Source organism: Rubrobacter sp. M3-4 (genome assembly GCF_059772285.1).
In genome coordinates this window covers 1-57,549 of record NZ_JCBAJP010000009.1, presented here as the reverse complement: position 1 = coordinate 57,549, position 57,549 = coordinate 1, and the positions used below count along the sequence as shown (strand labels likewise).

Genomic DNA, 57,549 nt, shown 5'->3' with positions numbered 1-57,549 from the left:
GATTCTGAGCGCTGTGATCCAGGCGCCACCTGCAACCGTTCCAACAAAAACAGATCATGTTGTTTGCTCCGGGGCCCTGGACGGGATATATAGAGGTTGGAAGGCTCGTTTCCCTGGGAGAGGCTTCATAGAAGGGCCTGGGTGCGATAGGAGGTAGCAGGGTACCTTGCTGAAGGAGAAGACTCTGATCTCAGAGCGCTACGAGATCGAACGCTACCTCGGGGGCGGAGGGATGGGCGAGGTGTACGCCGCTCGCGACCACCTCCTCGATCGCCGGGTGGCGGTCAAGGTTCTCAAGGAACCCTACTCGAGGGATCCCAGCTTCGTGGCCCGCTTCCGGCAGGAGGCCCTTGCGGCCGCTTCCCTCGATCACCCGGGTGTGGTGGAGATATACGATGCTCCCCGAGAGGGTGGGCTCCCGTGCATCGTAATGGAGTACGTGGGAGGCGGTACGCTCAGGGATCTCGTCCTGCGCCGGGGTCGCCTGGAATGGCGCGAGGCGGCCAGGATCGCCGCCGGGGTGGCCCGGGCGCTCGCGGCGGCCCATGCGCAGGGTGTCATCCATCGCGACGTAAAGCCGCAGAACGTACTGCTCACACCCTCCGGGGCCCCCAAGCTCGCCGACTTCGGCATCGCCCGGGCGGCGGACGCCACGCGGGTGACGGCGCCGGGGACCATCCTGGGCTCGGTCTACTACATCTCGCCGGAACAGGCCCTCGGAGAGCAGACCGGTCCCAAGAGCGACCTCTACTCTCTTGGCGTCACGCTCTACGAGATGCTCACCGGCGGGGTGCCTTTCGAGGCGGAGAACCCGATAGCGGTCGCTATGATGCACCTCAGGGAGCACGTGACCCCGCCCTCCTCGAAGAACCCCGCGGTCCCCGCAGAGCTCGACGTCATCCTGGATCGTCTCCTGTCGAAGGACCCCGCCGGGCGGCATCCGGACGCCGGAACGCTGGCCGCGGAGCTGGAGGAACTCGTCGAGTCCGGGGGGCGTTCAGGACACAGGCACCGTGCCATCGTCGGCAGGGTGGGGACGGCGCGCAGGCGTCATGGTGCCCATCGCCGTCCCGGTCGGAGGAGCCTGCGCAACGGCGCGGCCGCCTTCCTGACGCTCGTGGCCCTCACGGGCCTCACCGGGTGGTGGGCCGTGGCGGGGCCTGGCAACGCCGGGAGCGGGAGCGGAGTCCGGGCTGCCGCGAAGCCGACCGCTCCCCAGGTGGCTTCTTTCGAGACCTCCGGGCGGGCGCATCACGGCGGCACGGACTCGTCCGGGAAGGGTTCTGCCCGGGCGGCCGCCTCGTCCTCGGCCAGGACCGTGGCGCAGCGTACGGAGGCGAGTTCTGCGCGAGCCACCGGCGCGATCGCTCCTGTCTCGTCCTCTCCTGCACAGCGACAGGGTCGGGGCTCCGACTCTGTCGGCAGCTCACGGGAGACGAAGCGGCCTGCCACTTCGTTCGGGTCTGCTTCTTCTCAGATGGGGAACCAGAGCTCCGGTCACGCGGCTACCCCGGTCTCCTCCGGGGCGGGACAGTCCGTTTCGTCGCCGGGGGCGGCCTCTCAACTGGTCAAGGTGCCCAACCTCCCGAACGTCGAACGGATAATCCGCCAGAGCACCAGCGTGCAGAGGAACTCTTTTTCCTCCCAACAGACTCGTACGCTGGTGAATTCTTCTTCTCAGAAGAGCTCGGCCGGCGGCATGACGGGCGGCGCGCCTTAAGAGAGCGACAGTAACTCCCAGCGCTCGTGTCCCCGGCGCTCACTGGCCCCGAGAGGCTGCCCCGGGATAGAATCTCCTGGACACAGGAGGAGGCTTCGGAACACGGAGGAGTGGCCGTGGGCCGCGAGTACATCCATCAGAGCCGGGGATACCGACTCGGGACTGGTTGCTGCCTGGTGCGCATCTACCGTGGAGATCCCGGTGACGCCCCGGTGGTCCTCTTCGAGGACCTACCCCTCGACCAGCGCTTCGAAGCCGCGGAAAATACCGGCTGCCTCGCCGCGGAGATCATGGAAGAGCTCATGCCCGACGATCTCCCAAGACTCCCCCGGCCGGTGCTCTGGATCGAACACCGCCCCGCCCGCAGACGCGGTCCCGGACGATACTTCCTGCTCACCTTCTCCACCCGCCGCCCCCGTCCCGCGGGTCCCGGCTTCGTCCGCCGCCTCACCCTCGGAGAGCCCTCCCGCGAACCGCTCACCCCGGAAGAGGTCGCCATCCTGACCGGGGAGCCCGACCCGGGGGCTACCGCCGGCTCCTGAGCAGCGAGATCAGGGCGTCTCGCGGGATGATCTGCACCTCCATGCCACCCTCCAGCCGCTCCGGAGGAGGGCTCAGGGCCACGTACCTGACCTCCTCGTCCTGAAATTCGAGTATTTCGAGGAGCCTGCGGGCCGAGACCTCCTCGGGGCGCCAGTCCCTCCCGAACTCTCCGGTGGAGTCGAGAAACTCCTGCGCCTCTTCGACGGAAGAGAAGAGCGGCACCGCCTCGCCGTCCTCGAGCACGATGGCCAGAAGTTCGTCTTCGCCTTCCGGCCCGCCGACGATCACGACGTGCGACGCCGCCTCCATCGCGGCCCGGCGGTGTCTCTAGGACGTGGCGGGCTCCGCCCCCGGAGGCGGGGTGATCCCGATGCCCGGTCCCTCGGGTGTGTCCACCTTGTCGAGCGTGGCGCCGTCGAGCGCCTCGCTCACGGTGCCGGAGATGTGCAGCAGGCTCTCGCCCTCGTGTTCGACGACCTGATCGTCGCCGCGCGGTTCGCCGGCGGAGAGCCCGATCTGGGTCTGGCCGGTCTCGGGGTCGGATACCGGGTCGAGGCGCAGCACCGTACCCTCGGGGTGCTCTATCTCGCGGAAGAGCGCCTTCGCTTCCTCGGTCACCGTGATCATTGTGTTCCTCCTTCCGCCGCAGGCCCTGACCAGGACTCCGGCAGGAGCTTTCAACTCTGTATGAGCCTACCAGTTTTGGGAGATATTCAAACCCAAGAGCAGGAAATGTCTCTGTAGGACGGCCTCCCCATCGGAGAAATCTTCTTCCCCCTCAGGAGGAGAGCAGCTCCTCGAGCCTCTCTTCGTCTATCACCTCGACCCCGAGCCGGCGGGCGCGCTCCAGCTTGGATCCGGGTTCCTCACCCACGACCAGGTAGTCCGTGTTGCCGCTCACCGAGGAGGTCACGGTGCCGCCGGCCCTCTCGATGCGCTCTGCGACCTCGCTGCGCGGCCGGCTCAGGGCCCCGGTTATGACGAGGCGCTTGCCCGCGAGCGGGCCCCCGGCGGGCTGCCGCTCGACGGAGCCGAAGTCGAGGCCGAGCTTCATCAGCCGCTCGATGAGGGCGCGGTTGTCCTCGCGCTCGAAGTACTCGATGACGGATCTCGCAACGACTTCGCCGACGCCTTCTATCCCGGCGAGCTGCTCCACGCTGACCCCCTTCAGAAGGTCTTCACCGCTGAAACGCTCCGCGATGAGCCGTGCGGTCGCCGAGCCCACGTGCCGGATGCCGAGAGCGTAGAGCACCCGGTCGAAGGGCCTCTCCTTGCTTTTCTCTATCGCCCGGATCAGGTTCTGCGCGCTCTTCTCCCCGAAGCCTTCGAGCGGAACGAGCTGCTCGGCTTCGAGCTCGTAGATGTCGGCCGGGTCCCGGACCAGACCCAGATCGAAGAACTTCGTGGCGAGCTTCTCGCCGAGGCCCTCTATGTCCATCGCGTCCTTCGAGGCCCAGTGGATGATGTGCTCGAGCGCCTGCGCCGGGCAGCGGGCGTTGACGCAGCGGGTTATGGCCTCCCCCTCGGGGCGAAAGACCGGCTCGCCGCAGACCGGGCACTCCTTCGGCATCTCGAAGGGATGCTCGTCGCCGTCGCGGTCTTCGACCACGGGCCGGACGACCTGCGGGATCACATCCCCCGCCCGCTCGACGATGACGGTGTCCCCGACGAGGATGCCTTTCTCCTTTATGTAGTCCTCGTTGTGCAGCGTGGCGCGCGAGATCGTCACGCCGCCGATGCTCACCGGCTCGAGCTCGGCCTGCGGCGTGAGCGCGCCGGTGCGTCCGACGTGGACGAAGATCCTCTTCAACTTCGTCCTGCCGGCGAGAGGCTCGAACTTGTACGCTATCGCCCAGCGCGGGGCCTTCTGCACGTTGCCCAAAGCACGCTGCTGCTCGAAGGAGTCGACCTTCACGACCACGCCGTCGGCCTGGAAATCCAGCGACTCCCTCTCCTTCGCCCATCGCTCGCACTCCGAGACGACCGACTCTATGTCCTCGTGGAGCGTGTACGGGTTGACGCGGAGCCCGTAGCTCTTGAGCGCTTCGAGCGAGGAGGAATGGCTCTCGTAGTTCTCCGCCCCTTCGCCGATGCCGTAGAGGAAGATCGTGAGCGGCCGGGAGGCCGTGACCTTCGGGTCGAGCTGGCGGATGGAGCCGGCGGCGGCGTTGCGCGGGTTGGCGAAGGGACGCCTGCCCTCGGCCTCCTGGCGGCGGTTCAGTTCCTCGAAGTCTTTGATGGGGATGTACACCTCTCCCCGGGGTTCCAGGACCGGCGGCGGGTCGTCGGAGAGCCGGATGGGGATCGAACGCACCGTGCGCAGGTTGGCCGTGACGTCCTCGCCGACGAACCCGTTGCCGCGGGTCGCGCCGCGCACGTAGCGCCCGTTCTCGTAGCGCAGCGAGACCGCGAGCCCGTCTATCTTGAGTTCGGTGACGTAGCGCAACCTCTCCGCGTCTTCGCCGAGCATCCTGCGGATGCGCGCGTCCCACTCGTAGAGCTCCCCGGCCGAGCGGGCGTTCTGCAGCGAGAGCATCGGCACCTCGTGGCGGACCTCCTCGAACTCCTCCAGCGGTTCGGCCCCGACCCGCTGGGTCGGGGAGTCGGGGGTGATGAGCTCGGGGTGGGCCGCCTCCAGCTCCTCGAGCTCGCGGTAGAGCGCGTCGTACTCGGCGTCGGAGATCTCCGGGTCGTCCTCGACGTAGTAGCGCCGGTTGTGGTGGCGGATCTTCTCCCGCAGTTCCTCTAGCTTCCGCCGGATGTCTTCGTTCTGGTCGCCCACGCAGGGGATTATACGGGTACGGGCCCTCGCTCCCAAGCCGTCAGGACTGGCTGGATTCCGTTAAACTCTCCCCTATGGTGGATAGAGAGCACAACCGCATACGGGTAATCGCGCTCCTGAGCCTCGCGCTGGCATCCCTGGTCCTTTTGGCCACCTCCTGCTCTGGGCGGGGGACGGCCCGGTCTTCCTCGCCGGAGGCGACCGGATCCTCCTTCTCCGCCGCTCATTCCTCCTCCGCCGCCTCCTCCGGTGGGGGTGGGACGCAGGCGGAGAGCCGGACCTCCGGCCTTTCGGGCATCGAGGTGGCGGGGCGGGCGGCCGAGCGCTGGCACAAGGACGCGAAGCTCTACGCCGTGGCGACCGCACGGCCGGACTTCGGCCCCGACGGGCGCGCCTCAGCCTGGCTCTACTCCTACGTCTCGCCTTCGTCCAGGGCGTACGCCAGCTTCCTGGTCAGGGCGAAGAGGGTAGAGCGTGTCCAGCAGGGCAGGCTTTCGGAGGGCAAGGTCAAGGACATCCTCAAGCACGTGCTGCCGGCCCGGAGCAGGCTCGTGGACAGCACCACGGCCGTGAAGAAGGCGAACAAGGTGCTCGCCTACCTGAAGGAGCACCCTGGTGCCAAGGCCACCGCGGGGGTGGATTCCTTCTCCACCGACGGCAAGCCGGCCTGGATCTTCACGGCCATAAAGAAGCGGGGTGCGGTGGAGCAGAAGATCCCGGCCCTCAAGAAGAGCTCCTGAGCACACCGGGAGGCGTGAGGCTGGCGCGGGGCCTGCTGCGAGCGTATCATGACCGGCGTCATGAGAGCGACCGCGGCACGCTCCGGCAGCGCGCGCAGGATGAAGGCGCTCTCGCTCGCTTATCTGTTGCTCGGCGGCGCATCCTGCGCGCTGGCCAGCAGCGGTTCCTACGAGCCGCCCTCCTCCCTCGTCCCGCTCTACCTCTCCACGGCGGTGCTCGCCGCCGGATCCGTCGCCCTGCTCCTGATGCCCGGCTGGGCCTTCACCTTGCGCACCGTCGCCTGGGGGCACGCGTTCTACGCGGTTTTCGTCTCCCTGATCGTCTTCTTCACCGGCGGGCCGGTCAGCGAGCTCTACCCGCTCTACCTACCGCTCCTGATCTCCGCCGCCGTCTGGCGCTCCCGCAGGGTGTGGATAGTCTCCACCGCCGGTGTTTCCCTGGGGTATTTGCTGGCCGCTCTGCCGGGTTTGCTCGCGGCCGATTTCGTACCGCAGTCTCCGGAGGTGATCGGTTTCAGGCTGCTCGTCTTCCTCGTGCTGGGCGCGCTCGGCCGTCTCGGGGGCGGGGCCGCCGGGGTGGCGGGCGGCGAGCTGGCGCTGGTCAGACGAACCGAGGCCGAGATCTCCGCCCGGCCCGCCGGGCGGCTCGCCATCATACTCGTCGACCCCGGACGACGGTTCGGGGAGTTCCCGGCGCTCCTGCGGCGGGTCGGAGAGAGGATCGCGCCCGCGGTCCCGCTCGGAGAGGGCGAGGTGTTCGGCCTGGCTCTCCCCGTCGCTGATGAGGAAGAAGCCGAGGAGGCGGCCCGGCGGTGCGTCGCCGCCGCCGCCTCGCTCGGGGCGAAGGAGGTCAAGGTCGGCGTCGCCCTGTATCCGGAGGACGCCACCTCCGCCCGGGCCCTGCTCGAGGCCGCCGGAGAGGCTCTGGAAGCCGCTTTCGAGGCCGGCTCTCCGGGGGCTCTGATCCTCGCCGGCAGGTTGAGGCAGGGTCGGGTGCCGGAGGGAGAAGGGCCGGTGATATAATCCTGGGTTAGTTTCGAGGTCCTCGAGCGCTGGAGGGTAGATTGGGAAGGTTGACCAGGGCCATCCGGGGCTTCTTCGGACGGTTCCTGAGCGGGGTGGAGGAACGCAACCCGGAGATACTCCTCGAGAACGCCGTACAGGACGAGTTGGACAACCTCAAAAAGCTCCAGGTGGCGGCGGCCCGCACCATGGCCTACGAGAAGATGCTCGCGGACGACGCCGCCAGCAAGCAGAAGCTTGTCACCGCCCGCGAGCGGCAGGCCCAGGAGCTGCTCTCTCGCGGGGAGCGGGAGGCCGCGCTCGAGGTGATCCGGCAGAAGCAGGAGGCTCAGGCCAGCCTCGCCGAGCTACAGGGGCGCCTCGAAGAAGCCCGCAAGAACTCTCAGGAGATGGAACAGGCGTTCCGCGAGCAGGAGAAGCGCTACAACGAGATCGTACGCGAGCGGGCCGCCCTGATGGAAGAACACCAGCGGGCCAGGGCGCTGCGCATGGCGAACGAGGCCCGGGCCAGCATCTCTCTCTCGGACTCCTCGCGCGACCTCGAGCGTGCCCGCCAGGCGATACGCCAGGCCTCCTACGAGGCACAGGCGGTCGGCGAGCTCGGGATCAGCGAGACCCAGCGCAGGATCTCCTCCGTCGAGGAGGACATAAAGCGGCTCGACGCCGAACGTGAGCTGGAGGCGATGGAGGCGCGGATGGGTCTGAGAGAGCCTCAGCAGCTCGAGCCCGGTGAGGGGGAAGGGAACGACGAGGATCGTGGGTAGGAACCGCGATCTCGCGTGGCTCGTTCCGGGCGGCGCGCTCGCGGGGGAGGGGTTGCTCTCCCTGGTCCATCCGGTGGCTGACCCCGCAGGCGTCCTCTCCCTCGCCGCCCTGCTCGTCGGGGCCGGGGTGCCGGTCGCGGCTCGGGTTCTGCTCTCGCGGGGCGAGGAAGATCGGCGCATGCGTCGGATGCTCCGGCGCAACGCCCGCTCTCTCAGGAAGGTCGCCCGCGAAGACCCCGTCGCCGCCCCGCAGGCCGGGCGTATCCTGGGGCTGCAGAAGACGCTCGTCGAGAGCTGGGAGAACCTGCCGGCCGAGCAGCGCGAGATGCTCGTCGGCGAGGTCGTCCCGGTGGTCGAGGAGTTCGGCGAGGCCACGAGGCTTTTGCGCCGCAGAGCTCTGCTCAGGCGGCACCTTGCGGCCCTCGACCCGGGAGGGCTGCAGGGGCGGGTGAGAGACCTCGAGCAGGACATCTCAGAGCTACCCCGCGGCTCCGGTCTGCGGGGTTCTTTCGAGGAGGCCCTCGCCGGGCGCAGGGAGGAGCTGGCCGTGAGGGAGGAGCTCCTGGCGGGTGTGAGCACCCTCAACGCCCGGCTCGAAGGTTTCGAGAGCCTCCTCGGGAGCCTTTGTGGAGAGCTCCTGGCTCTCGACGAGGGAGGGGTCTCCGGACACCCGGACCTCGCCCGCCTGAGGAAGCGCATCTCGTACTTCAGGCGCAGCCTGGACGAGATCGCGCGCCCGATGGACCCTGCAAACGACTCGTCGATGGAGCCGATATAAGGTGAGTGAGGAACGCGACAGGCAGAAGAGCTTTCTATCGAGGATCTTCTCCACCGGAGAGGAAGAGGAGACGATGGTCTTCTCCACCGAGGATCTCGAGTTCGACGAGCCGGGGGAAGACGAGGAACCTCGTCCCCGGAGCAGCTTCACCGTCGAGCGAGCCGCCGAGATAATAAAGAGCCTGCCGGACGACGTGCCGCGGGAGAGCGCGGTGCGCATCGTGCGCCAGACGCTCGCCGCCGCGGGCATAGACATCGAGGAGCTCGCTCGCTCGGCGGACCGCCGGGAGTCCAAGCTCAACTCCCGCATAGACCTCAGCCAGCGGCGCTCGGAGGAGCTCAAGCGGCGTACACGGGAGGTGATAAGCTCGCTGGAGGAGGAGATCCGCAAGGCGCGCGAGGCCCGGGACTTCGGTGTGAGCGAGGAGGAGAAGAAGATCTCCCAGGCGAGAGAAGGCCTCGCCGACGTGGCGCTGGTGCGGGAGTTCTTCGACCTGCCGAAGGTCGAGGAGAGGGAGACCCGGGCGTCCGGAGAGGGGGAAGGGGGCTCGGGCTGGGACCAGGACGAGACGCAGGTCATAGATCGGGGTGCCCGCCGGCGTGAGGAGCGTGGTGGCGGGGCTCCCGGGGAGGGGGAAGAGGGGGCACCGTGAGCATCCCGCACCGCCTGGGCCGTCTGGCTCGCGGGTTCGTCTACAACCTGCAGGAGGACGAGCGCTTCGGGGAGAAGCTCCGGGTGGGGCGGGAGCGCGGCGAGGCCATAAAGAACGCCTTCGAGGCGGCCCTGCGGGGGGCCGCGGAGGAGTGGAGGAGCACCGGTGAGGAGGCACGCCGACGGACCTACCGCTCCGGGCGTGCTTCGACCACGACGTTCCGTCCGCGGCGCTACCCGCCCGAGGTCGTGGCGGCCTACGAGAGGCTGGGGCTGCGGGTCGGGGCTCCGATGGAAGAAGTGAGCAGGAAGCGCCGCGAGCTGATAAAGCGTTTCCACCCGGACCGGTTTCCCGACGCGGACAAGCGCGCCCGGGCCGAGCGGCTCGCCTCCGAGATAAACGCCTCCTACGACGTGATCTCCCGCTATCTCTCCCGGCGGCGCTAGATTTGCGGAACCCCGAGACCGAGAGGACGCGGCGCATCTGGGAGAAGACCGCCCCGCACTACGACCGCGGGATCTCGCCTTTCGAGCGCCTCCTCGTCGGGGACGGGCGGCGGTGGGTGTGCTCCCGCGCGGCGGGTGACGTCCTCGAGGTCGCCGTCGGCACCGGGCGCAACTTCCCCTTTTACCCCGCGGGGGTGAGCCTGAGCGCCGTGGACATCAGCCCGGCCATGCTCGCGGTGGCGCGGGAGAGGGCAGGGTCGCTCGGGATGCGGGTGAACCTGGCCGAGGCCGACGCGCAGGCGCTGCCTTTCGAGGACGAATCCTTCGATGCCGTGGTGAGCACGCTCGCCATGTGCAGCATACCTGACGAGCGTCTCGCCCTGCGGGAGATGAAGCGGGTGCTGCGCTCTGGAGGCAGACTGCTTCTGCTGGACCACGTGCGCAGCACCTCACCGGTCGTCTTCTCTCTGCAGCGGGTGCTGGAGCCGCTCTCGGTCCGGTTCGCCGGGGACCATCTGCTCAGGCGCCCGCTGGAGCGGGTCGTCGAGCTGGGGTTCTCGGTAGAGGAGAGCCGGCGTTGCAGGAAAGGGATCGTCGAGATGCTCGCGGCCCGCAAACCAGTTTAGGGACTTACGAGCTCGCCGCGGACGATGAGCCGGTACTGGAAGGTGGGGATCGGGGTGCAGGTCTGCAGCGAGACGATCGTCCTGCCGGGCACCGGGTAGGTGACCCAGTAGTCGTCCGGGCGGACGATGACGCGGTCGTAGACCCTGAAGGTGTAGGTCTTGCCGCCGCGCTCTATGACGATCCTGTCGCCCGGCTTCATCTCGTTCAGCTTGTAGAAGACATAAGGGGTGCGCGTCCAGAGATAGCCGAGGCGGTGGCCGACGATGAACGTGTTCGACCCCTTCTGCCAGGGATAGCCCGTCCCCGAGAGGTGCATGATGCCTATCTTGTCGAGCTCCGACTGGGTGGAGCCGTCGGGGACCGGGACGTCCTTGAGGCCCAGGCGCGGGATGGAGATCTTCATCACCGTGGGCCCCGATCCGCCACCCGCCGGCCTCGTGCCCGCCCCCTCGCCCAGCAGTCTCTGGGGCTGAGCCTGGGGGTGTATCTCCGTCGAGACCGTCTCGGTGCGGGGGAAGATCGGCAGGACGGCGAACGCGGCGAGCCCGAGCGCCACGACGATCACTGAGAGTCTCAAGCTGGCGAACACCGCCGCGATTATACCCCGGCGGACCGGTAAAATATGAGACATGAGAGCCGAGATCCTGGCCACGGAGTTCGCCGGGCACCTGGCCGAGGACACCGAGACGAGCCCGCGCACCGCCGAGTTCTACGAGGCGGACGTGAGGGAGTTCGTCCGCTTTCTCGCCCTGCGCGGCATAGAAGAGATCGAAGACGTCGGTGTCGGGGAGGTGATGGCCTTCCGCAACCACCTGCTCGGGCAGCGGCGCAAGCGCTTCACCGTCTACAGAAAGGACGCCGCGGTGAGGCGCTTTCTCGACTGGGTCCGGACCGCGACCGACGCCGGGCTCGACTTCGACCCGATAGAGCCGATGCACCAGCCTCTGGACCAGCAGATAACCTTCCTCGAAGACGACGAGGCCGAGCAGCTGCTCTCCTTCCCCGTCAACCGGCTCGACGATGCCCGGGACGAGGTCATGATCCGTCTGATGCTCGAAACCGGCGTGACGGTCGGGGAGATCCGGGGGCTTCTGCGCTCGGACGTCGACCTCGCCGCCGCGCAGGTGCAGCTCGGCGGGCCGGGCTCCCACCTGGCACCGCGTGCCAGAAGGGTCTCGGAGGAGACCGTGCGGGCCCTGGAGCGTTACCTCGCGATGCGCAAGGACGAGACCCCGGAGCTCATCGTCGGGCGCGCCGGCAGGCCGGTGGCTACCTCGAAGGCGCTGCAGAACGCGCTCTGGAAGCGTTGCGACCAGGTGGGGCTGCCGCGCATCTCGCCGATGGTGCTGCGCCACACCTTCGCCATCCGCCTCCTGCGGCGGGGAGCCACCCTGAACGAGCTCAAGGAGGCGATGGGCGTGCGCGACACCACCAACATCGGGGTCTACAAGAAGTTCGTCTAGGCCCTATCACGGTACAATTTCCGCTCGCGGAAGATTCAGGAGGTTATTGGCAGGATGGCCAGCGGTAAGGACTTCAAGCGGAGCTCTGCGGAGATCATAACGGAGCTGCTCTCGGACGAGAGGATCAGGAAAGGGGTCGAGTACTTCAAGGACGAGGAGTTCCGCTCCTCGCTGCGCAAGGAGGCCGCAGAGCGCCTGAAGAAGGTGCGGGAGAACATCTCGACCAAAAAACGCACCCCCGAGCAGGCCGCCCGCGAGCGCGAGCTGACCCTGCGGCTGGCCGAGGTCGAGGCCGAGGCCGCCGAGCTGAGGCTGCGCCTCTCCGGGCTTCTGGAGGAAGAGCGGAAGCTGAGGGCCGAACTCGAGGAGCTCTAGCGGTTGGCCCCGTGTACAAAAATCGCCGGGAGATCCCCCGAAAAGGGGGAGGTGGCTAGCAACCCGATTGTTACCGGCTTGTAATTTGCATCTCGCTCGTGTAAAAATTTGGCTCCACCCGTAGACCCAACGAGCTTTTGGGGAGGCGACCTTTGGCACCCTTCGGACCCGCACCACTCCACGACCCGACCTACGAGCACGATGCCTGTGGACTTGGCTTCGTAGCGCGCGTAGACGGCCGGAGGACGCGGGAGACCGTAGAGGAGGGGCTGGAGATCCTGCGCAACCTGGAGCACCGGGGTGCGAGCGGGAGCGACCCGGAGACCGGGGACGGGGCGGGGATACTCATGCAGATCCCGGACGCCTTCTTCCGCCGGGAGTGCGAGAAGCTCGGCGTCGAACTCCCTCCGCCCGGGCGTTACGGTGTGGGGGTACTCTTCGAGGATGGGGACGCCCGGGGCGGGGAGGCGACGCTGGAGCGTATCGCCGCCGAGGAGGGCCAGAGGCTGCTCGGCTTCCGCGACGTGCCCGTCGAGCCGGGGACCATCGGGGAGCTCGCGCGCAGCGTGATGCCGCGCATCCGCCAGTTCTTCATCGAGAGCGGCACGAAGGACGAGGGGGCGTTCGAGCGCAAGCTCTACGTGATCCGGCGGCGGCTGCACCGGGCGGTCGAGGAGAGCCACAGCTGCTACGTGGCGAGCCTCTCCTCCAGGACGGTGGTCTACAAGGGGCTTCTGCGGGGCGGGCAGGTCGCCGAGTTCTACCCCGACCTGAAGGATCCGGCCGTCGCCAGCGCGATCGCGCTCGTCCATGCCCGCTTTTCGACGAACACCCTGGGTAGCTGGGAGCTCGCGCACCCCTACCGCTACGTGGCGCACAACGGCGAGATCAACACCCTGAGGGGCAACATCAACTGGATGCGCGCGCGGGAGAGCCGGCTGCGCTCGGAGCTCTTCGGTGAGGATCTCGAGAAGATCTCGCCGGTGATAAAGCCCGACCAGAGCGACTCGGCCTCCTTCGACAACGTGCTCGAGCTCCTCTACCTCGCCGGGCGCAGCCTGCCGCACGCGGTGGCGATGATGATCCCGGAGGCGTGGGAGAACGACGAGCAGATGGATCCCGACCGCCGGGCGTTCTACCGCTACCACAGCGCGCTCATGGAGCCCTGGGACGGGCCGGCGGCGGTCGCCTTCACCGACGGGCGCATCATCGGGGCCACGCTCGACCGCAACGGCCTGAGGCCAGCGCGCTACACGATCACGCGCGACGGGAGGGTCGTCATGGCCTCCGAGGACGGGGCCCTGCGGGTGCCGGCGGAGGACGTGGTCGAACGCTGGCGGCTGCAGCCGGGGCGGATGCTCGTGGTGGACACGGAGCGCAACGAGGTGCTGCACGACGAGGAGATAAAGCGCTCCCTGTACACCCGCCGGCCCTACCGCCGGTGGGTGGAGGAGGGGGAGATCCACCTCGACGAGCTCCCGGAGGCTGACTCCGACCCGCGCCCCGAGCCCGCGCCGCTCATCCGCCGGCAGCGGGCCTTCGGGTACACGACCGAGGATCTTCGGCTCATCCTCACGCCGATGGCGAAGGGAGGCAAGGAGCCCGACGGGTCGATGGGCACCGACACGCCGCTCGCGGTCCTCTCGGAGCGGCCGCGGCTCCTCTACGACTACTTCAAGCAGCATTTTGCGCAGGTCACCAACCCGCCCATAGACCCGCTGCGCGAGGAGCTCGTGATGTCGCTCAAGATGTCGCTCGGGCCGGAGCAGAACCTCTTCGACGAGACCCCCGAGCACTGCCGGAGGGTGCTGCTCGACCACCCGATCCTCACCGACACCGAGCTGGAGAAGATAAGGCACCTCGGGGGATCGGGCCCGTTCGCCGCGACGACCCTGCCGGCGCTCTTCCCGGTCGGATCAGGGGAGAAGGGGCTCGGCCGGGCGGTGGAGGGCCTGTGCGAGCGGGCCGAGCGGGCGGTGCGTGGGGGCTCGCCGGTCCTGGTGTTGAGCGACCGGGGGGTGAGCGCCGAGCAGGCGCCCATACCGATGTTGCTCGCGGTCTCCGCCGTGCACCACCACCTGGTGAGGGAGGGAATCCGCACCCGCACCACCCTCGTCGCCGAGACCGCCGAGGCACGCGAGGTGCACCACTTCGCGCTCCTCATCGGCTACGGGGCCACCGCCGTCAACCCCTACCTCGCCTTCGAGACGATAGAGAAGATGGCCCGCGAGGGATTGCTCGACGGAGCCGGTCCCGAGAAGGCACGCGAGAACTACGTGAAGGCCATCGACAAGGGGCTCCTCAAGGTCATCTCCAAGATGGGCATCTCGACCCTGCTCTCCTACTGCGGGGCCCAGATCTTCGAGGCCGTCGGGCTGCGGGAGGATCTGGTGGAGCGGTACTTCCGGGGGACGGCCTCGCGCATCGGGGGGCTCGGGATGGACGACCTCGGGCGCGAGGTGCTCGAGCGGCACCGCAGGGCGTTCGAGGACCGGGGGCAGGGTGAGGAGCTCGACGTCGGGGGCGAGTACCAGCTGCGGGTGCAGGGTGAGTACCACCAGTGGAACAACAAGAGCATCGTCCCGCTGCAACGGGCGGTACGCTCGGCGAGCTACGAGGCCTTCAAGGAGTTCACCCGCCACTACGACGAGAAGAGCGAGCGCCTCGCCACGCTGCGCAGCCTCTTCGACTTCGAGCTCGACCCGATCCCGATCGACGAGGTCGAGCCCGCGAAGGAGATCGTCCGGCGCTTCAACACCGGGGCGATGTCGCTCGGCTCGCTCTCGAAGGAGGCGCACGAGACGCTCGCGATCGCGATGAACCGCATCGGCGGGAAGTCCAACACCGGCGAGGGAGGAGAGGATCCGGAGCGCTTCCTCGACGACCGCCGCAGCGCCATAAAGCAGGTCGCGAGCGCCCGCTTCGGGGTCACCGCGGAGTACCTGGTCAACGCCGACCAGCTGCAGATCAAGATGGCCCAGGGTTCCAAGCCCGGCGAGGGCGGACAGTTGCCGGGGCACAAGGTGAGCGAGTACATCGCGCAGGTGCGTCACTCGACGCCGGGGGTCGCCCTGATCTCGCCGCCGCCCCACCACGACATCTACTCGATCGAGGATCTCGCCCAGCTCATCTACGACCTCAAGATGGTCAACCCGGAGGCGCAGGTGAGCGTCAAGCTCGTCGCCGAGGCCGGGGTCGGGACGATCGCGGCCGGGGTCGCCAAGGCGAAGGCCGACCACATCACCATCTCCGGCCACGACGGCGGGACGGGCGCCTCCCCGCTCTCCTCGATCAAGCACGCCGGGCTGCCGTGGGAGCTCGGGCTGGCCGAGACCCAGCAGGTTTTGGTGGCCAACGACCTGCGCGGACGCGTGATCCTGCAGACCGACGGGCAGCTCAAGACCGGCCGCGACGTGGTGGTCGGGGCGCTCCTCGGGGCGGAGGACTTCGCGTTCTCGACCGCCCCCCTGATCGCCGTGGGCTGCATCATGATGCGTGTTTGCCACCTGAACACCTGCCCGGTCGGGGTCGCCACCCAGGACCCCAGGCTGCGCAGGAAGTTCTCCGGCACCCCCGAGCACGTCATAAACTACTTCTTCTTCCTCGCCGAGGAGGTGAGGGAGTACATGGCGGCCCTGGGCTTCAGGACCTTCGAGGAGATGGTCGGAAGGACCGACCGGCTGAAGGTGAGGGACGGCGTAGAGCACCCCAAGGCCGGGAAGCTCGACCTCTCGGCCATACTCGCTCCCCCGCCGGAGGGGGCCGCGATCCGGCACGTCGAGGACCAGCGGCACCAGGTCGAGGAGTCGCTCGACTCCAGGCTCATCGAGCGCTGCCGTCCGGCGCTCGATGAGAAGGAGCCGGTCAGGATCTCGATGCCGATCTTCAACACCCAACGCACGGTCGGCGGGGCGCTCGCCGGTGAGGTGGCGCGTCGCTACGGTCGCGAGGGGCTGCCCGACGGGACGATAAGGATGGACTTCTCCGGGGTCGCCGGGCAGTCGTTCGGTGCCTGGATCCCGAAGGGGGTCACGCTCACCCTGGAAGGAACCACCAACGACTACGTGGGCAAGGGGCTCTCCGGCGGTCGGATCGCCGTCTATCCGCCGGAAGACGCGGCGTACGAGCCGGAGAAGAGCATCGTCGTCGGCAACGTCGCCCTCTACGGGGCGACCGGGGGCGAGGCTTACTTCCGCGGGTTCGCCGGGGAGCGCTTCGCGGTCCGCAACTCCGGGGCGCGGGCCGTCGTCGAGGGCGTCGGCGACCACGGCTGCGAGTACATGACCGGAGGGGTCGTCGTCGTGCTCGGCCCGACCGGGCGCAACTTCGCCGCCGGGATGAGCGGCGGCATCTCGTTCGTCCTCGACGAGGAGAGCCGCTTCGAGAAGCTCTGCAACACCGAGATGGTCGGGCTCGAGCCCGTCGAGTCGGAGGAGGACGTGGCGCTGCTCAGGAGCATGATAGAGAACCACCTGCGCTGGACCGGGAGCGAGACGGCGAGGCGGGTGCTCGATAGCTGGGAGGAGATCCTGCCGAAGTTCGTCAAGGTGATGCCGCACGACCTCAGGAGGGTGCTCGAGGAGCGCGGTGTGGACCGGCTGGAGGCGGCGATCTGATGGGTGATCCGAGGGGTTTCCTGAAGATAGGGCGCAAGCCGGTCCCCAAGCGGCCCGTCTCCGAGCGTGTCCGCGACTACCGGTGGGTCTACCGGCCGATGCCCGGGGACGAGCTCAGGGAGCAGGCCTCGCGCTGCATGGACTGCGGGGTTCCCTTCTGCAACGCCGGGTGCCCGGTGAACAACCTCATCCCGGACTGGAACGATCTCGCATACCGCGATCGGTGGAGGGAGGCGATAGAGAGGCTGCACCGCACGAACAACTTCCCCGAGTTCACGGGCATCCTCTGCCCCGCCCCCTGCGAGGCGGCCTGCGTGCTCTCCATCAACGACTCTCCCGTGACGATAAAGGAGATAGAGCGTTCGATCATCGAGCGGGCCTTCGAGGAGGGGTGGGTGGTCCCGGAGCCCCCGCCGCCGGAGAAGCGCACCGGCAAGCGGGTCGCCGTCGTCGGGAGCGGTCCGGCGGGGCTCGCCGCGGCGCAGCAGCTCAACCGCGCCGGGCACACGGTCGTCGTCTTCGAGAAGGACGACCGCATCGGGGGGCTTTTGCGCTACGGCATCCCGGACTTCAAGATGGAGAAATGGGTCATCGACCGCAGGCTGCGCCAGCTCGAGGAGGAGGGGATAGAGTTCCGGACGAACGCCCACGTCGGCTACGACCCGACCCTCGAAGAGGTGCGCGGCGGGTTCGACGCCGTCGTGCTCGCCGTCGGTGCCCTGCAGGGGCGGGACCTCGACGTGCCCGGACGCGAGCTCTCCGGCATCCACCTCGCGATGGAGTATCTCGTGCAGCAGAACCGCCGGGTGGCCGGTCTGCCGGTCGAGGGCGAGGAGATCACCGCGCGCGGCAAGCACGTCATCATCCTCGGCGGCGGCGACACCAGCGCCGACTGCCTGGGCAACGCCCACCGGGAGGGCTGCGCCTCGGTCAGGGTCCTCACCCACGGTCCGAGGCCGCCGGAGTCCCCCGACCCGATGGAGTGGCCCGACTGGCCGTTCGTGCTGCACACCTACCCGGCGCACGAGGAGGGCGGCGAGCGCCGCTGGAACGTCGCGGTCACCGGTTTCTCCGGCTCGAACGGCAGGGTCGAGCGGATGCACTGCATCCGCACCGAGCGCACCCCGGAGGGGCGGACGGTCCCCGTGGCAGGCTCGGAGTTCGAGATGCGCGCAGATCTCGTGCTGCTCGCGATCGGCTTTGCGGGCCCGGTGCGTGACAGGCTGCTCGAGGGACTCGACCTCGGGTACGCGCCGAACGGCGCGATAGCCTCGCGCGACGGGTTCGCGACGAAAGAGCCCGGCGTCTTCGTCGCCGGGGACGCCCGGCGCGGCGCCTCGCTCATCGTCTGGGCGATCGCCGAGGGCCGCAAGGCGGCCCGTCAGGCCGACGAGTACCTGATGGGGGAGAGCCTGCTGCCCGGCTGACCCTCCGGGGATCCGAACCCACGCCGTGCCCCATCCGGATGGGGCGCGGCGTTTTGCCTTCGGGACAAGCGTCGCCACGCTCCCGGCGGACGTTTCTGGCCGCTCGTCTGAAGACACCACCCCCTTCACCGCATTAGATTGACGGACGTCGCTAGGGTTCCGCCGCCGGAGAACTCCGGCGGGTCAGCGACCGAGAGCGGCAGGCGGTCGGGGAGAAATCCCGGCCGTCCCACGGCGGGACAAAAGCCCGGGAGGCTTCCGAAGCTTCCCGGGCTTCTCGCTTTTGGCGCGGGGCGAGACGAAAGGAGAGTAAGCTGTGGCAGGCGATCATCATCGGCGACCGGGGCCGCCCGACCCGGAGGTTCTGAGGAGGCTGCGTGGACACGAGGCCCGGGAGCGTGAGGCGATCCTGGGCAGCGCCCGCTGGGACGCAGAGGTCGAGCGGGCGTTGGAGATTGGGCTTCCGGCGGCGGACTCCGTCGAAGACCGAACCATCTCCACGTTCGCGCGGACGGAACTGCCGCACTTCGCCGGCATAAACACGTTCATGAGCTTCCCTTACCTGGAAGACGTGCGGCGGGTCGGCGAGTACGACGTGGCCGTCCTCGGTGCGCCCTTCGACATGGGGACGACCTACCGTTCCGGAACGAGGTTCGGGCCGCAGGCCATCCGGAGGATATCCGGTCTCTACTCGACCTACAACTACGAGCTCGGCGTGGACCTCAGGGAGTCGCTGAGGGTCGCCGACCTCGGTGACGTGTTCGTCATCCCGGCCAACATCGAGAAGACCTTCGACCAGATCTCCCGCGCCGTGAGCCACGTGGTCGCGAGCGGTGCCTTCCCGGTGATCCTGGGCGGGGACCATTCGATCGGCTATCCGTGCGTGCGCGGCGTCGCGGAGCACGTCGAGGGGAACGTCGGGATCATCCACCTGGACCGGCACGTGGACATCCAGGAGAAGGACATGGACGAGCGGATGCACACCACACCCTGGTTCCACGCCACCAACATCCCGAATGCTCCGCCGAAGAACCTGGTGCAGTGCGGTATCGGGGGCTGGCAGGTGCCCCGCGCGGGCGTGCAGGTCGCCCGCGAGCGGAAGACGACGATCATGACCATCGGGGACGTGGAGGCGATGGGGATCGAGAAGGCGGCCGAGATGGCACTGGAGGTGGCCTGGGACGGGGCGGAGGCCGTCTACCTCTCCTTCGACATCGACTCGGTGGACGGTGGGCTGGTACCGGGGACGGGCTGGCCGGAGCCGGGCGGCTACCTGCCACGCGAGGCGCTGAAGTTTCTGCACCTCGTGGCGAAGGAGGGTTTGTGCGGGATGGAGGTCGTCGAGGTCGCGCCGCCCTACGACACGAGCGACACGACGGCGCTGCTCGCCGCCAGAGCGATCGCGGACGTGCTGGCGACGCTGGTCAGGGAGGGGCACCTCGGCACTTACCCGTCGATCTGAGAGGGGGATGAAGCAATGATCATGCTCGGTGTAGCGGCGTTCATAACGCTGCAGATCGCGGTTGGCATGAGCTTCGTGCGCAGGGTACGGGGGCGGAGCGTGAACTTCATCGTGGCCGGGCGCGGGCTCATCCTGCCGCTCGCTGCGACCGCGCTGATGGCGCAGGCGGTCGACTCGAACGCGACTTTGGGCAACACGGACCTGACGGCGCAGTTCGGCTTCTGGGCCGGGGCTTCGCTGCCGATAGGGCTCGCGATCTGCCTGTTTCTGACCGGGGCGTTCTTCGCGAAGCCGCTCAACGGCATGGGGCTCATGACGCTCCCGGATTTTTATGCTCGGAGGTACGGCCGGAGCGTCGAGATCCTGGCCGCCCCGATCATGGTGCTCAGCTTCACCATACTGCTCGCCGGGAACCTGGTAGCCGGCGGATACCTGTTCGAGACCTTCCTCGGAACGAGCTACCTGGAGGGCGTGCTCCTGGTCGCGCTCCTGATGCTGCTCTACACGCTCCCCGGCGGGTTGCTCTCGGTGGTCTACACCGACTTCCTGCAGGCCACGCTCGCTCTGGTGGGCTCGATCGCGCTGATCGTCTTCGTAGCCTTCGATTTCGGGATCTCCATCCCGCACGGTATGGGGCCATTCGACCTCGCCCAGCTCTCGAAGCCCGCCGACGGCGCGTACGTGAACTGGGCGACGCTGCTCTCACTTGGGCTGGGAGACATCGTAGCGCTGGACTTCATGGAGCGGGTCTTCGCCGCCGAGAGCCCCGATACGGCCCGGAGGGCGTGTTTTCTGGGTGGTATCGGCACGCTGGCGATCGGGGTGCCGTTCTCCATCGTGTCGCTCTCCTCTGGGAGCGTCTTCGAGCGCCTCGGCATCCACCGGGGCGACGCGCCGGTGCTCTACGCGCTCTTGAAGGGCACCGCCCCGATCCCGCTCACGATAATCGTGCTCTCCGCGATAGTCGCCGCCTCGCTCTCGACCGGGACCGGAGCGGTCCTCGCGATGTCGTCGGTGTGCGCCCGCAATATCTTCCAGGTGCGCAGGGGAGAGGGAGGCAGGGACAGGCTGCTTCTGGCGACCCGCCTGGCGATGGTCCCGATAGCGGCACTGAGCGCCCGGATCGCGCTGCGCGTCCCCCAGACGGGCGTCCTGCTCACCCTCGCCTTCGACGTGGTGCTGGCGGGGTTGCTGGTCCCGCTGGTGCTCGGTCTCTACTGGAGCAGGGCGAACGCCCCAGCGGCCCTCGCCTCCATCGCCGCCGGTTCTCTCACGCGACTGTTCTTCTTCGTGTTCACACCCACGATCTACGGGGAGAAGAATACCCTGCTCTACTTCCCGAATCACGTCTTCTCCCCGGCCTTCGACGGGCTGCCTACGGTGCTCAGCCCATTCGTGAGCCTCGTCGCCTTCGTCGCCGTCGCGCTCGCGACGCGGAGGCAGCCCCTGCCGACCTGACAGGAGAAACCCGAGTAGCGAGCGGTTGCTCCCGCCGCACAAGCCAGCACCCTGCGACAGCGGCATGTTTTCCGCCGCCGGGCCGAGGAAGCGGAGGGGGACGACCACCTAGACTGCACTCAGCATCTAAATGTTGGATGCAGACAGGATATGAACGAGAGGAAGGAGGCTGCCAGATGCCGAGCGGCACCATCTCGTCTTCGCCCGAGACTGTGGGTGTGGCGGTGGTGAACTATCCGGTACCGGTGGTGGAGAGCAGGGAGGAGGTGCTCGAGAACGCGCGCTCCATCGCGCGGTACGTCGAAGGGATCAAGCGGGGTTATCCGGGGTGTGATCTGATCGTCTTCCCGGAGTACTCCCTGCAGGGTTTTCATCCGACGAAGTGGCCCGAGCTCGTGACGAGCGTGGACGGGCCCGAGGTCGAGGTGTTGGCCGAGGCCTGCGTCGGGAACGGGGTGTGGGGGGTCTTCTCGCTGACCGGGGAGGAGAACCCGGATGGGAACCCGTGGAACAGCCTGCTGCTCATCGACGATGAGGGCGAAGTGGTGATGAACTACCACAAGATCAACCCGTGGGTACCGCAGGAACCCTGGGCGCCGGGTTCCGAGACGATGGTCGTCGAGGGCCCGAAGGGGCTCAAGATCGGCGGGACCATCTGCTACGACTGCAACATACCAGAGATCGTCCGTGACACGGTCATGAAGGGTGCGGAACTGGTGGTGCGCATACAGGGCTACATGCACCCCTCTTCGGAGCAGCAGCGCAACGTGCAGATGGTCCGGGCCTGGGAGAACCTCACGTACTTCGCCGCCGCCAACATGGCCGGCAGGGATCTCGTCTACTCGTACTTCGGCAACTCGATGATCGTGGACTTCGACGGCAGCATCATGGCCGAGTGCGGGCCGACGCCCGGGGAGGTGCAGTATGCGCTTCTGGACATCGGGGCGATCCGCGAAGCCCGCAGGCACTGGACGGCCGAGAACCACCTCTACAACCTCGTGCACCGCGGCTACACCGCCGTGCCGGAGGGTGGGGTCGCTCCGTGCCCCTACGAGTTTTACCGCACCTGGGTCGAAGACCCTGGGGCAGCAGTAAAGAGGTCTGAAGGGATCACCCGCTCTTTCGCCCTGGAGGAGGCTCCGGGCCGGTAGCGGGCGGCTGTCTCTCTGCGGGTAAGCAGGATCAGGAGGGAGGAAACCGGTTGAGAGAGGTGCAGCAGAAAGGCAGGGAGGTCCGTCCCGGGCGCAGGTTCAACGCCTTCGTAGACAACGAGGTGGTCGAGGACTACTCGCTGCGGTACGCGCCCCGCTCGTTCAGGAGGTGGAGCGAGTACGCGGTGGCGACGGCGGCGCTCGGCGGGATAGCCTATCTGGTAGATTTCGCCATCGGGGGCTCGCTCGCCGTCACGCACGGTTTCTCCAGCGCCGTGTGGGGGATACTGGTCGCGGCGGTGACTATATTCCTGACCGGGATCCCCATAGCGTACTACTCGGCCAGGTACAACATCGACATGGACCTGCTCACGCGCGGGGCGGGTTTCGGTTATCTCGGTTCCACGATCACATCGCTCGTCTACGCGAGCTTCACGTTCATCTTCTTCTCGCTCGAAGCCTCCGTGATGGCGCAGGCGATCACGCTGTTCACCGGGATACCCATCTGGGTTTCGTACGTGGTCTCGGCGTTCGTGGTGATCCCGCTCGTGGTCTTCGGGATGACGCTGCTCTCGAAGTTCCAGATGTGGACGCAGCCGGTCTGGTTCGTCCTCATCGCGCTGCCCTTCCTGGCGGTCTTGGTCAAGGACCCGGGAGCCTACGCGCGCTTCACGGGCTTCGGTGGCACCGCGGGAAGCCCTTCGTTCGACCTGATCGGGTTCGGCCTCGCCGCGGGCGTCGCGCTGAGCCTCATAGCCCAGATCGGAGAACAGGCGGACTATCTGCGTTTCATGCCGCAGAAGACCGCGGAGAACTCCAGGCGCTGGTGGGCGGCGGTGCTCTCGGCCGGACCGGGGTGGGTGATCCTCGGGGCCCTCAAGCAGCTCGGGGGAGCGTTTCTAGCCTTCTACATCTTCTCGGCGGTCGGACCGGAGAAGGCGGTCGAGCCGATAGAACAGTTCGTGCGGGGCTTCGAGCTCATAATCCCGAACGGGTTCTGGGCGCTGGCGGTCGCGACGCTGCTGGTGGTGCTCTCGCAGCTCAAGATCAACGTGACCAACGCCTATGCCGGGTCTCTGGCGTGGTCCAACTTCTTCTCGCGGGTCTTCCACTGGCACCCGGGGAGGGTCTGGTGGGTGTTTCTCAACGTCGGGATCGCGCTCACGCTCATGCTCTTCGGTGTCTTCGGGTTTCTGAACTTCGTGCTCGGATTCTATTCCAATTTGGCGATAGCCTGGATCGGGGCGGTCGTCGCCGACCTGGTCATCAACAAACCGTTGCTGAAGGTGAGCCCCTCCTACATCGAGTTCAAGCGAGCGCACCTGCACAACATAAACCCGGTCGGGTTCGGGGCGATGCTCGCCGGGGCCGCTGTCTCCATCCCCGCCTTCTTCGGGGTCTTCGGGGACTATGCCCAGGCCTTCTCACCCTATCTGGCCCTCGTGGTCGCGTTCGTCCTCTCCCCGATCCTGGCGGTCGCGACGAGGGGCAGATACTACATCGCCCGGGGAGGTTCCACGGCCGAGATCCTGGAGGGTGACGAGGCACGCTACGCCACGAGAACCTGCGGCCGGTGCGGGAGACGGTACGAGATCCCGGACATGGCCTACTGCACCTTTCACGAGTCAGACATATGCTCGCTGTGCTGCACCCTCGAAAGGAGCTGCCACGACTCCTGCAAGCAGCCCGTCCGGATCACAAGAAAACCAGGTGTGGATACCGCGTGATCTCCCACCTCCTTTGGACGGCGGGCCCAGAGGAGCGCCTTGGGAGCGGGGCTTTATCTGTCCGTCGGGCCAGAGACCGGGCGGTCGTCGGGCTCTAAACTTTCTCCCGTCGCTGTGCGGGGAGAAGCAACGAAGGCTCAGGAGGGAAGTATGAGGCTCTCGCCGATGGAGCAGGAGAAGCTCATGATCTTCACCGCCGCCGAGGTCGCCCGGCGGCGGCGGGAGCGGGGCCTCAGGCTCAACTACCCGGAGGCCGTCGCCTTGATCTCGGCGGAGATCCTCGAGGGAGCCCGGGAGGGCAAGAGCGTCGCCGAACTGATGAGCTTCGGCGCCACGATCCTCTCGCGCGAGGACGTGATGGAGGGGGTCGCCGAGATGGTCGACGAGGTGCAGGTCGAGGCGACCTTCCCGGACGGCACGAAGCTCGTGACGGTGCACGACCCGATCGTTTAGGAGGAAGGGTGGACGTCGAACGAGTCGGGAACTTCCCGCCCCTGCTGGTGGTGAGGGCATGATCCCGGGGGAGTTCATTCCGGCGGAGGGCGAGGTGGGGTTCAACGAAGGACGTACGAGGCTCGTCCTCACCGTGGCCAACACGGGAGACAGGCCCGTGCAGGTCGGCAGCCACTTCCACTTCTTCGAGACGAACAGAGCCCTGCGGTTCGATCGGGAGAGAGCCTACGGGATGCGCCTGGACATCCCGGCGGGGACCAGCGTGCGTTTCGAGCCGGGCGACGAGCGCGAGGTCGCGCTCGTCGCCATCGGCGGCGACAGGGTCTTGCACGGCATGAACGGGCTCGTCGAGGGTGCGCTGGATGACCCGGAGGTGAGACGGCGCGCGCTCCGCCGGGCACGCGAGCGGGGGTACTTGGGGTGAGCCGGCTCTCGCGGCGGCGTTACGGGCAGATGTTCGGCCCCACGACCGGGGACAGGGTGCGTCTGGCCGACACCGGTCTCGTCGTGCGCGTGGAGCGAGACCTCACGCTCGCCGGCGAGGAGGCCGTGTTCGGGGGCGGCAAATCCGTGCGGGACGGGATGGCTCAAGGGACGGCCACGCGTGCGGAGGGGGCGATGGATCTGGTGATCACCAACGCCCTCATCGTCGACCACTGGGGCATCGTCAAGGCGGACGTGGGTGTCAGGGACGGGTGCGTGGCGGCCATCGGCAAGGCCGGCAACCCGGACACCATGGACGGCGTGAACGTGGAGATCGGAGCCTCCACCGAGGTCATCGCTGGGGAGGGGAGGATCCTCACCGCGGGTGGCATAGACAGCCACATCCACTTCATCTCCCCCCAACAGGCCGAGTGCGCCATCGCCTCCGGGGTGACCACCATGATAGGCGGCGGGACCGGACCGGCCACCGGGACCAACGCGACTACCTGCACGCCGGGGGCCTGGAACATCGCGCGGATGCTGCAGGCCGTGGAGGGACTTCCGCTGAACTTCGGCTTCCTGGGCAAGGGAAACTCCTCGAACCCGGAGGCGCTCGAGGAACAGGTCCGGGCGGGCGCCTGCGGGCTCAAGCTGCACGAGGATTGGGGCTCCACCCCGCAGGCCATAAGGACCTGTCTCTCGGTGGCTGATGAGATGGACGTCCAGGTGGCGATCCACACGGACACCCTGAACGAGAGCGGGTTCGTGGAGGACACGGTCGCGGCGTTCGAGGGGCGTACCATACACACTTACCACACCGAGGGCGCCGGCGGTGGGCACGCGCCGGACATCATAAGGCTCTGCGGCGAGCCGAACGTGCTGCCGTCGAGCACCAACCCGACGCGGCCGTACACCGTGAACACCGTGGACGAGCACCTGGACATGCTGATGGTCTGCCACCACCTGAGCCGGGACGTCCCCGAAGACGTCTCCTTCGCCGAGAGCCGCATCCGCGCCGAGACGATAGCAGCCGAGGACGTCCTGCACGACCTCGGTGCCATCTCGATGATGTCCTCCGACTCGCAGGCGATGGGCCGGGTGGGGGAAGTCTGGATCCGCAACTGGCAGACCGCGAGCAAGATGAGATCTCAGCGCGGTCCGCTGCCGGAGGACGACGCGGAGAGCGACAACTTCCGGGTCAGACGTTACGTCGCCAAGTGCACGATCAACCCAGCCATCACCCACGGCATCTCGGACCACGTGGGCTCCATCGAAGTGGGCAAGCTCGCCGACCTCGTGCTCTGGAAACCGGCCTTCTTCGGCGTGAAGCCCGAACTGGTGATGAAGGCCGGCTTCATCGCCTACGCGCAGATGGGTGACCCCAACGCTTCGATCCCCACGCCGGAGCCCGTCTTCCAGCGTCCCATGTTCGGGGCCTTCGGGAGCGCCCCGGCCTCGGTCTCGCTCACGTTCGTCTCGCGGGCGGCGCTGGAGGCTGGCCTGAAGGAGGCGTTGGGCCTCGAGAAGCGGCTCGTCGCGGTGCACGGTACGCGCACGCTCGGCAAGACGGACCTCGTGCACAACGGCTTCTTGCCAGAGATAGAGGTGGACCCGGAGACGTACGAGGTTCGGGTGGACGGAGAAGTCGTGGGCTGCGAGCCGGCACGCGAGCTCCCGCTGGCGCAGCGGTACTTCCTGTTCTGATGTCCATCCTGCTGCGGATGCTCCAGATCTCGGATACGGCCTTCCCGACGGGGGCCTTCTCGCACTCTATGGGGCTCGAGGCGTTCGCGGACGCCGGGAGGCTGCGCAGCGCGGAGGATCTGCGGGAGATCGTCGCGCTATACCTCTCCTCCATGGCCACCTCGGACTGCGTGGCGCTCAGGGTCTCCTGCGGGGCGGAGTTCGGGGAGCTGCTGCGTACCGACCAACTCCTCCTTGCGACCAGGCTGACGCGGGAACTGCGGTCGGCGAGCGTCGGCGTCGGCAGGCGGTTCCTCGCGAGCGTAGAGGCGCTCGGGGTGGAGGACGGGAGGCTCCTCCGCTTCGGCGAGGCCGTGCGGGCCTCCGAGACACCAGGCAACCTGGCGGTCTGTTACGGTGTCGCGGCCTCCGCCCTGGGCTTCGGTGAGGAGGAGGCGCTCCTATCCTTCCTGTATTCGAGCGTCGCCTCCCTCGTCGCCGCGGGGCAGAAGCTCATCCCCCTCGGCGGGAGCACGGCGCAGCGGCTCCTCTTCGAGCTGCACGGGGAGATGGAACGGGCGGCCTCCGCGGGCGCCGGGCTCGGCGCGGAGGACATGTACGCCTTCGCGCCGGAGGTCGACGTGCGCTCGATGCTGCACGAGAGGCAGAGGACCAGGCTGTACATATCCTGAAAAGAGGGAGGTGCCGGATGAAGGCTTTGAGGCTGGGAGTGGGGGGACCGGTTGGGTCGGGGAAGACCGCCCTGGTGGCGGAGCTCTCCCGGAGGCTCGGCGGCGAGTTCGAGATAGCCGCCGTCACCAACGACATCTACACCCGGGAGGACGCGGAGTTTTTGATCCGCGCCGCCGTCCTGCCCGATGGCAGGGTGGCCGGAGTCGAGACGGGCGGGTGCCCGCACACCGCCATCCGGGACGACATCTCGATGAATCTGGAGGCCGTCGAGGCCATGGAGCGGGATTTCCCGGACCTGGACCTCATCTTCATCGAGAGCGGCGGAGACAACCTCTCGGCTTCGTTCTCGCCCGAGCTGGTTGACGCTTCGATCTACGTGATAGACGTGGCCGGGGGGGACAAGGTGCCCCGCAAGGGCGGGCCGGGCGTCACCCGCTCGGAGCTTCTGGTGATCAACAAGATAGACCTCGCGCCGCTGGTCGGGGCGGACCTCTCGGTCATGGAGCACGACGCCGCCGCGCTGCGTGGCCGGGCGCCCACCCTCTTCACCTCCGTCCTGCACGGGGACGGGATGGAGGCGGTCGTGGATTGGGTGAGGAGGGCCGTCCGCCACCGGAGCTGGACGCCGGCGGATTCCGACCTCCGCGGTGATGGCCGGCACGACCATCCCCACTAGAACCCGGGGGCAGCGTGGCCTGCTCCGGATCCGCTTCGAGCCACGCGGGGAGAGGACCATAGTCTCGGAGCGCTACAGCAGCACGCCCTTCGGCTCCGTACGCGCCAACCACCCCGACGACACCGGCATCCCCGAGGTGCAGATCACGAACCCCTCGGGCGGCATCCTGGGTGGCGACGTTCTGGAAGTGGACATCTCGGTCGCTCCGAAAGCCTCCGCCACCGTCCTGACCCAGGCGGCCAACAAGGTTTACCGGGGAGATTTCGCCGAGCAGCGGGCGACGCTCGCGCTCGGGCGCGGGGCGTTTCTTGAGTACCTGCCCCACCACCTGATCCCCTACGCCGACTCGGATTACCTGCAGGAGACGGATTTCCTCCTCTCCCCCGACGCGACGCTCATCGCCTGGGATGCCTGCTCCGCCGGACGGGTGGCCCGGGGAGAGCGGTTCCGATTCAGGCGCCTCCGCAGTACGATCCGCCTCTCTTTCGATGCTCTCCCCGAGGTCGTGGACCGCTTCGACCTCTCCGGTGGCGGGGAGCACTTCGCCGGGTACCCGTACATGGGCGTGGCGTACGTCGCCTCCGCGAAGGATCTGCGAGTTCTTGCGGATGAGCTGCACGAGAACCTCGCCGCGCTGCCCCGCATCCTGGCCTCCGCGAGCGCCCTCCGCGACGGTCTCTGCGGCGTACGCGTGCTCGCCGGGGACGCCGCCGCTCTGTACGCCGCCCTGAACCGCACCAGGGCATCCGCACGGGCGTACCTCGGCCTTCCCCCACCGGCCCGGGAGGTGGGGTGATCGCGGAGGGCCTCGCGCCCGCCGTCTAACCCGGACGGCGGCAGAGCACGATCAGGTGGTCGCTCGCCGCGTCGAACGGCTCCCCCTCGAACCCGCCGTAGACCGCCTCGGGTTCGAACCCCGCGATCCTGAGCATCAGAAGCAGCTCGTCGCGGAAGGTCACGCGGATGGTGAGCTGGTGGCGGCGCATCTCGCGCAGCACGCCGTCCGCGCCGTAGAGCTCGTAGAAGAGCGTGATCTCCATCAGCTGGGAGGCCGTATCGTAATGCGAGACCGAGAACCTCTCCAGCGTGCCGCCGTCCGGAAGCGGGCGGCTCAGGTCGTGGCGCAGCTCCGGGCCACCGGACAGCTCCTCCGGCGAGAACGCCGAGATCTCCACGCCGAGCAGCCCGCCCGGCAGCAGGTGCTCGCGGGCGTTGCGCAGAAAGGTGAGCGCGTCGTCCACCGAGAGCAGGCACAGGAACGAGTTGAACGCGCAGATACCGAGCCCGTAGCGGTCCCCCAGCCTCACGCTGCGCATGTCGCCGCGGATCCATTCGACGCCCGGACCCTTCCTGCGCCCGACCCCGGCCATCGGTCCCGAGAGCTCCACGGCGGTCACCTCGTGGCCCGCCCCGGCGAGCCGCTTCGCTATGCGGCCCGTCCCGGCCCCCCACTCGACGACGGGGCCGCGCTCTCTTCCGGCGAGCGCGAGCCAGAACGGTACATCGTGATCGTGGTCGTACTCCAGGTCGTAGAGGTCTGAGAGGGCGTCGTACTCGAACAAGTTCTGCTCCTTGTGTAGCACCGGCGGATATAATCTCGCGAGAGGTCCCCTAAAAACACGGAGGTCCCATGGGAACCGCCGGAACCATCATAGTAGTCGCCATCATAGCGCTCATCGTGCTCTACATGATCTTCACCTACAACGGGCTGGTGCGACGCAAAAACCAGGTCGAGGAAGCCTACCGGCAGATAGACGTGCAACTCAAGCGGCGCTACGACCTGATCCCGAACCTCCTCGAAGGAGTCAAGCGCTACTTTCGCCAGGAGCAGCAGGTCCTCGAGGAGATAACGCGGGCGCGTGCCGAGGCGATGAAGCCGCAATCCCCGCGCGAGCAGGCACAGTCCGAGGCCCGGCTCTCCGGCGCGATAGGCAACCTCTTCGCCGTCGCCGAGAACTACCCGGAGCTGCGCTCGAGCCGGGTGCTTTTGGACTTCCAGGAGGAGCTCGCCTCGACGGAGAACAAGATCTCCTTCGCCCGCCAGCATTACAACGACTCGGTGCAGGAGTACAACACGAAGATCCAGAGCTTCCCAGCCGTCATCTTCGCCCGCGCGATGGGCTTCACCGAGCGGGAGTACTTCGAGGCCGAGGGCCCCGAGCGCGAGTCGGTGACCGTCTCCTACGACTAAAGGGATGAGCGGAGCGGCAGAGGCAACCTTCCGCGAGAGGATCGCGCAGAACAGGCGCAACAGCCTGCTTCTTTTCGTGACCTTCCTCGTCTTCGTCCTCGCCTTCGGCTACATCATCGGGTACGCCTGGGTGGGGGACCCGGCCGGAGCCTTCTTCGGGCTCGTCATCGCGTTCTTCGCCGGGGGCCTCTCCGGGCTGCTGAGCTACTACGCCGGGGACAAGGTGGTCCTCGCCGCCTCCAGGGCGCGCCGCATCGAGCACGACGACGCCCCCGTCCTCTTCAACGTCGTCGAGGAGATGGCGATAGCCGCAGGGCTCCCGATGCCGAAGGTCTACATCATCGACGACTCCGCTCCGAACGCGTTCGCCACCGGGCGCGACCCCGAGCACGCCTCGGTCGCGGTGACCTCAGGGCTTCTCGAGAAGCTCGACCGTGACGAACTGCAGGGCGTGATCGCGCACGAGATGAGCCACGTCAGGAACCTGGACATCCGCTACTCGATGCTGGTCGGCATCCTGGTCGGTACCACCGTCCTGATCGCCGACTTCTTCCTCCGCAGCCTCTGGTGGGGCGGAGGGAGGCGCCGGAACGACCAGGGCAACGGTCAGCTGCAGCTCATCCTCATGATCATCGCGATAATCCTCGCGATCCTCGCCCCGATCTTCGCCCGGCTTTTGCAGCTCTCGATCTCCCGCCAGCGCGAGTACCTGGCCGACGCCTCCGCAGTGGAGCTCACCCGCAACCCCAAGGGTCTCGCCGACGCGCTGGAGAAGATCGCAAAAGACCAGGAGCCGCTCGAGGTCGCCAACCGTGCAACCGCCCACCTCTACATCGTCAACCCCATAAAGCGCTTCGAGAAGCGCTCGCGCAGCCTCTTCTCCACCCACCCCCCGATAGAGGAGCGCATAAGGATCCTGCGCGCGATGGAGACCGGCGGCGTGCCGCAGACTGGACGCGATGCCGGATAGGGGTTAAACTCTCTCCCTGCGACCTTTGCCGGGTGGTGTAACGGCAGCACGGCTGACTCTGGATCAGCTAGTCCTGGTTCGAATCCAGGCCCGGCAGCTACTCACCTCGATCGATCTTCGCCGTCTCCAGGTCGTAATCCTCCTGCAAACCCAGCCAAAACTCAGGCCTCATATGGGACCAGCGAGCCAATCTCAGGGCCATTTCGGCGGAGATACCACGCTTCCCGTTTATGATCTCGTAGACGCCCTGGCGGGGCACCCCGAGGGCCTTCGCGAGCTGATTGGCGTTCATCTTGAGCGGAACCAGCCACTCTTCGCGCAGGATCTCGCCGGGGTGCACCGGGGGGTAGACCCTCGGCTCCCTCTCTATCTCCTCGCTCCAGTCTCCCATCTCTTCCTCCTGGTGGTGGTCCGCGAGCTCTACTTCGTAGACGTCTTTACCACAGGGATCTCTGTTCAAGGCCGGGATTTTCTTTCGTTCCCGCACACTTTCAGTGCAGCTCGCGCCCGAGATGTTCGAGGTGCGCCCGGGCGGAGAGCCTGGCGTAGGGGCGCATCTCCTCCGGAACTTCGGGGTAGGCCAGCTCCACCACCTCCTCGAGCGAGGCCGCGCCGGCTTCCAGCGCGGCCAGGACCCTCCGCTCACGCTCTTTGCGGTGCGCGATGTACTCCTCTACTTTCGCCTTGCCATCCGCTACCTCCGGGCCGTGACCGGGGAGGATGCGGGCGGGGGAGAGTGTCCGGACCCTCTCGAGCGAGGCCATGTACGCCCCGAGGTCGCCCTCCGGCGGGGCGATGATGATGCTGCCCCTGCCGGCGATGAGGTCTCCTGAGAGCATGGTGCGGCTCTCGGGGTGCCAGAAGCAGAGATGGTCGGGGGAATGCCCCGGGGTGTGGAGCGCAACGAGCCCACCAACCCGCATTCCGTCGTCTAGGCCGGATCCGAAGGAGAGCACCTGTGCCCCGCAGAGCCTGGAGAGCCGGGCCGCCCCGGCCGAGTGGTCCGGGTGGGAGTGGGTGAGGAGTATGGTCTCGACCGGAGACATGGAAGCCACCCTCTCGAGGTGCCCTCCGTCGTCCGGACCCGGGTCGATGACCGTACCCGCGAAGACATAGGTGTTCGTGCCTTCGAGCGTGAGCGGGCCGGGGTTGGGGGCCGTGATCCTCCGGAACTCGTGCGGGGCGTGCTCGCCGGACATCATCCGCCCCGGCGGCTCGCCGCGAGGTGCACCCGGGGGCCGTGGCGGTTGTCCGGGAGCAGGGCGATGGTCTCTATGCGGGTGTAGCCGCTCCCGGAGAGCAGCCGGTGGAGTTCGTCCAGCGTCGGCCAGAAGGCCGTGGGGGAGAGGCCGCTCTGTGGGTCTCCGGGGTCTTCCTCGCGCACCCAGCCCATGAGCCCCTCCCTCTCGGTGAGGTCCCATTCGGGACGGGCGTACTGGGTGTCGAGGTAGAGGTTCGGGGAGATGGATGAGAGGCGCTGCACGAAGCGCCGCGGATGCGAGAGGTGGTAGAGTAGCCCGCAGCAGAAGACGGCGTCGAAGGTGCCGTAGGAGGAGAGGTCGTCCTCCTCCAGGTCGGTCGTGTGGAAGGATACGTTCTTCGCCCCGAAGAGGCCTTTCAGAAACTCCGCCCGCTCCACGTTCCCGGGCCTTCCCTCAAGCCCGACCACCTCCCGGGCCCTCCTGGCGAGCTCGAGCGTCATCGCCCCCTCCAGCGAGCCGGGCTCGAGCACCCGGCCCCGGGAGGCCTCCGGGAAGGCCTCGAAGAACTCTCTGAGACGGGGGCTTGAGTGACGGGTGGCGCGGCCGTAGACCCTGCCGTCTATCCGCACGCCCGTGACCCACGGCCCGCGCCGCTCGAAGGCGTCGGCGAGCAGGTAGTGGAGCATCCTCCTCTCCTCGTCGCGGGTTTGCTCGAGCTCCCCGAGCCGGGTTTTCAGGTCGGAGATCCTCTTCGCCCGCTTCTGGGAGGTCCTGCGGGCGGCGTGCAGACCCCGCTCCAGGGTTCGGAGGTGGTCCTGCGGCAGATCACGCCCGAGCCCCGCCTCCAGCCTCAGGAAGGCCTCGAGCGGGCCCAGGGAGAGCCTCCTGTCCACAGAGATGTGAGGCACGATGGACTCCAAACCGCCTGACCGGGAAGATGTTAACAGGATGTGAGGGGTTTGACCCGCGGGAATGGATTTCCTCTCATTACCGATAGACTACGGGCCTGGTCTCTCTCATCAGATAGTCTTGTGGGATTTCATGCTCTCCATCAATCGAAGAGCGTCGGCTGATCTCCTGGCACCCGGAAGGCGGCGACCGAGAGCCCGGGGAAGCGGTCGGGGATCCCGGCCCTGCGCCGGCTTATGTGGAAGAGCTGCGCGATGTGTTCCGCGATGGGCCCCTCGCCCCGCATGCGCGACCCGAAGCGCGGATCGTTGAGGCTGCCGCCTCTCATGGACCTTATGCGGCTTAAGACCTTCTCCCTGCGCTCCGGGAAGTGGCGTGAGAGCCAGTCCTCGAAGATTTCCGCGACCGCCCCCGGCAGGCGCACCGGGACGCAGGCGGCGAAGGTTGCTCCGGCCTCCGCAGCGGCGGAGAGCAGCGCGGGCAGCTCGTGGTCGTTCAGACCGGGGATGATAGGGGCGGTCATCACCCCGACCGGGATGCCGGCTTCGGAGAGTTTCCTCATCGCGTCCAGGCGCCGCCGGGGGCTCGAGGTTCTCGGCTCCATGCGACGTCTCAGGTCTTCGTCGAGGGTCGTCAGGCTCACGGCGACGGATACCGCGCCGTGCTTCGCGAGCTCTTCGAGGAGGTCTATGTCGCGGGTTACGAGGTGGTTTTTGGTCACGACGGCCAGGGGGTTGCGGAACTCCGCGAGCACCTCGACGCAGCGGCGGGTGATCCTGAGCTTCCTCTCGACCGGCTGGTAGGGGTCGGTGACCCCGCTCAGGGAGAGGATCTTCGGCTTCCAGCCGGGTGAGGAGAGCTCCTTTCGCAAAAGCTCCGGGGCATCTTCTTTGACGAGGACCCGGCTCTCGAAGTCCAGCCCGGCCGAGAAGCCCAGGTACTCGTGGGTCGGGCGGGCGTAGCAGTAAGCACAGCCGTGCTCGCAACCCCGGTAGGGGTTGATGCTGGCCTCGAAGCCGATGTCCGGGCTGGCGTTGCGAGTAATAACGGAACGCGAACGGTCGCGCAGGTATACGGTCTCTGGTCTATCGGGAGCCTCGTCTTCGACAGGCTCCGGCACGACTTCGATCCTCTCGAATCGATTGGTGGGGTTCATGGAGGCCCCGCGTCCGGAGATCTGGCGCCGCGGCCTCACCCGGCCCTCTCACTCCAATTGGAATCGGGTCCCATTCCGGCCGGAGTATAAAGGATGAGGTCTCGGATCCCACTGCCATAATCTCGAGCCGGGCTACGGCTCCTGCCATTCGCCGCCAGGGTCCCTCTTGGTGCGCGCCAGATAACCGACGAAACCGATGAACAGAAGCGCGAGCCCCACGCTAACAGGTCCGGTGCCCCACCCGAGGCCGCTCCAGCTCGGTGGTTTCCCCATCCAGTCCGAGAACGACGCGCCGAGGGGCCTGGTAAGGACATAGGCGAACCAGAAGGCGAAGATCGGGTTCATGTTGAAGCGGTACCAGGCGACGGCGGGAACGGAGATCAGGATAGCGAACAAGATGCCCGAGGCGAGGTACCCCAGCCCCAGCGTACTCGCGGTCATATCTCCCGCTGCTGTGCCAAGGGCGAACGTGGTTATTACGGTGGTCCAGTAGAACAGCTCCCGCCGCGGGTTGTTGATGCTGTGTATGGACAGCGTCTTCTCGCTCGCGTACCAGCTCACGAAGACGAGGGCTAGGACCACGGCGAAGAATATGGTGGATACGAAGTACGGAACACCCAGGACGACGTGCAGCACGTCGGCGACCATCGTGCCGAATATGGCGACCATCGCGACGGCCACCCAGTAGACCCACGCCATATAACGGCGCGCCGCGAACTGCAGCAGCATTGCCGCTGCAAACCCGACGCCGCCGGCAACTACCGCGATATACGGGTTGATGTGGTAGACGAGGTAATCTGAGATCGTCTCGCCCATCGCGGTAGTCAGCACCTTGACGATCCAAAAGTAGACCGTCACCTCCGGGACTTTCCTCAGGGCTCGTTGCAATTAGGTAGTACCCTGATCGTGGGGTGATTCCGACCTGATAGGACGGCGCTGGTATCTGCTCCGATGTCTTTTATACTCGGAGCCTTCTCCGGTCCCAAAACCCTGGCGCTTCAAGCCTGGTTCTACTCCTTGCGAGGTCTCTTGTAGATCACGCCGTGCACAGTAGGCGCAGTTTCTAAGAGGTTGGTAAGTCCCGAGAGAACTTTCAGTTCCCTATCTGACGGGATTGGGTCTGCAACTGCTCCTCGCGGATCTCCCTGGCGAGCTCTCGCGTCTTTCAGTTCCCTATCTGACGGGATTGGGTCTGCAACAATGCGGGAGCGAGGAGCGGGAGAAACCACCTGCGGTCTTTCAGTTCCCTATCTGACGGGATTGGGTCTGCAACAAGCTGGGAGAGAAGGAGATCCGGGATGGGCGGTAGCTTTCAGTTCCCTATCTGACGGGATTGGGTCTGCAACGCGAGGTGGGGGCGTGGCGGCTCGAGTTCCCGGACCCTTTCAGTTCCCTATCTGACGGGATTGGGTCTGCAACGTCTCAGGCCTGGGCGGATGTGGCATCTGGCTCCGGCTTTCAGTTCCCTATCTGACGGGATTGGGTCTGCAACTGCCCGCCAGGATACCCGGTGAAAGCCAACCAGTCGCTTTCAGTTCCCTATCTGACGGGATTGGGTCTGCAACGAGTCGGGCTGGAACCGCTTCGCCCGGAACCCCTCAAGCTTTCAGTTCCCTATCTGACGGGATTGGGTCTGCAACGGGCGCGCGCAACGCCGGCCGCCCGATGCTGCTGGACTTTCAGTTCCCTATCTGACGGGATTGGGTCTGCAACGCACATTCACGGACCTGGCGCTCGAGAACTCGCTGACTTTCAGTTCCCTATCTGACGGGATTGGGTCTGCAACCCAGCTCTACAGGACGCGCCCTGAGCATATGTACCGTCTTTCAGTTCCCTATCTGACGGGATTGGGTCTGCAACGCGCTGGGCAGGCGGGTATACGCGCTGCTCGGCGAGCTTTCAGTTCCCTATCTGACGGGATTGGGTCTGCAACCTGATCCGCGAGATGACGACGTACAGCTGGGATCCGACTTTCAGTTCCCTATCTGACGGGATTGGGTCTGCAACAGGCGAGGGTGCTACATGGTGGGAAAGGGAAAGGAGGCTTTCAGTTCCCTATCTGACGGGATTGGGTCTGCAACGATTTCCCCGAGCGTCTCGCGCAGGAAGCTCCTTTCCTTTCAGTTCCCTATCTGACGGGATTGGGTCTGCAACCGCATGGCCCAAAGAGAAGCTCGCCGTGGAAGTGCCTTTCAGTTCCCTATCTGACGGGATTGGGTCTGCAACGGGCGCGGGTACAGCCTTCGGCACGAACCGCCTCACCACTTTCAGTTCCCTATCTGACGGGATTGGGTCTGCAACAGAAGGGCCGCGTGGAACTCCACGGCGCGCTCGGCCTTTCAGTTCCCTATCTGACGGGATTGGGTCTGCAACCCGCATGGTGGATGCAGACACCCGCCATTGCCCCATACTTTCAGTTCCCTATCTGACGGGATTGGGTCTGCAACCGGCTGGCACTGCCCGGTGTGCGCGGCGAGAAGGGCTTTCAGTTCCCTATCTGACGGGATTGGGTCTGCAACCTAGAAGAGCCTCCCGTCCAGCGCCTCGGCCGCTACACTTTCAGTTCCCTATCTGACGGGATTGGGTCTGCAACGAGCTCCTCCTCGGGGATGAGAAGCTGTATGAGATCTGCTTTCAGTTCCCTATCTGACGGGATTGGGTCTGCAACCGCGCTGGCTGGCGGAAGCAATGGACAGGGAGCAGGCTTTCAGTTCCCTATCTGACGGGATTGGGTCTGCAACCTCGGGCCACTTCCTGGAGCGCAGGATGCACGCGCTTTCAGTTCCCTATCTGACGGGATTGGGTCTGCAACAAGCCTTTGACTCCTCAGCGTCCTCGTACCCGTATGCTTTCAGTTCCCTATCTGACGGGATTGGGTCTGCAACCGCTTCGCCTCCTCGACGGCGGTCTCGACGATGCCGCCTTTCAGTTCCCTATCTGACGGGATTGGGTCTGCAACGTGGCGGTCGGCTATCTGGTGTGGCGAAACTGGAGCCTTTCAGTTCCCTATCTGACGGGATTGGGTCTGCAACCGTCAGGGGCCGACGAGGTGGCGAAGGCGGTGAAGGCTTTCAGTTCCCTATCTGACGGGATTGGGTCTGCAACCGCGGTTCGGCTCGACACGCTCGAAGACCTGGCAGCTTTCAGTTCCCTATCTGACGGGATTGGGTCTGCAACGAGATCATAAACGAGAAGAGGGGTCTCTCGGCCGAGACTTTCAGTTCCCTATCTGACGGGATTGGGTCTGCAACACGCACATGGAGGAGGACGGCCACGGGCTCTACGTGGCTTTCAGTTCCCTATCTGACGGGATTGGGTCTGCAACCTCGAGACGGCGGCGCGGGAGATCAAGGATCAAAAGCTTTCAGTTCCCTATCTGACGGGATTGGGTCTGCAACCGCTCTGCCGGTCGACTGGCAGCTGGACACTCAAGCGCTTTCAGTTCCCTATCTGACGGGATTGGGTCTGCAACCGACCATGCGCTTTCTGGACGCCGCAGGTTTCGCGAGCTTTCAGTTCCCTATCTGACGGGATTGGGTCTGCAACCCCGCTGGGTGAACCGGATCATCTCTTTGATCAACTCTTTCAGTTCCCTATCTGACGGGATTGGGTCTGCAACCTCCGCTTTCGGTGGTGCTCTCCGAGCTCCGCGAGGCTTTCAGTTCCCTATCTGACGGGATTGGGTCTGCAACCCGGCTTTGTAAGACCTCGTTCCGCTGTATATTCCACCGGCTTTTGCGGTGGTTTTCAACGTTCAGTATCCTGAAGATCAATGGTAGCATCGGTTATGAGGGGATGCAGGTTCGCAAGGTTCGGTTCTGCTTTGTATGTCCGGGGTGTTGCGAAACCGACATTTCTCAATTTTCCAGGGGAAAAGACTGCCGGGCAAGTTTACGAGGACAACGCTCTGGAAGATTGTGCTGCTTTGTTACCTGGGTTTGCGAAAGCGGGGTGATGTGGTGGGTAGGATGGACGCCACTTTGGGTACGCTGGTGGTGCTCCGGGTGCTCTCCGAGGGGCCTGCCTCCGCGGAGCGGTTGCTCGATGTTATCGAGGACGAGGTGGGTGCCAGAAGGGATGCACGCACGCTCCGCAGATACCTGGCGGCGTTGAATGAGGCTGGTTTCGAGGTAAAGAGGCGCAAAGACAGGTATGAGCTGAATGCATCCCCGGCGAAGCTGCCGTTCGATGATCACGAGACCCTCGCGACGCTGAGCGTTCTGGAGTCTTTAGCCGAGCGGGAGCCGGTTTATGGAAGGTACCTCGCCTCGGCGGTCGCGAAGTTGCGCGAGGCTTTGCCTGCCGAAAGGATCAGGTTCGCCGACAGCGGGAGGGTGGTATTCGATCTCGTCTCCGCCGATGATCCTCCGGAGGATCCCCGAATCCTCGACCTGCTTAGGCGTGCCATCCACCGCAACCAGCGAGTGGAGATCTACTATCACAGCCTCTCCTCAGGGACACGCACCTGGCGGATGGTCGAGCCGGTGCGCCTCTTCCACGCCCAGCGCGCCCACCGGCTCTACGCCTACTCCCCGGAAGCCCACGACTACCGGGAGTTCAGGGTCAACCGTATAACCGAGGTGAAGTTCCTGCCGGACCTGTTCTCTCCCGAAGCTCACATCCGCCGCCTCGAGCCAGCCAGGGTCCGGCTGGATGAGAAGACCTTCACCGCCTACGGGCGTTCGGTCATACAGGATCCCAACGCCACTTCCCGGAGGCTCGACGATGGAGGCGCTATCGTAGAAGGAAGGGTGGCGAGTACCTTCTGGACGGTGAGAGATCTTGCCTCCCTCGGACCCGGAGCCGAGGTGCTCGGTGGCGATCGATTGAGACAGGAGTTTCTGGACTTTCTTCACGCAACCGCAGAAAAATATCGCTGATACCGTTTGCGGACCTATATTGTCCGAAGAAACTGTGAAGATACCCATGCTAAAGGGTTTTGCTGGCCACGACGAGAGTGAGCCGATTGGAAGAACTGGTGATAGATGGTTTCGGGGCGTTCGTGGGGAAGAAGAGCGAGCGGCTGGTGGTGAAGCTGAAGGGCGAGGTGATCTTCGAGCGCCCGTTTTTCGACGTGGAGCGCGTGATCGTGGCGACCGGGGGCGCGACGATCTCGGCCGCGGCGATCCACGAGTGCGTCAGGCACGGCATCCCGCTGGAGTTCCTCTCCTTCTCTGGCGCTCCCTACGCGAGCCTCGTCTCCCCGAACCTGGGCGGGACGGTGAGGACCCGCCGCGAGCAGCTGCTCGCGTACGAGGATCGCAGGGGCGTCGAGCTCGGCAAGGCCTTCGCTGTGGGCAAGCTCAAAAACTCCGCGAACGTCCTGAAGTACTTCGCGAAGTACCGCAAAGGTGCGGACCGCAGGACGTATGACTTCCTCTACCGCAGGGTGGACCGCATAGAGGAGCTCGTCCGGCTGGTGGAGGAGATCGAAGGCTCGCGCGCGGACGAGGTGCGCGGCGCGCTGCTCAACGCCGAGGGGCGCGGTGCTGCCCTGTACTGGGAGGGCGTCGAGCGGCTCGTGCCGGCGTTTTCGGGGCGTGAGGGGCGCGGTGCGGGCGACCTGGTCAACTCCCTGCTCAACTACGGCTACGGCATCCTCTACCACCGGGTGCTCTCCGCGGTGACGCGGGCGGGACTCGATCCCTTCGCCGGCTACGTCCACACCGACCGGCCAGGCAAGCCCTCGCTGGTGCTGGACCTCATCGAGGAGTTTCGCGGGCAGGTAGTCGACCGTACGGTGCTCGGGATACTCGGGACCGGGTTCAGGGTCGGGATGGACGGCGGGATGCTGGACGAGGCGACGAGAAAGCTCCTCGCCGGAAAGGTGCGGGAGCGCCTCGCCACCCGGATCAAACACCGCGGCAGGAAACACTCTCTGGAGAACGTCATCCACATCCAGGCGAGAGGCGTCGCCGGCTTCGTCCGTGACGGGGTCCTCTACCGGCCGTTCGTGGGGAGCTGGTAGTGGGTTACGTCCTCCTCATCTACGACATCCCGGACGACAGGATTCGCCACCGCGTCTCCGAGCGCTGCAAGGACTACGGGCTCTCGCGCATCCAGTACTCCGCCTTCGCCGGGGAGCTGGATCGCAACCGCCGCGAGGAGCTGATGCTGCGCCTGAAGAAGACGCTCGGCAGGAAGGAGGGCAACATCCGCCTCCAACCGGTGTGCACCCGCGACCTCGCGCTCGCGAAGGAGGTCGTCGTTGAACCTTCCTGATCTCACCGTCACCGACGTCCGCCAGTACGTCTACTGCCCGCGCATCCCCTACTACCGCTACACCCTGCCGCTGGAGCGCCCGGTGACCGCCAAGATGGACCTCGGCAGGGAGGAGCACGAGTCCACCTCCGCTAAAGAGTCTCACCGCACCCTGAAGGCTTACGGGATAAAGGAGGGCGAGCGCCGCTTCGGGGTGGACCTCTACTCCCGCCACCTGCACCTGCGCGGCAGGATAGACATGGTCATCTTCACCAGGTACGAGCTCGTCCCCGTCGAGTACAAGATGACCTCCGACGTGGGGCTGCACCACAAGTACCAGCTCGCCGCCTACGCGATGCTCGCCGAGCACACCTACTCCCAAACCGTGAGCCGCGCCTTCGTCTACCTCACCCCGGAGAAGAGGGCCGTCGAGGTCCCCATCACCGCCGCCATGCGCGAGAGGGTGCGCGGGGTACTGCACGAGTTGCGCCGGTCCGTCTGGAACGAGCGGCTCCCGGCGCCAACGCCGCACCGCGGGCGCTGCACCGGTTGCGAGTACCGCCGATTCTGCGGCGACGTCCTCGCCGGAGGTGCCTGAGGTGTTCATGCCCACCACCGAGGAGAGAAAGAGGCTTCTGCGGGGCGTCATCCCGCGGGCGCGCAGGCTCGGGGTGGACGACACCTTGCGCGGCTGGAGCTGGTCCGCCCCACCGCTACTCTCGCCCTACGAGGTGCCCCTGGGCCTCTCCGAGGTCGCAAACGCCTACTGCGAGACGGGCCGCGACGTCTACGCCCGGCGCGTCCTCGGGATCGAGCCGGAGCCGAACGAGAAGATGCTCCTCGGTAGCGCCCTGCACGGAACTTTACGCGACTGGGTCGTCCACGCCAAGCGGAGCCTCTACGCGTGCGGCGTCGGGCGTATCGAGGAGGCGCTGGAGCGGATACGCGCCTTCCCCGCGCCGGAGCTTTCCAAGGCGAAGACCCTCATCCAGTACGAGACCGACGCCATAGAGTTCCGGATACGCGAGGCCATGAGCCAGTTCCCCCGCATCGGGACCGACGCGCTCGTCGCACAAGTTCTGCCCGTGACGCTCGGACAGATGCTCGACGGTGCCTTCCTCGGTCTCAGCCGCCGCCTCTCCACGGATCTCCTCAACCTCGGCGAGCCGGTCGTCCTCGACATCATCTTCGACGACGAGAAGCGCAGCTTCCATCGGCTCACCCTCGCCGGATACGCCCTCGTGCTCGAGGCCGTCTACGAGTTCCCGGTGGATGTCGGGCTCACCGTGTACGCCGGCTTCCGGGACGGCCGGCTCCGCATGGAGCGCGAGTTCACCGTCCTCGGGGACGAAGTCAGGATGGAGTTCATCGAGGCGCGGGACGAAAAGCAGCGCATGGTCGCCGAAGCGATGGATCCCGGCCCCTGCGAGGGATGTGAAGCGTGGTGTGGTCGATAGAGGATAGGATCGAGGACGCTCTATCCGTCAGGGATCAGTATAATGCTGGCACCTCGCTGGATAGGGGACTGAAAACAAGGAAGTTAGATGGAGCAGATCGAGAGCGGGTTCTCCGCAATATAGGAGACCGAAAGATTCGAAATGTCCCGCAAGGTCGTAGCTCAGGCTGTCGGGGTCCTCACAGATATTCCCCAAGGTAGTTTTATGGAACAGTTGCAAAAAACTCTCGGCTATGGTAGGTTGCACTCCGTGAATGGGTGATGGATGGGAGCGGGTGCTTTTGATTGAGGTTCAACGAGTTTGTGGCATTTATATCAAGTGTGGAGAAGTCAGGGGTAAGTGAGGAGTTTCATTGCTTAAGTTCACTCGACATCCCTTCGTGGACGTAGGAGCCGCAGCGATCACGGCTTTCGCGGGAAAAAGCAGGCCGGAGGACTTGTCCTGGCAGGATCTCGATGAGGTGGCAGATTTCATAGAACGTCATTACACCAGAGATCCTCTCAAGTCTTTCCTTACGGCGATCTTTCCGAACTCCGGTTACGTCCAGCCGGCGATGAAGCCAGAGAAGTTTGCGGCTTTCCTGAACCGGTATCTGTACGGCTACCGAAACGAGGAGAGTGTTTCGGGCTTGCGTTGCGTGTACTGCGGGCAGGAAGCGAGCGTACGGGTGTTTCGCCAGCATGTCCCCATGTTGACCGGAGAGGGGATATTGAATTTCTTCCCGGGAGCAGCACCGGGGCTGCCGGTTTGTGGGTTTTGTCTGCTGTGCATCCAAGCTTTCCCGCTGGGGGCGACTAAAAGCTCGGGGCGCGCGCTGATCATACACTCCGACGACGAACAGGTAACCCTGCGAGCTGCCAAGAACTTTCTTCAGGACAACCTGAAATATTTAAACATGCAAGACATAACCAAATACCCGGACCAAAAATATCCCAGAACGGTCTTTGTGGATCAAGTTCTCAGGATCAGCGAGGATTACCTTCAGGGGCAGGAGCACAGCCCCTCGATTACCCTCTACCACCTGACCAACTATGGGACCACGGCGGATGTCGGCATCCTGTATCTGCCATCGCAGATAGTAGAGTTCCTTTCTATCGCCAGCTCCGCCAAGTTCGGACGGATCTGGGGGGAGATCGTACGGCGCGCCTGGCAGAAGGTGGACAACGCGCGCCCCGGTGTTGCGCGCAACTTCTTGTACGAAGACCTCTTCGACTTGCCGGAGAGAGCTGCACGCTTCGTGCAAGTCTACTTCTTGAGGCAGGGTTTCAGGGCCCCCGTGAGGTTCAAAGATGATCCCCGCAGTGGTTATGTACTTGAGAGGGAGCTGGATCTCATCTCGTGGGATCTTACGGCCATGTTTCTGAGAGAGGTGATGGAGATGGATGCCGAGCGTATAAGAGCTATCAGGGATCTGGGTGACCGGCTCAGTTCCTATATCTCAAGGACCAACGACAGGCGGTTCTTCAGAGATTTCTACAGGGTCGACAGATATGGGCAATTGCGTGGGTTGCTGATCAAGGCCAGCAACGCCGAGGTCAGAAGCGGCAGATCACCGCTCATAGGTTTCGACGAGTTCATCACGATCTTCGAGGAGGGGAGAGATCTTCCGCGTATAGACTGGCGTCTCGCGCGCGACCTCGTGCTCATACGAATAATCGAACGCCTTCATCAGGAGGGAAAGATGCTCGAAGAGATGACTCCGGAAGCAGAGGAGATTCCCGGTGGAGAAGCGGCGGAAGGTTAGGAGGCTGTAGTGGCTCATCTGAACGGACTCTTGCTCATAGACGCGCCTGCATCCGCCCTCAATAATGCGGGCTCCGTGCCTGGAGACAGGACGGACAACAAGGTGACCGTCAAGTACATCAGCACCAGAAGCGGTGCCTATCCCTACGTTTCTGCACAAGCTTTCCGCTACTGGCTGCGCAGTACGCTTGAGCAGTCGGATCTGAACTGGCAGGCCGCGCCTATCTATCGCGAAAGCAAGGTGGCCTACACCGACGCCAACCCCATAATTTACTGGGACGACGACCTCTTCGGGTACATGCGGGCTCCCTCCAAAAAGGTTGAAGCTGTCGAGGCGCGAGAAGGGGACGAATCTCAGAAGCAGTTCACGGAGGTCGAGGGCACCATAACCCGCGTCTCTCCTTTCAAGGTGAGCACGCTGGTCTCGGTGGGGCCTGTCAACCTTACGGAAGACTTTGGCGTCATGTCACGGCACGATGGAGATCCTGTGCCATACGAGCACCAGTTCTACCGGACGACCCTCAAGGGGCTTTTCGGGTTGGATCTCCGCTCAGCCGGCACTTTCTGGCATCGGGCCAAGACGGGCTACAGGAACCTGGATGAGCACCGCAGACGCCAGGCCCAGGAGCGTAACCTTGAAGAGTACGATAGCGGCAGAGCATACCGGTTGCCTCTAAAGGAACGCGTAGAGCGTATACGTTCCCTCCTGCAGGGCATGGCGCTGCTGGATGGAGGCGCGAAGCAGACGCTCCATTACACGAACGTCGCGCCCTCTTTCGTCATCTGTGCCGTTACCAAGGGGGGAAACAACCCCTTCGGTCACGTGGTGACAGCGGACCCGCGTGGCGAGGCTCAGGTCAACGCCGAAGCGCTCGAAGAAGCGCTGGAAGTCTACTCCGATCAACTGCTCTCACCCGTCTACGTGGGATGGGCGAAAGGCTTTATGGAGGGGCAGCGCACGGATGTGGAGGCTAAAGTAGCGCAGAGGGCGGTCATCGCTCATCCACGACGTGTCTTCGAGCGGCTCGCCGATGACTTCGCCAAGAGCGAGAACGCCAGCTGGCTGGACTGAGGAGCGCTATGCAGGTCGTTCGCGTCGAAATGGAGGGGCTTACCACCTCCTTCCGCTACCCGCATTTCATGTGGGGGAGGCATCCCACCTTCGAGATGCCACCGCCGGCTACCATCTACGGTCACATCTGTAGCGCCGTCGGGGAATGGATGGATCCTATAGGGCTCAGGTTCGGATACACCTTTACACACGAGGGTAAAGGTGAAGACCTGGAGCATGTGCACGCTATATCCCCAGGAACCGGCAGGCCGCTGCGTCAGAGAAAAAGGGGTGTGGTCTTCGCCGAGCCGGTGAATATCCAGGGCAACGTGAATCCTCTAACCCGGGAGTTCCTGTTCAGGCCCCGGATGACACTTTACGTGAGCCCGGCGGACCTTGCGGAGTACTTCAGATCACCACGCTACCCAACGGTGCTCGGGCGCTCGCAGGATCTCATGAGCTACAGGCGAGTAGAGGTTGTCGATCTCGAGCGTGCTCCACGAGCTTACTACGAGCACACCCTTTTGCCGTGGGAGATGCAGGTGCGTGTTCGTCGGGGAGTGACGGTGCTTATGCCCCGCTACGTGGACTACTCCAGGGGGCGTGAACCAGCTTTCGAGAGGTACGTGATCCTCCAGAACCGGGTCGTTCTGAGACCGACGGAGGAGCGTCAAGAAGATCTGGATGAGGAAGAGCGTCCGGTGATTCGCTATGAAGACGAAGCTATTCTGCACTGGGTAGACCCCGATAGCTCGGAGTACAAGGGAGCTAAAAGAGGAGTTTGGCTGCACGGCTTCACGGAGTAAGAATGGCTCTCGAGATTCCGAACGCGTTGCGAAACGTCTGGGCGAAGAGTCCTGATTCCGGAAATACTTCGGGTGAGACACTTGTCGAGCATACCTACAGGGTGTGCGAGAAGGTCGCGGAGCAGTACAGGCTGCGCCCTGATCTGGGGGAACGCTTGGGCTGCAAGCGCTTCTGGCATCGGGCGTTCTGGGCGGCATTCCTCCACGATTTCGGTAAGGCGGCGAGTGGTTTCCAGAAACAATTGCTTCCCGGGGCGAAAAAAGCCTGGGGAAAGAGGCACGAGGTGCTCTCGCTTGCCTTCGTAGGGTGGGTGTTCCCGGAGGAGCACGAAGACTGGCTTCCGGTGGTCTCCACCATAGTGTCTCATCACAGGGACATGGCGGAGATAAAGCGTGGGTATCCGCCAGCGAAGCGTCCGGAGTACGATGTACTCCCCGAGATGCTCGACGAGATACCCGATGAGGCAATGCCGGCGCTTCGGGAATGGTTGTCGACCGCTCCAGCGGAGTGGATCTCCACACTCGACATGGACGGGGCAGGTATCGAACTGCCTGTCCTCCTTGCTCACGAATCACCCACCGAGTTTCGGGACAGAGGTTATTTGCGTGTCCGCAGGGCACTCGATGCCTACTTCGACTTGGAAAGGCGGCTCGAAGAGCTGGGGCCCGAAAACCCGATAACCATAGCCGCTCTAGTGCACAGGGGAGTGATGGTGACCGCTGACCACGCGGGATCCGCACATGCAGAGAGGTTTCCGAAGCTCCCGGTTCCCGAGCCTACGAGGTTGCTGGAGGAGCTCAACCTTCCGGAGCCCTACCCGCACCAGCGCAAATGTATGGAGGAGTGGGGCTCAGTGATGTTTGCAGCTCCGACTGGATCCGGTAAGACAGAAGCAGCGCTGCTATGGGCTGCTCGTCAGGGCTCGAATGGTGGGGCGTCGCGTCTCTACTACGTCCTGCCGTTCCAGGCGAGCATGAACGCGATGCGCAGGCGTCTCTCCGAGCGATTTGAGGAGAAGAACGTTGGTCTGCAACACGGTAGGAGCCGGTTCGCTCTTTACCGGATGTTCCTCGAGCAGGAAGAAATTTCGTCCACGACCGCCATGAAAAAGGCCGCCTCTGCGACCCAGCTCTCCAGGCTTCATTACTTCCCGATCAGGGTGTTGAGTCCTTACCAGATGTTATCCGCGATGTATCGACTCAAAGGCTACGAGTCTGCTCTTGCCGATACCTTCGGCGGGCTCTTTGTCTTCGACGAGATACACGCCTACGAACCGAAACGGTTGGCCCTGATACTGCGGATGATGGAGTACCTCGAACGAAATTACGGGGCCAAGTTCTGCATCATGTCCGCCACCCTACCGGAGATATTGAAAGGGTGGCTCTACGAGACGTTGCCGGGTCTGAAAGAACTTTCCGTACCAGACAACCTCTTCGAGAAATTTCGGCGCCACCGTATCGTGCTTCTCGACGGTGAGTTGGAGAGCGACGACGGGGTACGCAGCATAGAAGAAGCTGCCGAGCGTGGCTCCGTGCTGGTCTGCTGCAATACGGTGCGCCGGGCACAGAACGTCTACGAGAGGTTGAAGAGCTCCAGCTCGGAGGTGCATCCATCACTCTTACACGGTCGTTTCAATACTAGGGACCGCACGCGTAAAGAGCAGTGTTTGCTTGCTCGAATGGGAACGAAGAACAGGTCCGAAGGTAAGGGTATCGTGCTCGTCGCAACGCAGGTCGTGGAAGTCAGCCTAGATGTAGATTTCGACACCATATTTACCGAACCCGCCCCCCTGGATGCTCTCCTGCAGAGGTTTGGGCGGGTCAACCGGGGCATGCGGCACGATCTGAGCGATGTGCATGTTTTCAGGGAGCCACGAGAACAGACGCTACCTTATGATGAACTGCTTGTTCAGCGGACGGTGGATGTGTTGGAACGGGAGAACCAGAAGCCGATTGATGAAAGACTCTTGAAGCGGTGGCTCGATGAGGTTTACGGCGGTGAAGTCTCCGAGCGCTGGAAAGCGGAATTCGAGGAGGCTTCGAGTCTCTTCTGCAGGGCTTGTATTGATCGTCTGTTTCCATACCAGTCCGATGAGGAGTTGAGCGAAGAGTTCTACAGGATGTTCGATGGGGTTGAAGTGGTTCCTGTGGGACTGAAGGACGAGTATCTCGAGTTAAGGGAGGAGAATCCGCTCGAAGCGGGCGAGCTTCCGGTGGCGGTGAGTTGGGGCCAGCTGGCGCAGTTGGATAGAGCAGATCTCGTTGAACCTTCTGAAGATTGGGTAAAGGTCGTCCATGTACCTTATAACCCAGAGTATGGGCTGAGGTTGGATGGCGTTTGAACCTTAAGGATTCATGGAATGTTTCCTTGCTCGGTCCTGGATCCATGTCCTCCAGGTGGATTGCGGGTATGAGGTCGGAGAATACAACACCTGCCAGGGGATCGCTGTGGCCGTAGAGTCCACCAGGAGTGTCCTGCGGTGATAGAGGTCCGGGCCCTCATCCTGCTTGCCTCGCGGCCGGAGTCGGTTGGGATCGCGGTGGAGATGCTGCGGCCGGAGAGGATGGGGATCATCTCCTCGCAGGAGGTCTTGGAGGCGATCGTGCTGCGGTGCGCGGAGCTTAAGGGGGCGGGTGTTGAGTTCACCTACCACCTGGTGGACTCGCCGATGGAGATCTCGGACGCCTTCGGGCGCTTCGAGCGCCTGCTCGCGGAGCTCACGGATGAAGGGTACGGGCGGGAGGAGATCCTTCTTGACGCCACCGGCGGGACGACCCCGATGAGGTTGGGGGCGGCACTCGCGGCGATGACGCGCGGGGTCTCGATGGTGCACCAGCGGGTGCCGCAGCGCTACGTGGACGGGCGCTGGGAGCGGGACTCTTCGCGGGAGGTGGAGGTCGTCCCGATGGAGAACCCGCTGGAGGCGACGGGCCTCCTGCGCGAGGGGCAGGCTATAGAGCTCTTCAACCGCAGGGATTATGCCGCCGCGGCGCTGGTCTTCGGGGACATCGTGGGGAAGGTGAGCGGGGTCGAGCGCGGTCACTACTACCGGGGGCTCCTGCTCCTCTCTGAGGGCTACGCGGCCTGGGACGTTGCGGACTACGCGGCGGCGCTGGAGCGGCTGCGGGCGGCGCGGGAGGAGCTCGGGGCGAGCTTTTCGCACCCGGAGCTGGCCGGGAGGGCCGGGGAGCTTTCAGAGAGGATCTCGGCGCATCTCCCATTCCTGGGGAGGGTGCGGGGCAGGCTCTCGGTGGAGAACGTCGTGGACATGCTGGAGAACGCCCGCCGACGCATCGTGGACCAGGGGCGCCACGACGACGGCGTCGCCCGGCTCTACCGCTGCGTCGAGATGTACCATCAGTGGCGTCTGATGAGCGAGCACGGGATAGACGCCTCCCGGGTGGACTGGGGGAAGGTGGGCGAGGAGGTGCGGGAGCGTTTCCTGCGGGAGTCGGGGGCGAGCGGGCTGCCGGAGGTTCTCGCCCTGCACCACGCCCGGCTTCTGGAGCGTATCCTGAGTGGAGAAGCCGGGGAGGAGGATGCGGTCTTGCGGGACCTTCTGCGCCAGCGCAACCGCTCCATCCTGGCGCACGGGCTCGAGCCGATAGGGGAGAAGGCCGCCCGCCGCTTCCTGGAGTACGTGGAGGAGATGATCGGCGAGGAAGGGGTGCGCTCCGGGGCGGTCCACGCGACGCTGAAGGGGCTCTGAGGTGGAGCTCTACTGCCACGAGGTCACGGTGCGCTTCGTCGAACGGGCGGTCGTGCCGCCGTACGAGGGTTCCATGATCCGGGGCGCCTTCGGCCGCGCCTTCAAGGAGAGCTGCTGCCCGTTCCCGCACGACGGAGGCGGCTGTCCTCTCGGGGAGAAGTGCCCCTACGGCTACGTCTTCGAGACCTCTCCGCCGGAGGGCCTGAGGGATTTTTCGAAGAACCAGCAGATCCCCCGCCCCTACGTCTTCGAGCCGCCGGAGGAGACGAGGATGGAGTACGGGCCGGGCGAGAGGATGCGCTTCGGGTTCACCGTGGTGGGCCGGGCGGTGGAGTACATGCCGTACTTCGTCTACGCGTTCTCGAAGATGGGCGAGATGGGGGTGGGTCGCAGGAGGGCCCGCTACAGGCTGGAGAGGATCGTCGCGAGAAACCCGTTCTCGGGGGCGCGGGAGGAGGTCTTCGACAGGGAGGTGGTCAGAAACCGCCGGCTCGCGGTTGGCTGGGAGGACGCCGCGCGGGAGGCTCGTGGTCTGGATCCCGGGAGCATCCGGGTGGAGTTTCTCACGCCCACACAGGTCAGGTTCCGGGGGGAGGTGGCGGCCGGCGCCCCCGCGTTCGCCGCGCTGGTGCAGGCGCTCCTCATCCGCATCCCGATGCTCTCCGCCGTCCACTGCGGTGAGCTCTTGAGGGAGGACTTCCGCGCCCTGGTGGAGCGGGCACGGGAGGTACGGACGGCGCTCGACGAGACGACCTGGGTCTCCTTCCGGCGCTACTCCTCGTTCAGGGGGAGGTCGGAGACGCTCGAAGGGGTGGTGGGACGGGTGGAGTATGCCGGTCCCCTGGAGGAGTTCCTGCCGCTGCTCTGTCTGGGCCAGCTCACCCACGTCGGGCGGCGCGCCGTCTTCGGGCTCGGGCGCTACCGCGTGCTCGCCGCGTGAGCGGGTTGCATATAATCGTTTTCTGAGCAGGCGCGAAGACGGGGGTGACGCATGGACTTCGAGCTGAGCAGGGAGCAACGGGAGGTGAGGGAGGAGGCGGCGCGCTTCGCCGACGAGGTGGTGGCGCCGGGGGCGGCCGAGCGGGACCAAAACGACGTCTATCCGCAGGAGATCTTCGAGAAGCTCGCCGCGATGGGCTTCATGGGACTCTGCGTGCCCGTAGAGTACGGCGGGGCCGGGAAGGACTTCCTCTCCTACGTGCTCGCCATCGAGGAGCTCAGCCGCGCCGACGCCGGGGTGGGGGTTACGCTCGCGGTGCACACCAGCGCCGGGACGCTCCCTATCCTGCAGTACGGCACCGAGGAGCAGAAGCGGCGGTGGGTGCCGCCGCTCGCCCGGGGCGAGAGGATCGGGTGCTTCGCCCTCACCGAGCCCGGGGCGGGCTCCGACGCTGCCGCGATCGAGGCGAAGGCCGAGCGGGCCCCCGGCGGATACCGCATAAGCGGGCACAAGCAGTGGATCACCAACGGCCGGGTCGCGGGGACCATGATCCTCTTCGCCCGCGCCCCGGAGGGCGTGACCGCCTTCATCGTGCCGATGGATGCCGAGGGGATCTCCTTCGGAAAACACGCGAGGAAGATGGGCGTCATCTCCGCCACCACCGACGACGTGCTCCTCGACAACGTCTTCGTCCCGGAGGAGGACGTGCTCGGGGAGGTGGGGAAGGGCCTGCGCGTCGCGCTCGGGACGCTGGACCCGGGGAGGATCGGGATCGCCGGGCAGGCGCTCGGGATAGCAGAGGCCGCCTTCCGTCACGCATCGCGTTTCGCGGTGGAGCGGAGCGCGTTCGGCCGTCCCATAGCCGGGCACCAGGCGATCTCCTTCAAGCTCGCCGACATGCAGGTGAAGCTGAGGGCGGCGCGGCTTCTCACCTACGAGGCCGCCTGGATGAAGGACCGGGGGATGCGCGTCACCGAGGCCGGCGCGCGGGCCAAGCTCTACGCTTCGCAGGTGGCCAACGAGATCGCCTACGAGGCGGTGCAGATCCTGGGCGGCAGGGGGTACATGAAGGACGAGGGGCCGGTGGAGAGGCTCTACCGGGACGCGCGGGTCACCGAGATCTACGAGGGCACCAGCGAGGTGCAGCGCATCGTCATCTCCCGCTCCATCCTGCGCGGGGTCTCCTCAGAGAAGGGCGTGCAGCAGCAGGTCCAGCGCCGCGGCTGAGACGGTCCCGAGCAGCGGCGAGAGGATCCAGTTCAGGGCGATGTTGCGCAGCGCTCCGCGGTTGAGCTTGCTGCGGTCGGTCGCGAGCCCCACCCCGGCGAGCCCGCCGACGACGCTCTGGTTGATCGAGGCGTTGTACCCGAAGGCGTTCAGCGTCGAGATCGCCGCGGCCTTGGCGAACTGGGCCGTCGCGGCGAGCGGCACGTCCAGCGGCAGGATCTCGTGCCCGATCCGCTCCAGGAGCCGTCTGCCCCAGCTCACCACCCCCAAAGCCATGAAGACCCCGCCCCAGAGCGCCGCGACCCTGGGGGAGAAGATCCCGGCGTCGGCGAGCGAGGCGGCGGCGTTGCTCACGTCGTTCGAACCCATCGTGAACGAGCTGTAGAGCGCGGTCACGACGAGGAACGCCGCGAGCGCCCCCCGGCCCCGCCGGGCGATGCCGAGCCCCGCGCGCGCCAGGACGAACCCCAGGACGAGCGACAGCACCGGCCCCGCGGCCCAACCCAGGACCACGAGCCCGAAGAGCCCCCCGCGCACCGGGAGGCCCGCGGCGAGCGCCGCCCCGAGCAGCGAGAACGCGTAGATCTGGATCGTCGAGACCGGGAGCCTGTAGTAGGTGGAGGCTATGGTCACCAGCGAGGCGGCTATCTGCGAGGCCGCGACGTCCTCCGCCGGGGCGCTCTCGATGAGGTTCGCGTAGGTCCCGATGACGTTGAGCCCGGCGGCCGTCGCCCCGATGACGACGCAGACCGCCGCGAGCCCGAGCGCTCGCCGGAGCGTGAGCACCCCCGCGCCGTAGGCCGTACCCATCACCGAGCCGGTGTAGTGGCTGCCCATGCTCCACGCGAACAGCGCGCTCGCGGCCAAAAGCAGGGCTTCCAGCAGGCTCATGCCAGCAAGTATACAAAGTGGTGCGGGATGGTATAGTCATTCCTGAACGCCCGTACAGAGGGAAGAGGGAAGCGACCTGCAGGAGGAGCGCCTTGGACACCAGAAAGAAGAGCGCCCGCGAGAGCTGGGAAGAGGCGTACTCGAAGAGCCCGGAGCGTGACGCGGAGTTCTCGACCATCTCCGGCGTGCCGATCAAACCGCTCTACACCCCGGAGGATCTCGGGGACTTCGACTACGAGGAGAAACTGGGCTACCCCGGCGAGTACCCCTACACCCGCGGGGTCTACCCCACGATGTACCGGGGCAGGCTATGGACGATAAGGCAGTTCGCCGGCTACGGGGACGCCGAGGAGACCAACCGGCGCTTCCGCTACCTGCTCGAGCAGGGCCAGACCGGGCTCTCCGTCGCCTTCGACATGCCCACCCTCATGGGGCTCGACTCCGACTCGCCGCGCTCTTTGGGCGAGGTGGGGACCGAGGGGGTCGCCATAGACTCCCTCGAGGACATGGAGCGGCTCTTCGAGGGCATCCCGATGGACGAGATCACGACCTCGATGACCATCAACGCCCCGGCGATGGTGCTTCTGGCGATGTACGTCGTCGCGGCCGAGAAGAAGGGGATCCCGCCGGAGAAGCTCGGGGGGACCAACCAGAACGACATCCTCAAGGAGTACATCGCGCAGAAGGAGTGGCTCTACCCGCCCGGCCCCTCGATGCGCATCTTCAAGGACATGCTCGTCTACGCCACGCGGCACATGCCGAAGTGGAACACGGTCTCCATCTCGGGCTACCACATCCGGGAGGCGGGCTCCACCGCGGCGCAGGAGCTGGCCTTCACCCTCTCCGACGGGTTCGCCTACGTCGAGGCCGGCATCGAGGCCGGGCTCGGGGTGGACGAGTTCGCCCCCCGCTTCTCGTTCTTCTTCAACTCGCACATAGACTTCTTCGAGGAGATCGCCAAGTTCCGCGCCGCGCGGCGCATCTGGGCGCGCGAGATGAAGGAGCGCTACGGGGCGAAGGACCCCAGGAGCATGAGGATGCGCTTCCACACCCAGACGGCGGGGTGCTCGCTCACGGCGCAGGAACCCTACAACAACGTCGTCCGCACGGCCTTCGAGGCGCTGGCGGCGATCCTGGGCGGCACCCAGTCGCTGCACACCAACTCGCTGGATGAGGCCCTGGCGCTGCCGACCGAGGAGGCGGTGCGCATAGCCGTGCGCACCCAGCAGATAGCGGCGCATGAGACGGGCGTGGCGAATACGATAGACCCTCTCGGCGGCTCGTACTTCGTCGAGGCCCTCACCGACGAGATGGAGCGGCAGGCCTACGAGTACTTCCGGCAGATAGACGAGCTCGGCGGGGTCATCCCGGCGATCGAACAGGGCTTCCAGATGCGCGAGATCGCCGAGGCTTCCGCCCGCTACCAGCGGGAGATGGAGGAGGGGCGCCGTCGGGTGGTGGGCGTGAACGTCTACGAATCCGAGGAGGAGCCCGACGTCGAGCTGCACCGCATCCCTCCCGAGGTCGCGGAGCGTCAGATAGAGCGCGTCAAAGACCTCAAGAGGAGGCGCGACAACCGGCTGGTGCGCCAGCGCCTCGAGGAGCTCAAGCGGGTGGCCCGCGGCGACGGGAACACGATGTATCCCATACTCGAGTGCGTCCGCGCCTACGCCACCGAGCAGGAGATCTGCGACGCGCTCAAGGAGGTCTTCGGCACCTACACCGAGACCCCCGTGATCTAGGGTATCCCGGCGTTGTCTATGAGGTGGGTCCGGCCGACCCGGGCGGCGATGATCGCCCGGGCCGGCCTCTCTCCGAGCCTCTCGAGCCTCTCCAGGCTCTCCGCGTCGACCACCGCGGCGTACTGCAGCCCGACGAGCGGCTCTCTGCCACAGACCTCTCGCATCGCCGCCTCCAGCTTCTTCGCCGAGCGCTCGCCCTCCCGCGCCAGCTCGGCGCACCGTCCGAGCGCCCTGGAGAGGGAGAGCGCCGCCTCCCTCTCTTCGGGGGAGAGGTAGACGTTGCGGCTGCTCATCGCGAGACCATCCTCCTCGCGCACCGTCGGGCAGCCCACCACCTCCACCCCGAGCTGAAGTTCCCGCGCCATCCTGCGCACGATGACGAGCTGCTGGTAGTCCTTCTCCCCGAAGTACGCCCGGTGCGGCCTCACCGCGCCGAAGAGCATCGTGACGATCGTGGCGACACCCCGGAAGTGCCCCGGCCTCACCTCCCCCTCCCACATCTGACCGAGCCTGCCCGGATCCACCGAGGCACGCCCTCCGGAGGAGAGGTCGGGATCCTCCTCCCCGTACATCGCCTCGATGGTCGGGGAGAAGACGGCGTCCGCGCCCTCGCGGGCGAGCAGGGCACGGTCGCGCTCGAGGTCGCGGGGGTAGGTCTCGAAGTCCTCCCCCCGTCCGAACTGGGTTGGGTTGACGAAGACCGAGACCACGACCCTCTCACACTCTGAACGGGCCCGGCGGACGAGCGAGAGGTGTCCCTCGTGCAGCGCGCCCATCGTGGGGACGAGCCCCACGGTCTGCCCGGAGGCGCGCCAGCGCTCCGAGAGGTCGCGCATCTCCTCCGGGGTCGAGGCCGTCTCTAGCCCTGCTCCCACCGGCGGCGCTCCTCCTCGTCGAGGTTCCAGCCGTGCTCGGGCGCGGGGAACGCGCCGGAGCGGACCTCCGCGACGAACTCCCCGGTGGCCCGCTGGAGAACCTCCCGTACTTCGGCGTAGCGCCGGACGAAGCGCAGCGGCGGTCCTGCGGATAGGCCGACGAGATCGTGCCAGACGAGCACCTGCGCGTCGCAGGCCGCCCCGGCCCCGATGCCGATCGTGGAGATGGAGAGCTCTTCGGTGATCCGCCGGGCGACCTCGGAGGGGACCGCCTCCAGAACCACCGCACAGCAGCCGGCTTCCTCGACGGCTCTGGCGTCCTCCAGCAACCTCCGGGCCGCCTCTGCGCTTTTGCCCTGCACGACGCTCCCGAAGCTGAGCGAGGACTGAGGGGTGAACCCGAGGTGCCCGACGACGGGGACGCCCATCCCGACGAGCGCCCGGATGCCTTCCAGGGCGGCCCGGTCGGCACCCTCCAGCTTTACCGCCTGCGCTCCGGCCCGCACGAGGGCGGCGCCGTTCTCGGTTGCGCTCTCCAGCGTGGCGTAGCTCCCGAATGGAAGGTCTGCGACCACCGGGACGTCCGGGCGCGGCGAGCTCGCTACCCCGCGGACCACCGCCCCGGTGTGCCGCAACATATCCTGCATCGTGACCGGGATGGTGCTCTCGTAGCCGAGGATGACGTTGCCTAAAGAATCCCCGACCAGGATCATGTCCACCCCCGCCTCGCAGCAGAGAGCCGCGGTCGGGGCGTCGTAGATCGAGACCATGGCGAGGCGCCGGCCTTCGGCGCGGGCGTCGGCGAGCAGACGGGGGAGGGATCTCCCGGGCAAGCTCAGCTCCTCGGCTCGACGTCGTCTACTGGTGCCACGCGCGGTATGTTAGCAGATGATTTCCTCACCAGGGTTGCTCGGTTAGAATGTCCTGCCGTCATGGGCATTTCTGGAGCGGACGGATGAGCGGGGTCGAGGAGGCCCCCCTGGCGCTCGTGGTGCGTACCCCGGACGAGCCGGGGATACTGCACGCGCTCACCAGCGTCATACTCGACCACCGGGCGAACATCACCTACATAGACATCTCCGAGCGGCGGGGAGGGGAGTCGAGGATCTACCTCGAGCTGGAGGACGTACCCTCCCCGGAGGTGCTCGTGGCGGACATCGAGGGGCTGCCGGTAGTCCGGGAGGTCGAGCGGGCCCCTTCGTTCGCCAAGGTCTACGGCAAGAGGATCATCGTCGTCGGCGGCGGGGCGCAGGTGGGGCAGGTCGTCGTCGGGGCGGTCGCGGAGGCCGACCGGCACAACATCCGGGGCGAGAAGATCTCGGTGGACACCATCCCGCTCGTGGGGGAGGAGAACCTGGCGGCCGCGGTGCGCGCGGTGGCGCGCCTTCCGCGGGCGGTGGCGCTGGTTCTGGCCGGGGCGCTCATGGGCGGGGACGTGGCGCGGGCGGTCTACGAGATAAGGGAGCGGGGCATCATCGTGCTCTCGTTGAACATGGCCGGCAGCGTTCCGGAGGCGGCGGACCTCGTCGTGAGCGACCCGGTGCAGTGCGGCGTGATGGCGGTGATGGCCGTAGCCTCCTCGGCCCGCTTCGACATAGACAGACAGCGGGGCCGCCGCTACTGAGCTCTCAGGGGAGCTGGCCGGCGGGCACCCCTCCCTGCACGGCCCAGTAATAGATTATGTAGGCCCCGGCGAGCACGAGCAGCGCGGCCGAGGCGAACCGGACGTAGGGCAGCGCCCCGCGCACCCACTTCACGATCCCCTGCTTGAAGAGAGCCAGAGCCAGGGTGAGCCCGACGAGCACCACCGCCATCCCGAGGGCGAAGTCCAGGAAGCGCCCGATGCCGGTGAGCGTCCCGCCCGAGGCGAGGCTGCTCCCGACGAGGACGAGGAAGAGCGGGAGGGCGCAGCTCATCGAGGCGAGACCGTAGGCCACCCCGAAGAGGAAGAACCCCCTCACGCTGACCTCCTTCGCCGGGCTCGGGGCGAGCCGCTCGAAGGTCCCGACGTAGAGGCTGCGCCCGGCGAGCATCCACAGCCCGACCAGCACGAGCGCCACCCCGATCGCGACCCCGACGGCGGGCATCGCCGAGAGCACCGCGGCGCCGCCGGCGGAGATCACGGCCCCTATCGCGGTGAACAGGAGCACGAACCCTGAAGAAGCGACCGCACCGACCACAAGCGCCCGCCCCAGCCGCGAGGGCAGGGACCGCCCGTCGAGATCCTCTCCCGAGCCGAGGTAGAGCGAGAGGTAGGCGGGGAGCATCGCGAACCCGCAGGGGTTCACGGCGGCGACCATCCCGGCGGCGAAGGCGAGACCGAACGGCAGGGCGCCGCCGATCCCCGAGAACCAGTTGGCCACAAGCGACTGCAGCCCGCTCACAGACCCTCCTTCTCGAGCACCTGCTCCAGCTTGCTCTTCGGGGTGGGGGCGGCGTCGCGGTAGACGATCTTCCCCTTGCGGTCGATGATGATCGTGGTGTCGAGGGAGCTCACCCCGAGCCTGCGGGCGACCGTACCGCTCCTGTCCACCGCCCAGGGCAGCGGCCTTATGTTCCCGGCTCGTCGGAAGGCGGCTATCGTCTTCGCGTCGTCCCTGGGGTCGACCGAGATGATGAGGAGGTCGAGTCCCTTCTTGTGGTAGCGGGGGTAGAGTTCGGACCAGGCCTTGCTCTCGGGGATGCACGAACCGCACCAGCCGGCCATGAAGTACAGCGCGACGACCCTGCCCTGCTCCTTCGAGAGTTCGAAGGTCTTGCCGTCCAGGGTCTTTATGCTGAAGTTCGGGGCCTGCC

Annotated in this window: 55 protein-coding genes, 1 tRNA gene, 1 CRISPR repeat array and 1 riboswitch (1 of these 58 only partly in view); of the genes, 41 read left to right on the top strand and 15 right to left on the bottom strand. The window is 65.9% G+C overall.

The features are described from left to right. From AC6EKW_RS11095 to AC6EKW_RS11085, 3 genes are all read left to right on the top strand, one after another. On the top strand, positions 1–8 hold the final stretch of the coding sequence (locus AC6EKW_RS11095; protein WP_273886666.1) for a hypothetical protein. Its footprint begins 571 nt before the window's first position; 8 of the gene's 579 nt are visible here — the last part of the coding sequence; its start codon lies beyond the left edge, outside the window; its stop codon occupies positions 6–8. Between the two features lie 158 nt (positions 9–166). Further along, positions 167–1,720 carry a protein kinase domain-containing protein gene (locus AC6EKW_RS11090; RefSeq protein WP_498514411.1) on the top strand — a complete coding sequence of 518 codons (1,554 nt, stop codon included), beginning with the start codon at positions 167–169 and terminating at the stop codon, positions 1,718–1,720. Between the two features lie 116 nt (positions 1,721–1,836). Continuing rightward, the gene (locus AC6EKW_RS11085; protein ID WP_498514410.1) at positions 1,837–2,262 is read left to right on the top strand and encodes a hypothetical protein; all 426 of its coding nucleotides are present in this window, start codon (positions 1,837–1,839) and stop codon (positions 2,260–2,262) included. Here the strand turns inward: AC6EKW_RS11085 and AC6EKW_RS11080 are convergent. From AC6EKW_RS11080 to ligA, 3 genes are all read right to left on the bottom strand, one after another. Continuing rightward, positions 2,246–2,572, bottom strand: coding sequence for a hypothetical protein (locus AC6EKW_RS11080; RefSeq protein WP_273886669.1), 327 nt, complete (start codon positions 2,570–2,572; stop codon positions 2,246–2,248). The two genes, AC6EKW_RS11085 and AC6EKW_RS11080, sit on opposite strands and share 17 nt — an antisense overlap. Before the next feature lie 18 nt (positions 2,573–2,590). After that, on the bottom strand, positions 2,591–2,890 hold the full coding sequence (locus AC6EKW_RS11075) for a hypothetical protein (protein ID WP_273886670.1): 300 nt from the start codon (positions 2,888–2,890) through the stop codon (positions 2,591–2,593). 151 nt (positions 2,891–3,041) lie between these two features. Next, complete coding sequence (gene ligA / locus AC6EKW_RS11070) at positions 3,042–5,045, bottom strand: NAD-dependent DNA ligase LigA (protein ID WP_498514409.1); 2,004 nt, start codon at positions 5,043–5,045, stop codon at positions 3,042–3,044. A 74-nt stretch (positions 5,046–5,119) separates the two neighbouring features. Here ligA and AC6EKW_RS11065 point away from each other — a divergent pair, with 74 nt between their 5' ends. From AC6EKW_RS11065 to AC6EKW_RS11035, 7 genes are read left to right on the top strand one after another with little or no spacing between them, the layout of a single operon-like run. Further along, positions 5,120–5,785: a hypothetical protein gene (locus AC6EKW_RS11065; RefSeq protein WP_273886672.1), complete on the top strand. Its 666-nt coding sequence runs from the start codon at positions 5,120–5,122 to the stop codon at positions 5,783–5,785. Between the two features lie 48 nt (positions 5,786–5,833). Further along, positions 5,834–6,808 carry a hypothetical protein gene (locus AC6EKW_RS11060; RefSeq protein WP_273886673.1) on the top strand — a complete coding sequence of 325 codons (975 nt, stop codon included), beginning with the start codon at positions 5,834–5,836 and terminating at the stop codon, positions 6,806–6,808. Between the two features lie 50 nt (positions 6,809–6,858). After that, on the top strand, positions 6,859–7,572 hold the full coding sequence (locus AC6EKW_RS11055; protein ID WP_273886674.1) for a PspA/IM30 family protein: 714 nt from the start codon (positions 6,859–6,861) through the stop codon (positions 7,570–7,572). Next, positions 7,565–8,350, top strand: a complete 786-nt coding sequence (locus AC6EKW_RS11050) for a hypothetical protein (protein WP_273886675.1) — start codon at positions 7,565–7,567, stop codon at positions 8,348–8,350. The genes AC6EKW_RS11055 and AC6EKW_RS11050 overlap by 8 nt, the downstream gene beginning before the upstream one ends. A 1-nt stretch (position 8,351) precedes the next feature. Continuing rightward, a complete protein-coding gene (locus AC6EKW_RS11045) occupies positions 8,352–9,002 on the top strand; it encodes a hypothetical protein (protein WP_498514408.1) in 651 nt (216 codons plus the stop codon). After that, positions 8,999–9,448, top strand: a complete 450-nt coding sequence (locus AC6EKW_RS11040) for a J domain-containing protein (protein ID WP_273886677.1) — start codon at positions 8,999–9,001, stop codon at positions 9,446–9,448. The genes AC6EKW_RS11045 and AC6EKW_RS11040 overlap by 4 nt, the downstream gene beginning before the upstream one ends. Positions 9,449–9,450: 2 nt before the next feature. Further along, positions 9,451–10,074, top strand: coding sequence for a class I SAM-dependent methyltransferase (locus AC6EKW_RS11035; RefSeq protein ID WP_498514407.1), 624 nt, complete (start codon positions 9,451–9,453; stop codon positions 10,072–10,074). On the opposite strand, the gene AC6EKW_RS11030 is transcribed toward AC6EKW_RS11035, so the two are convergent. After that, entirely contained in the window at positions 10,071–10,652 is a 582-nt protein-coding gene (locus AC6EKW_RS11030; RefSeq protein ID WP_273886679.1) for a class E sortase, read from the bottom strand. The genes AC6EKW_RS11035 and AC6EKW_RS11030 overlap by 4 nt on opposite strands. A gap of 52 nt (positions 10,653–10,704) precedes the next feature. Between AC6EKW_RS11030 and AC6EKW_RS11025 the strand changes: the two genes are divergently transcribed. From AC6EKW_RS11025 to AC6EKW_RS10960, 14 genes are all read left to right on the top strand, one after another. Further along, positions 10,705–11,538, top strand: a complete 834-nt coding sequence (locus AC6EKW_RS11025; protein WP_273886680.1) for a tyrosine-type recombinase/integrase — start codon at positions 10,705–10,707, stop codon at positions 11,536–11,538. A gap of 54 nt (positions 11,539–11,592) precedes the next feature. Then, positions 11,593–11,913, top strand: coding sequence for a hypothetical protein (locus AC6EKW_RS11020; protein ID WP_273886681.1), 321 nt, complete (start codon positions 11,593–11,595; stop codon positions 11,911–11,913). Between the two features lie 152 nt (positions 11,914–12,065). Next, entirely contained in the window at positions 12,066–16,529 is a 4,464-nt protein-coding gene (gene gltB / locus AC6EKW_RS11015) for a glutamate synthase large subunit (protein WP_273886682.1), read from the top strand. Then, positions 16,529–17,956 carry a glutamate synthase subunit beta gene (locus AC6EKW_RS11010; protein WP_273886683.1) on the top strand — a complete coding sequence of 476 codons (1,428 nt, stop codon included), beginning with the start codon at positions 16,529–16,531 and terminating at the stop codon, positions 17,954–17,956. Before gltB ends, AC6EKW_RS11010 begins: the two co-directional genes overlap by 1 nt. Before the next feature lie 140 nt (positions 17,957–18,096). After that, positions 18,097–18,212, top strand: a riboswitch (guanidine-I (ykkC/yxkD leader). Positions 18,213–18,272: 60 nt separating this feature from the next. Beyond that, positions 18,273–19,418 carry an agmatinase family protein gene (locus AC6EKW_RS11005; protein WP_498514406.1) on the top strand — a complete coding sequence of 382 codons (1,146 nt, stop codon included), beginning with the start codon at positions 18,273–18,275 and terminating at the stop codon, positions 19,416–19,418. A 15-nt stretch (positions 19,419–19,433) separates the two neighbouring features. Continuing rightward, positions 19,434–20,876 (top strand): high affinity choline transporter 1, encoded by a 1,443-nt coding sequence (locus AC6EKW_RS11000; RefSeq protein ID WP_498514405.1) that lies wholly within the window; start codon positions 19,434–19,436, stop codon positions 20,874–20,876. Between the two features lie 176 nt (positions 20,877–21,052). Continuing rightward, positions 21,053–22,027, top strand: coding sequence for a nitrilase-related carbon-nitrogen hydrolase (locus AC6EKW_RS10995; RefSeq protein WP_498514404.1), 975 nt, complete (start codon positions 21,053–21,055; stop codon positions 22,025–22,027). A 50-nt stretch (positions 22,028–22,077) separates the two neighbouring features. After that, complete coding sequence (locus tag AC6EKW_RS10990; RefSeq protein WP_273886687.1) at positions 22,078–23,754, top strand: purine-cytosine permease family protein; 1,677 nt, start codon at positions 22,078–22,080, stop codon at positions 23,752–23,754. 150 nt (positions 23,755–23,904) lie between these two features. Further along, the gene (ureA, locus tag AC6EKW_RS10985; RefSeq protein WP_273886688.1) at positions 23,905–24,207 is read left to right on the top strand and encodes an urease subunit gamma; all 303 of its coding nucleotides are present in this window, start codon (positions 23,905–23,907) and stop codon (positions 24,205–24,207) included. 58 nt (positions 24,208–24,265) lie between these two features. Beyond that, entirely contained in the window at positions 24,266–24,631 is a 366-nt protein-coding gene (locus AC6EKW_RS10980; protein WP_273886689.1) for an urease subunit beta, read from the top strand. Positions 24,632–24,660: 29 nt separating this feature from the next. Continuing rightward, positions 24,661–26,334 carry an urease subunit alpha gene (gene ureC, locus AC6EKW_RS10975; protein WP_420542009.1) on the top strand — a complete coding sequence of 558 codons (1,674 nt, stop codon included), beginning with the start codon at positions 24,661–24,663 and terminating at the stop codon, positions 26,332–26,334. Continuing rightward, complete coding sequence (locus tag AC6EKW_RS10970; protein ID WP_273886691.1) at positions 26,334–27,005, top strand: urease accessory protein UreF; 672 nt, start codon at positions 26,334–26,336, stop codon at positions 27,003–27,005. The genes ureC and AC6EKW_RS10970 overlap by 1 nt, the downstream gene beginning before the upstream one ends. 17 nt (positions 27,006–27,022) lie before the next feature. Further along, complete coding sequence (gene ureG, locus AC6EKW_RS10965) at positions 27,023–27,682, top strand: urease accessory protein UreG (protein ID WP_273886692.1); 660 nt, start codon at positions 27,023–27,025, stop codon at positions 27,680–27,682. Next, positions 27,657–28,478: an urease accessory protein UreD gene (locus tag AC6EKW_RS10960; protein ID WP_498514436.1), complete on the top strand. Its 822-nt coding sequence runs from the start codon at positions 27,657–27,659 to the stop codon at positions 28,476–28,478. Before ureG ends, AC6EKW_RS10960 begins: the two co-directional genes overlap by 26 nt. A gap of 25 nt (positions 28,479–28,503) precedes the next feature. Here the strand turns inward: AC6EKW_RS10960 and AC6EKW_RS10955 are convergent, their stop codons facing one another. Further along, positions 28,504–29,244: a class I SAM-dependent DNA methyltransferase gene (locus AC6EKW_RS10955; protein WP_273886693.1), complete on the bottom strand. Its 741-nt coding sequence runs from the start codon at positions 29,242–29,244 to the stop codon at positions 28,504–28,506. A gap of 68 nt (positions 29,245–29,312) precedes the next feature. Between AC6EKW_RS10955 and AC6EKW_RS10950 the strand changes: the two genes are divergently transcribed. The 3 genes from AC6EKW_RS10950 to AC6EKW_RS10940 all read left to right on the top strand — a co-directional run bounded on the left by AC6EKW_RS10950 (position 29,313) and on the right by AC6EKW_RS10940 (position 30,940). After that, a complete protein-coding gene (locus AC6EKW_RS10950; RefSeq protein ID WP_273886694.1) occupies positions 29,313–29,873 on the top strand; it encodes a LemA family protein in 561 nt (186 codons plus the stop codon). A gap of 4 nt (positions 29,874–29,877) precedes the next feature. Further along, complete coding sequence (gene htpX / locus AC6EKW_RS10945; RefSeq protein ID WP_498514403.1) at positions 29,878–30,843, top strand: zinc metalloprotease HtpX; 966 nt, start codon at positions 29,878–29,880, stop codon at positions 30,841–30,843. 26 nt (positions 30,844–30,869) lie between these two features. Continuing rightward, positions 30,870–30,940, top strand: a tRNA-Gln gene (locus AC6EKW_RS10940). Here the strand turns inward: AC6EKW_RS10940 and AC6EKW_RS10935 are convergent. From AC6EKW_RS10935 to AC6EKW_RS10915, 5 genes are all read right to left on the bottom strand, one after another. Further along, the gene (locus AC6EKW_RS10935) at positions 30,941–31,234 is read right to left on the bottom strand and encodes a HigA family addiction module antitoxin (RefSeq protein WP_273886696.1); all 294 of its coding nucleotides are present in this window, start codon (positions 31,232–31,234) and stop codon (positions 30,941–30,943) included. It lies immediately after the preceding tRNA gene. A 100-nt stretch (positions 31,235–31,334) separates the two neighbouring features. Next, positions 31,335–32,042 (bottom strand): MBL fold metallo-hydrolase, encoded by a 708-nt coding sequence (locus tag AC6EKW_RS10930; RefSeq protein WP_273886697.1) that lies wholly within the window; start codon positions 32,040–32,042, stop codon positions 31,335–31,337. Next, on the bottom strand, positions 32,042–32,953 hold the full coding sequence (locus AC6EKW_RS10925) for a class I SAM-dependent methyltransferase (RefSeq protein WP_273886699.1): 912 nt from the start codon (positions 32,951–32,953) through the stop codon (positions 32,042–32,044). Before AC6EKW_RS10925 ends, AC6EKW_RS10930 begins: the two co-directional genes overlap by 1 nt. Before the next feature lie 143 nt (positions 32,954–33,096). After that, entirely contained in the window at positions 33,097–34,149 is a 1,053-nt protein-coding gene (locus AC6EKW_RS10920) for a PA0069 family radical SAM protein (RefSeq protein WP_498514402.1), read from the bottom strand. A gap of 93 nt (positions 34,150–34,242) precedes the next feature. Beyond that, positions 34,243–34,968, bottom strand: a complete 726-nt coding sequence (locus AC6EKW_RS10915) for a COG4705 family protein (RefSeq protein WP_498514401.1) — start codon at positions 34,966–34,968, stop codon at positions 34,243–34,245. 232 nt (positions 34,969–35,200) lie between these two features. Then, positions 35,201–37,802: a CRISPR direct-repeat array (repeat unit 37 nt; unit sequence CTTTCAGTTCCCTATCTGACGGGATTGGGTCTGCAAC). Positions 37,803–37,937: 135 nt separating this feature from the next. Between AC6EKW_RS10915 and AC6EKW_RS10910 the strand changes: the two genes are divergently transcribed. From AC6EKW_RS10910 to AC6EKW_RS10855, 12 genes are all read left to right on the top strand, one after another. Further along, the gene (locus tag AC6EKW_RS10910) at positions 37,938–38,990 is read left to right on the top strand and encodes a helix-turn-helix transcriptional regulator (RefSeq protein ID WP_273886702.1); all 1,053 of its coding nucleotides are present in this window, start codon (positions 37,938–37,940) and stop codon (positions 38,988–38,990) included. Positions 38,991–39,088: 98 nt separating this feature from the next. Then, the gene (cas1, locus tag AC6EKW_RS10905; protein ID WP_498514400.1) at positions 39,089–40,078 is read left to right on the top strand and encodes a CRISPR-associated endonuclease Cas1; all 990 of its coding nucleotides are present in this window, start codon (positions 39,089–39,091) and stop codon (positions 40,076–40,078) included. Further along, positions 40,078–40,332: a CRISPR-associated endonuclease Cas2 gene (cas2, locus tag AC6EKW_RS10900; RefSeq protein ID WP_273886704.1), complete on the top strand. Its 255-nt coding sequence runs from the start codon at positions 40,078–40,080 to the stop codon at positions 40,330–40,332. Before cas1 ends, cas2 begins: the two co-directional genes overlap by 1 nt. Then, the gene (cas4, locus tag AC6EKW_RS10895; protein ID WP_498514399.1) at positions 40,319–40,909 is read left to right on the top strand and encodes a CRISPR-associated protein Cas4; all 591 of its coding nucleotides are present in this window, start codon (positions 40,319–40,321) and stop codon (positions 40,907–40,909) included. Before cas2 ends, cas4 begins: the two co-directional genes overlap by 14 nt. Before the next feature lie 7 nt (positions 40,910–40,916). Then, on the top strand, positions 40,917–41,768 hold the full coding sequence (gene cas4a, locus AC6EKW_RS10890; RefSeq protein ID WP_498514398.1) for a type I-A CRISPR-associated protein Cas4/Csa1: 852 nt from the start codon (positions 40,917–40,919) through the stop codon (positions 41,766–41,768). A 352-nt stretch (positions 41,769–42,120) separates the two neighbouring features. Then, entirely contained in the window at positions 42,121–43,512 is a 1,392-nt protein-coding gene (cas8a1, locus tag AC6EKW_RS10885) for a type I-B CRISPR-associated protein Cas8b1/Cst1 (protein ID WP_498514397.1), read from the top strand. A 9-nt stretch (positions 43,513–43,521) separates the two neighbouring features. Next, positions 43,522–44,583: a type I-B CRISPR-associated protein Cas7/Cst2/DevR gene (cas7i, locus tag AC6EKW_RS10880; protein WP_219975739.1), complete on the top strand. Its 1,062-nt coding sequence runs from the start codon at positions 43,522–43,524 to the stop codon at positions 44,581–44,583. 8 nt (positions 44,584–44,591) lie between these two features. After that, positions 44,592–45,368 (top strand): CRISPR-associated protein Cas5, encoded by a 777-nt coding sequence (gene cas5, locus AC6EKW_RS10875; protein ID WP_498514396.1) that lies wholly within the window; start codon positions 44,592–44,594, stop codon positions 45,366–45,368. Between the two features lie 2 nt (positions 45,369–45,370). Next, positions 45,371–47,710, top strand: coding sequence for a CRISPR-associated helicase Cas3' (gene cas3 / locus AC6EKW_RS10870; protein ID WP_498514395.1), 2,340 nt, complete (start codon positions 45,371–45,373; stop codon positions 47,708–47,710). 138 nt (positions 47,711–47,848) lie between these two features. Then, positions 47,849–49,078 (top strand): TIGR02710 family CRISPR-associated CARF protein, encoded by a 1,230-nt coding sequence (locus AC6EKW_RS10865; protein WP_498514394.1) that lies wholly within the window; start codon positions 47,849–47,851, stop codon positions 49,076–49,078. 1 nt (position 49,079) lies between these two features. Further along, the gene (cas6, locus tag AC6EKW_RS10860) at positions 49,080–50,018 is read left to right on the top strand and encodes a CRISPR system precrRNA processing endoribonuclease RAMP protein Cas6 (RefSeq protein ID WP_498514393.1); all 939 of its coding nucleotides are present in this window, start codon (positions 49,080–49,082) and stop codon (positions 50,016–50,018) included. A gap of 51 nt (positions 50,019–50,069) precedes the next feature. After that, positions 50,070–51,245 carry an acyl-CoA dehydrogenase family protein gene (locus AC6EKW_RS10855; RefSeq protein WP_498514392.1) on the top strand — a complete coding sequence of 392 codons (1,176 nt, stop codon included), beginning with the start codon at positions 50,070–50,072 and terminating at the stop codon, positions 51,243–51,245. On the opposite strand, the gene AC6EKW_RS10850 is transcribed toward AC6EKW_RS10855, so the two are convergent. Beyond that, positions 51,204–52,136 (bottom strand): inorganic phosphate transporter, encoded by a 933-nt coding sequence (locus AC6EKW_RS10850; RefSeq protein WP_498514391.1) that lies wholly within the window; start codon positions 52,134–52,136, stop codon positions 51,204–51,206. The two genes, AC6EKW_RS10855 and AC6EKW_RS10850, sit on opposite strands and share 42 nt — an antisense overlap. Positions 52,137–52,228: 92 nt before the next feature. Here AC6EKW_RS10850 and AC6EKW_RS10845 point away from each other — a divergent pair, with 92 nt between their 5' ends. Beyond that, positions 52,229–53,878, top strand: coding sequence for an acyl-CoA mutase large subunit family protein (locus AC6EKW_RS10845; protein WP_498514390.1), 1,650 nt, complete (start codon positions 52,229–52,231; stop codon positions 53,876–53,878). Here the strand turns inward: AC6EKW_RS10845 and panC are convergent. Beyond that, entirely contained in the window at positions 53,875–54,753 is an 879-nt protein-coding gene (gene panC, locus AC6EKW_RS10840; protein ID WP_498514389.1) for a pantoate--beta-alanine ligase, read from the bottom strand. The two genes, AC6EKW_RS10845 and panC, sit on opposite strands and share 4 nt — an antisense overlap. Then, positions 54,738–55,586: a 3-methyl-2-oxobutanoate hydroxymethyltransferase gene (gene panB / locus AC6EKW_RS10835; RefSeq protein WP_273843996.1), complete on the bottom strand. Its 849-nt coding sequence runs from the start codon at positions 55,584–55,586 to the stop codon at positions 54,738–54,740. The genes panC and panB overlap by 16 nt, the downstream gene beginning before the upstream one ends. Before the next feature lie 122 nt (positions 55,587–55,708). Between panB and AC6EKW_RS10830 the strand changes: the two genes are divergently transcribed. Continuing rightward, entirely contained in the window at positions 55,709–56,377 is a 669-nt protein-coding gene (locus tag AC6EKW_RS10830; RefSeq protein WP_273843999.1) for a DUF5612 domain-containing protein, read from the top strand. Positions 56,378–56,381: 4 nt separating this feature from the next. Here AC6EKW_RS10830 and AC6EKW_RS10825 read toward each other — a convergent pair whose 3' ends face one another. Beyond that, positions 56,382–57,137 carry a cytochrome c biogenesis CcdA family protein gene (locus AC6EKW_RS10825; protein WP_273886718.1) on the bottom strand — a complete coding sequence of 252 codons (756 nt, stop codon included), beginning with the start codon at positions 57,135–57,137 and terminating at the stop codon, positions 56,382–56,384. Next, positions 57,134–57,549 (bottom strand): peroxiredoxin family protein (locus AC6EKW_RS10820; protein ID WP_498514388.1); only part of this gene is annotated, 416 nt, incomplete at its 5' end. The genes AC6EKW_RS10820 and AC6EKW_RS10825, both read right to left, overlap by 4 nt.

Bases quoted from the DNA above. Each gene is read 5' to 3' on its own strand.
- AC6EKW_RS11080 (WP_273886669.1), bottom strand. From the start codon at position 2,572: ATGGAGGCGGCGTCGCACGTCGTGATCGTCGGCGGGCCGGAAGGCGAA.
- AC6EKW_RS11075 (WP_273886670.1), bottom strand. From the start codon at position 2,890: ATGATCACGGTGACCGAGGAAGCGAAGGCGCTCTTCCGCGAGATAGAG.
- AC6EKW_RS11065 (WP_273886672.1), top strand. From the start codon at position 5,120: ATGGTGGATAGAGAGCACAACCGCATACGGGTAATCGCGCTCCTGAGC.
- AC6EKW_RS11060 (WP_273886673.1), top strand. From the start codon at position 5,834: ATGACCGGCGTCATGAGAGCGACCGCGGCACGCTCCGGCAGCGCGCGC.
- AC6EKW_RS11025 (WP_273886680.1), top strand. From the start codon at position 10,705: ATGAGAGCCGAGATCCTGGCCACGGAGTTCGCCGGGCACCTGGCCGAG.
- AC6EKW_RS11020 (WP_273886681.1), top strand. From the start codon at position 11,593: ATGGCCAGCGGTAAGGACTTCAAGCGGAGCTCTGCGGAGATCATAACG.
- AC6EKW_RS11010 (WP_273886683.1), top strand. From the start codon at position 16,529: ATGGGTGATCCGAGGGGTTTCCTGAAGATAGGGCGCAAGCCGGTCCCC.
- AC6EKW_RS11000 (WP_498514405.1), top strand. From the start codon at position 19,434: ATGATCATGCTCGGTGTAGCGGCGTTCATAACGCTGCAGATCGCGGTT.
- AC6EKW_RS10995 (WP_498514404.1), top strand. From the start codon at position 21,053: ATGCCGAGCGGCACCATCTCGTCTTCGCCCGAGACTGTGGGTGTGGCG.
- ureA (WP_273886688.1), top strand. From the start codon at position 23,905: ATGAGGCTCTCGCCGATGGAGCAGGAGAAGCTCATGATCTTCACCGCC.
- AC6EKW_RS10980 (WP_273886689.1), top strand. From the start codon at position 24,266: ATGATCCCGGGGGAGTTCATTCCGGCGGAGGGCGAGGTGGGGTTCAAC.
- ureC (WP_420542009.1), top strand. From the start codon at position 24,661: ATGTTCGGCCCCACGACCGGGGACAGGGTGCGTCTGGCCGACACCGGT.
- AC6EKW_RS10970 (WP_273886691.1), top strand. From the start codon at position 26,334: ATGTCCATCCTGCTGCGGATGCTCCAGATCTCGGATACGGCCTTCCCG.
- ureG (WP_273886692.1), top strand. From the start codon at position 27,023: ATGAAGGCTTTGAGGCTGGGAGTGGGGGGACCGGTTGGGTCGGGGAAG.
- AC6EKW_RS10960 (WP_498514436.1), top strand. From the start codon at position 27,657: ATGGCCGGCACGACCATCCCCACTAGAACCCGGGGGCAGCGTGGCCTG.
- AC6EKW_RS10950 (WP_273886694.1), top strand. From the start codon at position 29,313: ATGGGAACCGCCGGAACCATCATAGTAGTCGCCATCATAGCGCTCATC.
- htpX (WP_498514403.1), top strand. From the start codon at position 29,878: ATGAGCGGAGCGGCAGAGGCAACCTTCCGCGAGAGGATCGCGCAGAAC.
- AC6EKW_RS10935 (WP_273886696.1), bottom strand. From the start codon at position 31,234: ATGGGAGACTGGAGCGAGGAGATAGAGAGGGAGCCGAGGGTCTACCCC.
- AC6EKW_RS10930 (WP_273886697.1), bottom strand. From the start codon at position 32,042: ATGTCCGGCGAGCACGCCCCGCACGAGTTCCGGAGGATCACGGCCCCC.
- AC6EKW_RS10910 (WP_273886702.1), top strand. From the start codon at position 37,938: ATGTCCGGGGTGTTGCGAAACCGACATTTCTCAATTTTCCAGGGGAAA.
- cas4a (WP_498514398.1), top strand. From the start codon at position 40,917: ATGCCCACCACCGAGGAGAGAAAGAGGCTTCTGCGGGGCGTCATCCCG.
- cas5 (WP_498514396.1), top strand. From the start codon at position 44,592: ATGCAGGTCGTTCGCGTCGAAATGGAGGGGCTTACCACCTCCTTCCGC.
- cas3 (WP_498514395.1), top strand. From the start codon at position 45,371: ATGGCTCTCGAGATTCCGAACGCGTTGCGAAACGTCTGGGCGAAGAGT.
- AC6EKW_RS10855 (WP_498514392.1), top strand. From the start codon at position 50,070: ATGGACTTCGAGCTGAGCAGGGAGCAACGGGAGGTGAGGGAGGAGGCG.
- AC6EKW_RS10850 (WP_498514391.1), bottom strand. From the start codon at position 52,136: ATGAGCCTGCTGGAAGCCCTGCTTTTGGCCGCGAGCGCGCTGTTCGCG.
- AC6EKW_RS10830 (WP_273843999.1), top strand. From the start codon at position 55,709: ATGAGCGGGGTCGAGGAGGCCCCCCTGGCGCTCGTGGTGCGTACCCCG.